The organism is Cyanobium sp. WKJ7-Wakatipu (genome assembly GCF_024345355.1).
Classification (GTDB): domain Bacteria; phylum Cyanobacteriota; class Cyanobacteriia; order PCC-6307; family Cyanobiaceae; genus Cyanobium_A; species Cyanobium_A usitatum.
Map to the genome: position 1 here is coordinate 1 of NZ_JAGQAY010000020.1, position 41,765 is coordinate 41,765.

General features: G+C 64.1%; 47 protein-coding genes, 1 tRNA gene and 1 pseudogene. 27 read left to right on the forward strand and 22 right to left on the reverse strand.

Annotation, left to right across the window (positions count from 1 at the left end):
* Positions 1-226: 226 nt before the first annotated feature.
* Complete coding sequence (locus tag KBY83_RS10985) at positions 227-3,412, forward strand: DUF3427 domain-containing protein (protein ID WP_255019574.1); 3,186 nt, start codon at positions 227-229, stop codon at positions 3,410-3,412.
* Between the two features lie 146 nt (positions 3,413-3,558).
* Here KBY83_RS10985 and KBY83_RS10990 read toward each other — a convergent pair whose 3' ends face one another.
* Complete coding sequence (locus tag KBY83_RS10990; protein ID WP_255019608.1) at positions 3,559-3,714, reverse strand: hypothetical protein; 156 nt, start codon at positions 3,712-3,714, stop codon at positions 3,559-3,561.
* Between the two features lie 40 nt (positions 3,715-3,754).
* Between KBY83_RS10990 and KBY83_RS10995 the strand changes: the two are divergent.
* Positions 3,755-4,279: pseudogene (locus tag KBY83_RS10995) on the forward strand (SIMPL domain-containing protein).
* A 102-nt stretch (positions 4,280-4,381) separates the two neighbouring features.
* Positions 4,382-5,539, forward strand: coding sequence for a fatty acid desaturase (locus KBY83_RS11000; protein ID WP_255019575.1), 1,158 nt, complete (start codon positions 4,382-4,384; stop codon positions 5,537-5,539).
* 164 nt (positions 5,540-5,703) lie between these two features.
* Here KBY83_RS11000 and KBY83_RS11005 read toward each other — a convergent pair whose 3' ends face one another.
* Positions 5,704-5,847: a high light inducible protein gene (locus KBY83_RS11005; RefSeq protein ID WP_106501671.1), complete on the reverse strand. Its 144-nt coding sequence runs from the start codon at positions 5,845-5,847 to the stop codon at positions 5,704-5,706.
* Positions 5,848-5,905: 58 nt separating this feature from the next.
* On the opposite strand from KBY83_RS11005, the gene KBY83_RS11010 reads away from it, so the two are divergent.
* Positions 5,906-6,493, forward strand: a complete 588-nt coding sequence (locus KBY83_RS11010) for a PAP/fibrillin family protein (RefSeq protein WP_255019576.1) — start codon at positions 5,906-5,908, stop codon at positions 6,491-6,493.
* A 5-nt stretch (positions 6,494-6,498) separates the two neighbouring features.
* Positions 6,499-6,912, forward strand: a complete 414-nt coding sequence (locus KBY83_RS11015) for a VOC family protein (RefSeq protein WP_255019577.1) — start codon at positions 6,499-6,501, stop codon at positions 6,910-6,912.
* On the opposite strand, the gene KBY83_RS11020 is transcribed toward KBY83_RS11015, so the two are convergent.
* Positions 6,905-7,741 carry a PfkB family carbohydrate kinase gene (locus KBY83_RS11020; protein WP_255019578.1) on the reverse strand — a complete coding sequence of 279 codons (837 nt, stop codon included), beginning with the start codon at positions 7,739-7,741 and terminating at the stop codon, positions 6,905-6,907. The genes KBY83_RS11015 and KBY83_RS11020 overlap by 8 nt on opposite strands.
* Positions 7,742-7,806: 65 nt before the next feature.
* Here KBY83_RS11020 and KBY83_RS11025 point away from each other — a divergent pair, with 65 nt between their 5' ends.
* Genes KBY83_RS11025 through KBY83_RS11035 form a run of 3 tightly spaced genes read left to right on the forward strand, consistent with a single transcriptional unit; the run spans position 7,807 to position 9,547 of the window.
* Positions 7,807-8,409 carry a PCC domain-containing protein gene (locus KBY83_RS11025; protein ID WP_106501668.1) on the forward strand — a complete coding sequence of 201 codons (603 nt, stop codon included), beginning with the start codon at positions 7,807-7,809 and terminating at the stop codon, positions 8,407-8,409.
* Entirely contained in the window at positions 8,406-8,972 is a 567-nt protein-coding gene (locus KBY83_RS11030; RefSeq protein ID WP_255019579.1) for a hypothetical protein, read from the forward strand. The genes KBY83_RS11025 and KBY83_RS11030 overlap by 4 nt, the downstream gene beginning before the upstream one ends.
* Positions 8,969-9,547 (forward strand): rhomboid family intramembrane serine protease, encoded by a 579-nt coding sequence (locus tag KBY83_RS11035; RefSeq protein ID WP_254999321.1) that lies wholly within the window; start codon positions 8,969-8,971, stop codon positions 9,545-9,547. The genes KBY83_RS11030 and KBY83_RS11035 overlap by 4 nt, the downstream gene beginning before the upstream one ends.
* 10 nt (positions 9,548-9,557) lie before the next feature.
* Here the strand turns inward: KBY83_RS11035 and KBY83_RS11040 are convergent, their stop codons facing one another.
* Positions 9,558-10,070: a tryptophan-rich sensory protein gene (locus KBY83_RS11040; RefSeq protein WP_255019580.1), complete on the reverse strand. Its 513-nt coding sequence runs from the start codon at positions 10,068-10,070 to the stop codon at positions 9,558-9,560.
* A gap of 7 nt (positions 10,071-10,077) precedes the next feature.
* Here KBY83_RS11040 and KBY83_RS11045 point away from each other — a divergent pair, with 7 nt between their 5' ends.
* A complete protein-coding gene (locus KBY83_RS11045) occupies positions 10,078-10,446 on the forward strand; it encodes a hypothetical protein (RefSeq protein WP_255019581.1) in 369 nt (122 codons plus the stop codon).
* Here the strand turns inward: KBY83_RS11045 and KBY83_RS11050 are convergent.
* The 4 genes from KBY83_RS11050 to KBY83_RS11065 all read right to left on the reverse strand — a co-directional run bounded on the left by KBY83_RS11050 (position 10,416) and on the right by KBY83_RS11065 (position 12,442).
* Positions 10,416-11,294 carry a GNAT family N-acetyltransferase gene (locus tag KBY83_RS11050; protein WP_255019582.1) on the reverse strand — a complete coding sequence of 293 codons (879 nt, stop codon included), beginning with the start codon at positions 11,292-11,294 and terminating at the stop codon, positions 10,416-10,418. The genes KBY83_RS11045 and KBY83_RS11050 overlap by 31 nt on opposite strands.
* A gap of 5 nt (positions 11,295-11,299) precedes the next feature.
* Positions 11,300-11,995 carry a hypothetical protein gene (locus tag KBY83_RS11055; RefSeq protein ID WP_255019609.1) on the reverse strand — a complete coding sequence of 232 codons (696 nt, stop codon included), beginning with the start codon at positions 11,993-11,995 and terminating at the stop codon, positions 11,300-11,302.
* 61 nt (positions 11,996-12,056) lie between these two features.
* The gene (locus KBY83_RS11060) at positions 12,057-12,272 is read right to left on the reverse strand and encodes a Nif11-like leader peptide family natural product precursor (RefSeq protein ID WP_255019583.1); all 216 of its coding nucleotides are present in this window, start codon (positions 12,270-12,272) and stop codon (positions 12,057-12,059) included.
* Positions 12,273-12,277: 5 nt separating this feature from the next.
* Positions 12,278-12,442 carry a hypothetical protein gene (locus KBY83_RS11065; protein ID WP_254962041.1) on the reverse strand — a complete coding sequence of 55 codons (165 nt, stop codon included), beginning with the start codon at positions 12,440-12,442 and terminating at the stop codon, positions 12,278-12,280.
* A gap of 130 nt (positions 12,443-12,572) precedes the next feature.
* On the opposite strand from KBY83_RS11065, the gene KBY83_RS11070 reads away from it, so the two are divergent.
* Positions 12,573-13,106, forward strand: coding sequence for a TerB family tellurite resistance protein (locus tag KBY83_RS11070; RefSeq protein WP_255019584.1), 534 nt, complete (start codon positions 12,573-12,575; stop codon positions 13,104-13,106).
* Between the two features lie 27 nt (positions 13,107-13,133).
* Here the strand turns inward: KBY83_RS11070 and KBY83_RS11075 are convergent, their stop codons facing one another.
* Genes KBY83_RS11075 through KBY83_RS11090 form a run of 4 tightly spaced genes read right to left on the reverse strand, consistent with a single transcriptional unit; the run spans position 13,134 to position 16,793 of the window.
* Positions 13,134-13,277 (reverse strand): chlorophyll a/b-binding protein, encoded by a 144-nt coding sequence (locus tag KBY83_RS11075; RefSeq protein ID WP_106501661.1) that lies wholly within the window; start codon positions 13,275-13,277, stop codon positions 13,134-13,136.
* Positions 13,278-13,317: 40 nt separating this feature from the next.
* Entirely contained in the window at positions 13,318-14,175 is an 858-nt protein-coding gene (locus tag KBY83_RS11080) for an RQC domain-containing protein (protein WP_255019585.1), read from the reverse strand.
* Positions 14,176-14,220: 45 nt separating this feature from the next.
* Complete coding sequence (locus KBY83_RS11085; protein WP_255019586.1) at positions 14,221-15,183, reverse strand: ATP-dependent DNA helicase RecQ; 963 nt, start codon at positions 15,181-15,183, stop codon at positions 14,221-14,223.
* Positions 15,184-15,197: 14 nt separating this feature from the next.
* The gene (locus tag KBY83_RS11090; RefSeq protein ID WP_255019587.1) at positions 15,198-16,793 is read right to left on the reverse strand and encodes a glucose-6-phosphate isomerase; all 1,596 of its coding nucleotides are present in this window, start codon (positions 16,791-16,793) and stop codon (positions 15,198-15,200) included.
* Positions 16,794-17,098: 305 nt separating this feature from the next.
* Between KBY83_RS11090 and KBY83_RS11095 the strand changes: the two genes are divergently transcribed.
* Entirely contained in the window at positions 17,099-17,794 is a 696-nt protein-coding gene (locus KBY83_RS11095) for a helicase DnaB (RefSeq protein WP_255019604.1), read from the forward strand.
* 96 nt (positions 17,795-17,890) lie between these two features.
* Here KBY83_RS11095 and KBY83_RS11100 read toward each other — a convergent pair whose 3' ends face one another.
* Genes KBY83_RS11100 through KBY83_RS11110 form a run of 3 tightly spaced genes read right to left on the reverse strand, consistent with a single transcriptional unit; the run spans position 17,891 to position 20,875 of the window.
* Entirely contained in the window at positions 17,891-18,769 is an 879-nt protein-coding gene (locus KBY83_RS11100) for an N-acetylmuramoyl-L-alanine amidase (RefSeq protein ID WP_255019588.1), read from the reverse strand.
* Positions 18,766-20,526, reverse strand: coding sequence for a M61 family metallopeptidase (locus tag KBY83_RS11105; protein WP_255019589.1), 1,761 nt, complete (start codon positions 20,524-20,526; stop codon positions 18,766-18,768). Before KBY83_RS11105 ends, KBY83_RS11100 begins: the two co-directional genes overlap by 4 nt.
* A gap of 4 nt (positions 20,527-20,530) precedes the next feature.
* Complete coding sequence (locus KBY83_RS11110) at positions 20,531-20,875, reverse strand: DUF1257 domain-containing protein (RefSeq protein WP_255019590.1); 345 nt, start codon at positions 20,873-20,875, stop codon at positions 20,531-20,533.
* Positions 20,876-20,881: 6 nt separating this feature from the next.
* Here KBY83_RS11110 and purN point away from each other — a divergent pair, with 6 nt between their 5' ends.
* Positions 20,882-21,553, forward strand: a complete 672-nt coding sequence (gene purN, locus KBY83_RS11115; RefSeq protein ID WP_255019591.1) for a phosphoribosylglycinamide formyltransferase — start codon at positions 20,882-20,884, stop codon at positions 21,551-21,553.
* Here the strand turns inward: purN and argC are convergent.
* Complete coding sequence (gene argC / locus KBY83_RS11120) at positions 21,544-22,608, reverse strand: N-acetyl-gamma-glutamyl-phosphate reductase (RefSeq protein WP_255019592.1); 1,065 nt, start codon at positions 22,606-22,608, stop codon at positions 21,544-21,546. The genes purN and argC overlap by 10 nt on opposite strands.
* 157 nt (positions 22,609-22,765) lie before the next feature.
* On the opposite strand from argC, the gene ribBA reads away from it, so the two are divergent.
* Positions 22,766-24,370 (forward strand): bifunctional 3,4-dihydroxy-2-butanone-4-phosphate synthase/GTP cyclohydrolase II, encoded by a 1,605-nt coding sequence (ribBA, locus tag KBY83_RS11125; RefSeq protein WP_255019605.1) that lies wholly within the window; start codon positions 22,766-22,768, stop codon positions 24,368-24,370.
* 1 nt (position 24,371) lies between these two features.
* Here ribBA and KBY83_RS11130 read toward each other — a convergent pair whose 3' ends face one another.
* Entirely contained in the window at positions 24,372-24,812 is a 441-nt protein-coding gene (locus KBY83_RS11130; RefSeq protein ID WP_255019593.1) for a peptidylprolyl isomerase, read from the reverse strand.
* 129 nt (positions 24,813-24,941) lie between these two features.
* On the opposite strand from KBY83_RS11130, the gene mtnP reads away from it, so the two are divergent.
* Entirely contained in the window at positions 24,942-25,865 is a 924-nt protein-coding gene (mtnP, locus tag KBY83_RS11135; RefSeq protein ID WP_255019594.1) for an S-methyl-5'-thioadenosine phosphorylase, read from the forward strand.
* On the opposite strand, the gene murQ is transcribed toward mtnP, so the two are convergent.
* The 4 genes from murQ to dnaK are packed head-to-tail and all read right to left on the reverse strand — an operon-like array spanning position 25,844 to position 30,267.
* Positions 25,844-26,773, reverse strand: coding sequence for an N-acetylmuramic acid 6-phosphate etherase (gene murQ, locus KBY83_RS11140; RefSeq protein WP_255019595.1), 930 nt, complete (start codon positions 26,771-26,773; stop codon positions 25,844-25,846). The two genes, mtnP and murQ, sit on opposite strands and share 22 nt — an antisense overlap.
* 11 nt (positions 26,774-26,784) lie before the next feature.
* Positions 26,785-27,192, reverse strand: coding sequence for a DUF3110 domain-containing protein (locus KBY83_RS11145; RefSeq protein ID WP_255019606.1), 408 nt, complete (start codon positions 27,190-27,192; stop codon positions 26,785-26,787).
* A 34-nt stretch (positions 27,193-27,226) separates the two neighbouring features.
* Positions 27,227-28,180: a DnaJ domain-containing protein gene (locus tag KBY83_RS11150; protein ID WP_255019596.1), complete on the reverse strand. Its 954-nt coding sequence runs from the start codon at positions 28,178-28,180 to the stop codon at positions 27,227-27,229.
* A complete protein-coding gene (gene dnaK, locus KBY83_RS11155; protein ID WP_106501649.1) occupies positions 28,177-30,267 on the reverse strand; it encodes a molecular chaperone DnaK in 2,091 nt (696 codons plus the stop codon). The genes KBY83_RS11150 and dnaK overlap by 4 nt, the downstream gene beginning before the upstream one ends.
* Before the next feature lie 194 nt (positions 30,268-30,461).
* Here dnaK and pstC point away from each other — a divergent pair, with 194 nt between their 5' ends.
* The 3 genes from pstC to pstB are packed head-to-tail and all read left to right on the forward strand — an operon-like array spanning position 30,462 to position 33,251.
* A complete protein-coding gene (gene pstC, locus KBY83_RS11160) occupies positions 30,462-31,457 on the forward strand; it encodes a phosphate ABC transporter permease subunit PstC (protein ID WP_255019597.1) in 996 nt (331 codons plus the stop codon).
* Between the two features lie 8 nt (positions 31,458-31,465).
* Positions 31,466-32,380 carry a phosphate ABC transporter permease PstA gene (pstA, locus tag KBY83_RS11165; RefSeq protein ID WP_255019598.1) on the forward strand — a complete coding sequence of 305 codons (915 nt, stop codon included), beginning with the start codon at positions 31,466-31,468 and terminating at the stop codon, positions 32,378-32,380.
* A 46-nt stretch (positions 32,381-32,426) separates the two neighbouring features.
* Positions 32,427-33,251, forward strand: a complete 825-nt coding sequence (gene pstB, locus KBY83_RS11170; protein ID WP_106501646.1) for a phosphate ABC transporter ATP-binding protein PstB — start codon at positions 32,427-32,429, stop codon at positions 33,249-33,251.
* Between the two features lie 164 nt (positions 33,252-33,415).
* Here the strand turns inward: pstB and KBY83_RS11175 are convergent.
* Positions 33,416-33,502, reverse strand: a tRNA-Ser gene (locus KBY83_RS11175).
* Positions 33,503-33,540: 38 nt separating this feature from the next.
* Between KBY83_RS11175 and KBY83_RS11180 the strand changes: the two genes are divergently transcribed.
* The 10 genes from KBY83_RS11180 to KBY83_RS11225 all read left to right on the forward strand — a co-directional run.
* The gene (locus KBY83_RS11180) at positions 33,541-33,909 is read left to right on the forward strand and encodes a 2Fe-2S iron-sulfur cluster-binding protein (RefSeq protein ID WP_254941498.1); all 369 of its coding nucleotides are present in this window, start codon (positions 33,541-33,543) and stop codon (positions 33,907-33,909) included.
* Complete coding sequence (locus tag KBY83_RS11185; protein WP_255019599.1) at positions 33,906-34,784, forward strand: inositol monophosphatase family protein; 879 nt, start codon at positions 33,906-33,908, stop codon at positions 34,782-34,784. Before KBY83_RS11180 ends, KBY83_RS11185 begins: the two co-directional genes overlap by 4 nt.
* On the forward strand, positions 34,756-36,000 hold the full coding sequence (locus KBY83_RS11190; protein WP_315858970.1) for an ATP phosphoribosyltransferase regulatory subunit: 1,245 nt from the start codon (positions 34,756-34,758) through the stop codon (positions 35,998-36,000). Before KBY83_RS11185 ends, KBY83_RS11190 begins: the two co-directional genes overlap by 29 nt.
* A gap of 9 nt (positions 36,001-36,009) precedes the next feature.
* The gene (locus KBY83_RS11195) at positions 36,010-36,234 is read left to right on the forward strand and encodes a ferredoxin family protein (protein WP_106501642.1); all 225 of its coding nucleotides are present in this window, start codon (positions 36,010-36,012) and stop codon (positions 36,232-36,234) included.
* A gap of 242 nt (positions 36,235-36,476) precedes the next feature.
* Positions 36,477-38,387 (forward strand): molecular chaperone HtpG, encoded by a 1,911-nt coding sequence (htpG, locus tag KBY83_RS11200; RefSeq protein ID WP_255019600.1) that lies wholly within the window; start codon positions 36,477-36,479, stop codon positions 38,385-38,387.
* Positions 38,388-38,444: 57 nt separating this feature from the next.
* Positions 38,445-38,663 carry an antitoxin MazE family protein gene (locus KBY83_RS11205; RefSeq protein WP_106501640.1) on the forward strand — a complete coding sequence of 73 codons (219 nt, stop codon included), beginning with the start codon at positions 38,445-38,447 and terminating at the stop codon, positions 38,661-38,663.
* Positions 38,660-38,992, forward strand: a complete 333-nt coding sequence (locus KBY83_RS11210; protein ID WP_255019601.1) for a type II toxin-antitoxin system PemK/MazF family toxin — start codon at positions 38,660-38,662, stop codon at positions 38,990-38,992. Before KBY83_RS11205 ends, KBY83_RS11210 begins: the two co-directional genes overlap by 4 nt.
* A gap of 227 nt (positions 38,993-39,219) precedes the next feature.
* Positions 39,220-39,456: a 50S ribosomal protein L28 gene (gene rpmB / locus KBY83_RS11215; RefSeq protein ID WP_106501739.1), complete on the forward strand. Its 237-nt coding sequence runs from the start codon at positions 39,220-39,222 to the stop codon at positions 39,454-39,456.
* A gap of 7 nt (positions 39,457-39,463) precedes the next feature.
* Entirely contained in the window at positions 39,464-40,045 is a 582-nt protein-coding gene (locus tag KBY83_RS11220) for a peroxiredoxin (RefSeq protein ID WP_255019602.1), read from the forward strand.
* 1,277 nt (positions 40,046-41,322) lie between these two features.
* Positions 41,323-41,765 (forward strand): hypothetical protein (locus KBY83_RS11225; protein ID WP_396093891.1); only part of this gene is annotated, 443 nt, incomplete at its 3' end.

Sequence of the window (41,765 nt, forward strand, 5' to 3'; positions counted from 1 at the left end):
CAGTACGAATCAATTTGCCGACAATATTGCATTGCTTGAGCACTTATGATCTGCTGCGACGATGCCGAAAGGCATTTTTTTATGGTGATCAGAGGCTGGCAAATCTCGTAAATTTCGAGGTACCCTACAGAGTTCCCCTACGCGACCATCAAGCGGCTCGTTCCCTTTCCCGCCAACTCCCACCCTGTTACCACTGGGGTGATTCCCTGCTTCGGGTAACCAATCCATGCCCGACCAGGCCCCGCCCCCCGGCCTCTACCAGCAGCTCCTCACCGAAGGCCTGGAGCAGCAGCTGCGCGTCCTGCAGGACACCCTGGTCGCCACCGACGGCCTTGATCCCCAGGAAGCCCCGCGCCTGCTGGCCCGGCACCTGGCGGGTCTGGCCCGCATTGCCCTGGAGCACCTGAGCGGTGGCGCCACCCCTGACCATCAGCTCGCTCTGGTGAACCAACTGGTGGGCCTGCTCCAGAGCCAGGCACCCCGCGCCATCTCCACGGCCGACCAGCTGCACCCCTCCGGTCAGCTGCTCTCGGAGATCCGATCCACGGCGCTCCTTCCCGGCCAGGGCGCCACCATCCGCCCGCTCATCCCCCTGGCCGACAGCACCCTGCTGGTGAACGCGAGTGGCGAACCGTCGGTGGGGCAGGCCCTGATCCACGAAATCCCTTCCGCCCAGCGGATTGACCTGCTCTGCGCCTTCATCAAGTGGAGCGGCCTGCGCCTGCTCCATCCGGCCCTCTCCGCCTTCCTGCAGGCCCAGCCCAGCCGCTCGCTGCGGGTGCTCACCACCGTCTACATGGGCGCCACCGACCGCCGCGCCCTTGATTGGCTGGTGGCGAATGGCGCCGAGGTGCGCGTCAGCTACGACACCCGCCGCACCCGCCTGCACGCCAAAGCCTGGCTTTTCCATCGGCCTGGCCTCTCGGGAGCATCCCCTTCCTCCACCGCCTACATCGGCTCCTCCAACCTCTCCACCGCCGCCCTGCACGACGGCCTGGAGTGGAACGTGCGCCTCTCCGCCCACGACAACGAGGGCATCCTCGCCAAGTTCCAGGCCGCCTTTGAGAGCTACTGGGAGGAGGGCGAGTTCGAGCCCTACCGGGCCAGCGAACTGGAGCAGCGCCGCTTTGATCGCGCCGTGCGCGAGGAGTCGGCGGGGGACTCGGCGGGGGGCTCAGTGGCGGACGCCACCCCGCTCAGCTTCTTCGACATCCGTCCCTACGCATACCAGCAGGAGATCCTCGACAAGCTCTCGGCCGAGCGCAGCCTCCATGGCCGCTGGCACAACCTGGTGGTGGCCGCCACCGGCACGGGCAAAACCGTGATCGCCGCCCTCGATTACGCCCGCCAGGCTGGTCCGGGGCGCCCGAGCTTACTGTTCGTGGCCCACCGCAAGGAGATCCTCGATCAGAGCCTTCGAACCTTCCGCGAGGTGCTGCGCGATGGCTCCTTCGGCGAGCGGCTGGTGGATGGCCAGCGCCCCAGCCAGTGGCGCCATGTGTTCGCCTCGGTGCAGTCACTCGCGGGGCTGGATCCGGCGGGCCTGGCGCCGGACACGTTCGACGTGGTGATCGTCGATGAGTTCCACCACGCCGCATCCGCCAGCTACGAGCGCTGGCTGCGCCACCTGGCGCCCGTCCTGCTGCTGGGCCTCACCGCCACCCCCGAGCGCACCGGCGGCGAGGACATCCTCCATTGGTTTGACGGCCGCATTGCCGCCGAACTGCGCCTCTGGAGCGCCTTGGAGCAGGGCCTGCTGTGCCCGTTCCACTATTTCGGCCTCCACGACGGCACGGATCTGTCGCGGATCGAATGGCGCCGCAACGGCTACGCCAGCGAAGCCCTCTCCAACCTCTACACCGCCGACGACGCCCGCCTGCGCCTGATCCTGCGCGAACTGGCAGACAAAGTCACCAACCTGGCGGCGATGCGGGCCCTGGGCTTCTGCGTGAGCGTGGAGCACGCTCATTGGATGGCCCGCAAGTTCGTGGATGCCGGCCTGCGCGCCGCTGCCCTGGATGCCTCCAGCCCCCGGGAGCAGCGCGCCGAGCAGATCCGCCGCCTGCGATCCGGCGAGCTGCAGATCCTCTTTGCCGTCGACATCTTCAACGAAGGCCTCGACATCCCCGAAATCGACACGGTGCTGTTCCTGCGGCCCACCGAGAGCGCCATCGTGTTCCTGCAGCAGCTCGGCCGTGGTCTGCGCCTCTGCCGAGGCAAAAGCTGCCTCACGGTGCTGGATTTCATCGGCCAGGCCCACCGGAGCTTCCGCTTCGATCTGCGCTACCGCGCCCTGCTCGGCGGCACGCGCGATCAGCTGGAACAGCAGATCAAAGCGGGCTTCCCCTTCCTGCCGGCCGGCTGCAGCCTGCAGCTCGATCGGGTGTCGAGCGACCGGGTGCTTGCCAATCTGCGTGAGTCGCTGCCCAGCCGCCGGCCCCAGCTGCTGGCGGAAGCCCGCCGCCTCGGGCGCTGTTCGCTGGCGGGGTTGCTGGAGGAGCTTGGGATGGAGCTGGGGGAGTTTTACAGGGTGGCGGGGTCGTGGGCGTTGCTGCAGCGGGAGCTGGGGTGGTTGGCGGCGGGGGCCTCAAGGGAGCCCACGGCGGATGAAGAGCGGCTGGGGCGGGGGATCGCCGGGGGGCTGCTTCACCTGGACGACCCTGAGCGGTTGCGCTGGCTGGCGGATCAGCTGCGGCGGCCAATCGCGCCCGATCCGGGGGGTTTTGATCCTGTGGCCGAGCGCCGCTGGCGCATGCTGCTGGCCCAGCTGTGGGGCAGCGGCCGGCAGCACCTGCCCCTGGCCGAGGCGTTGGTGCGGCTGTGGGCCGCCCCCGCCATCCGCGCCGAGCTGGTGGAGTTGTTCGAGCTGCTGCTGGAGCGCACCGACCACCTGGTGGCGCCCCTCACCTGGCCGTTCCTGGCCGATGGCGAGCCAGCCCCGCCGGTGCCCCTTGGCCTGCACGGCCGCTACTCCCGCGCCGAGGTGTTCGCCGCCTTTGGCTTGCTCAACGACGCACGTACCTTCCCCGGCCGAGAAGGGGTGTTCTTTGACGAGGCGACTCGCTGCGACGTCTTCTTCATCACCCTCAAGAAGTCCGAGCGCCTGTTCTCCCCCACCACCCGCTACAACGACTACGCCATCTCCCCGTGGGAGTTCCACTGGGAAAGCCAGAGCCTCACGCGGGAAGCGTCTGCCACCGGGCAGCGCTACATCCACCACCGGGAACGCGGCAGCCGGGTGATGTTGTTTGTGCGGGAGGAGAACAAGCGCGGCGGGGTCACGTTGCCGTTTCTTTGCCTCGGCTTCGCGGATTACGTGAGCCACGAGGGCGAGCGGCCGCTGGCGATTCGCTGGCGGCTGCACAGGGCGATTCCGGCGGCGTTCGTGCCGCAGTTGGCATTAGCGATTTAGCGTTGATCAAGGGACACGCCAGTAAGTGTTCGGTTCAGCGGTGAAGGTCATGTTTGACCCTCCAAGCATTGATCTGCAGATTTCATAGTGCAGATGACGAGCTAACAAGAACTGACCTATGACCGGCACTTCTAACAGCGTCTGGGCTAGCTAAACAAGCCATTCTTCGCAACAGCTTTCAGCCAGGCAAGCGACAGCTCAATAGGCTGAATCCAGCTGCTTGCAAGACGAGTGAAGATGCAAAATTGGGCGCTCAGCAGCTGGATGTTTCTCAAGCGGACGCCAACACTGGTGTTTGCCATGGCCGTGCTTGGACTCGGGCTCACCACCGCCAGTGGCGTCATGGTGAGAGGCATCCGCAACGCCAACGACACCATCACAGTTACTGGAGCCAGCACCGAGCGAATTACATCCGACTACGTCGACTGGTCGGTGAAGATCTCCCAGAGCGGGGCCAGCCAGCAAGCTTCATACCAAGGGCTGCAGCCTGCAGTAGATCAAACCGTGGCCTTCCTCAAGGCCCAGGGCATCGAGGCCGATGAGATGGAACTCGACTCGGTTAAATCGGATAAGCAAGAAGTGCGCGATCCCCGCACCGGGGAGCTGCGCTCCACCACCTGGACCAGCACGCAAGCGGTGCTGATCGGCAGCTGGAATGTCGCCAAGATCTATAAGGTCTCTGGTCAGATTGGGCAGTTGATCGGCAAGGGCGTGCCTCTGTAGCGGGTCGACATGCTGGCGAAGGCCACCAAGGACGCCCGGGCTCGCGCGCGGGCCATAGCCTCGGAGGCCGGCGCCGGCATCGGTGCGATCACAAACGCCGACAAAGGACATCACCGCAGTGATGGCCGTGACCTTCAGGGTTGAGTGAATGTGCCTGCCAAGGCGCGGCAGCAGTGTGCTGATACCTAAGGTCTCAAAGGCCTTTTAAGGGCCGCTTCCATTCCCCCTTGTCCTGCGGCAGCTTCATTGACTCCACCTGTTTCCCTGCCGTCCCTCGCCACCGCGCAGGTCGCCACGCCAGCAGCCACCTATCCCAGCAAAGCTGAGCTGCTTGCCTGCCTGCCATCTGAGCTAACCCAGATCAACCCGGTTAAAGCCTGGGGAAGTCTGGCCATGTCCCTGGGCCTATCTGTTTTGGCCTATGGCGTGGGAACCCTGATCCCCCTGCAGCTCAGCGCTGCACCCCTCTGGCTGCTCTACGCAGTGGTCACCGGAACGGTGGCGGGAGGTTGCTGGGTACTTGCCCATGAGTGCGGTCACCGTGCCTTCCATCCCAACCCCCGCGTCGAAGCGGTGGTGGGATTTGTGCTTCACAGCTTGCTGCTTGTGCCCTACTTCAGCTGGCAGCGCAGCCATGCCGTGCACCACGCCAACTGCAACCACCTCGAGGCAGGTGAAACCCATGTGCCGCCTCGCTCCGATTCCAGCTCGGGACGCTTCGTGGCCGGAACAAGACAGCAGCTGGGCCAGGGCCTCTACGGCGTGGCCTCCCTGTTCACCCACCTGGTGTTGGGTTGGCCCCTTTACCTGATGTTTGGTGTTGCCAGCGGCGAAGAGTACGGCAGCCCCACCTCCCATTTCACTACGGCTGCACCCTTCCGCAACGGTACCCGCCAGCTATTTCCCGACTCCTGCCGTCGGCTGATGGTGATCTCAAACCTCGGCCTACTGGCGATGGTGGCGGTACTGGTGTGGGCCTCCATCCAAACCTCCCCGGCGAGAGTGCTGCTGGTGTACGGCCTGCCCTATCTGGTGATCAACGCTTGGCTGGTTGGCTACACCTGGCTGCAGCACACCGATACCGATATTCCCCACTTCTCCACCAGCGACTGGAATTGGGCAAAAGGTGCTCTACAGACGGTGGATCGTCCCTATGGCCCCCTGCTCAACCTGCTGCATCACGGCATCGGCTCAACCCATGTGTGCCATCACATCAACCCGAGAATCCCTCACTACAACGCCTGGCGGGCCAGCGCCTTACTCAAGCAGCGCTTTCCCGAGCTAGTTCGCTACGACCCCACTCCTATCCATCGCGCCCTATGGCGGGTTGCAACTCAATGCACCGTAGTTAGTCAAACCGGAGTGAATGGTGGCTTCTATTACAGTTCGAAGCCAGCTAGCTAGATCTAGCCAACTGCCCATAAAAAAAGCCCGGAGCAAGAGCTTCGGGCTTTTATTTTAGAGATATTAATCGCTGGTAAAAACCAGGGATTATCAAGATTTAGCAGCAAAGCATGGCCGACTCAACAAATAAACAGTCAGGCCGGCGAGCTCAGTGCTCACGGCAATCAGCCCAGGCCCAGCTGAGCAGCGATGCTTTGACCGGTGAGCAGCTCGGTGCCAAGACCAATCACAAAGCCCATCATGGCCAAGCGGCCATTCCAGGTCTCAGCAAAAGCAACAAATCCGAAGCGGGGGGTGGATTCGGTCATCAGTGTTGAGGAATGTTTCAACAACTATAACTGGTTGTAAAGACGTCGGCCAGCCCAGATGTTGAAAGCAAGAGAGGAGCTGCTGGTCCTGTTGCGTCGTGGCGCCAGGGGTGAAGCCCAACGCCAGGGGCCGCGGGTGCGGGAGCTGATTCTCGAGCTCGAGCGCACCTCACCAGTAGATCTCGCCGCCCCAGGTGCCCTCGAACTGCTGGAGGGGGTCTGGGAGTTGCGCTGGAGCAGCAGCAGCCAGCCCTATCTCCAGGCTGTGCCTTGGCTGGAGAACCTGCAGATCCTGGCTCCATCCCGGGGGCGCGCCCTGAATCTGTTGAGGCCGCCAGGGCAGCTGGCCGGCCTGGGTGGCATAGCTGTAGAGGCCACCATCCAGCTCGAATCAAGCCCTGGTGATAGCAGCTCAACTCCACAGCAGCGGGTGCAGGTTCGCTTCCAGCGCGGTGGCTGGCGCGGTCCCCGACTTGGCACCACACGCTTGCAGCTGCAACGGGAGGTGCAGCAAAGCTTTCCAGCCTGGCTCGACATCACCGTGCTCACCCAGGAGCTGAGGCTGTGCCGTGGCAACGCCGGCACAATCTTTGCCCTGCTGCGTCGCCCCGATCTGGCCGTTGCAGACTTTTTAGACAATCAATAAAAACGGTGCAAGACACCCCAAGCCTGAGCAGCTCCCTGGTGCTGGCTGCAGACAATCCCCCTGCCCTGGCAAGGTTTTACGCCGATTTGCTGGCGGTAGAGCCCCTGCAGGGGCTTGGTGCCAGCCATTGGCGAGTGCCCTGGCCCGCCGGTGGCTTCCTGGAGATCTACGCCCCATCCCAGAGCCGGCCCCAAGCGAAGCAACCCGGCCGGCTAGCAACGTGCCTGCAGCGCAGCGTGGCTGGCGGCAACAACCAAGCAGCTGCCATGGCCCTGCTGCAGGCCTGGCTGGCGAGCGCCCTTGGGCTGGGCGCCACGCTTCTGGACGGTCCGCGCCAGGAGGCCTTCGGAGTGGAGGCCTGGCTGCTGGATCCGGAGGCAAACAGGCTGCTGCTGCTGGTGCAATACCAGGTCAGTTAGGGCGGGCGTAGGGACCAAAGGCAACGGCGCACTCGGCACCGCAGCGGGCGCCGAGGTTGATTGCTGCGGCAGCGGTCCAACCAGCCGCCAGGCCAGCCATCACCCCAGCCGCAAAGCTGTCGCCGCAGCCATAACTGTCGACCGGCGGGGCCACCAGGGCCTGGGCAGCGAAGCGCCCGCCGGGTTCGCTCCAGCCACCAGCCGCCCCTTCGGTGGCGATTCGCAGTTGCGGGGGGCGCGATAGGAAGCCAGCAGGCACCTGCTCACCCGGATCGAGGGCGCTGCCGATCAAGGCATCGCAGCTCACTCCGCTGGCCTCCAAGAGCGGCAAGCCAACCCGTGGCGTGGCGCCGAGCAGCCGGGCCCGGCGGCATTGCTGCAGAGCTGCCGCGTCGGCCGCGGTCACAAAGACGCCATCGCAGCCAGCCAGATCAGCCCAGGGGAGTGGATCCCTAGCCAAAGGGGCCAGTCGCTCGCCAATCACGGTGATGCTGCGGTCACCGGCCCGATCCACAAAGCTCACGCCCCGGCGGGTTGGGGCATCCCGCCAGGCCACCTCCAGATCAAGCCCCAGCTCCGTGAGCCGCTCCGCTGAGCGCTCGCCGGTGGCGTCCCGGCCCAGGGAGGTGAAAAACCGCACTCGCTTGCCACTGAGACGGGCCAGCTGCACCGCCACCACCGCCCCACCACCGGCGGGTTCCTCCAGAAAGGCGGTGGCCCGGTCGATCGAGCCAGCAACCGGCAGCTGCTCCACTGCCACAAAACTCACCCACTCCACATGACCCACCACCGCCAGGTTGAGGGCAGCGAGGGCGGAATCCGGGGCCATGGCAACAGGGCAACCTAACCAGCATGGGCCGGCGTAGCCTTGCCCCCCATCAATCTGTATCTGCCATGCGTGCCGTGCCGCTGCACCTCGAAGCCGGCAGTGATGTACGCCGCAGCCTGGAGCAGCTGGCCCTTGAGCACAACGCCGGCGGCTTTGTGCTGAGTGTGGTGGGCAACCTCTCCCAAGCAGCCTTTGCCTGCCCCGGCAAAAGCGCACCCACGGTTTTGGCTGGCGAGCTGGAGATCATCACCCTGCAGGGCACGATCAGCCCGGATGGGGTGCACCTGCACCTGAGCTTCTCCGATGCCAGCTGCCAGGTGTGGGGCGGCCACCTCGAGCACGGCACCCTGGTGTTGCGCGGCGCCGACCTGCTGGTGGGCCTGCTCAGCACCGGCACCAGCCCAGCGCCGAGTGCAGCGACGAGTGCAGCGCCGACTAGATCAATGAGCAGCGAACCGCGAGTTGAAATCGCCGGGCGGCCGGAATGCCCCTTTTCGCGCCGGGCCCTGCGCATGCTGCGCACCCTGGGCATTGCCTTCGTGGAAATTGAACCCGACGAGACGGGACCGGTGCCCCAGCTCTACATCGATGGCGTCGCTATTGGTGGCTACAACGAGCTGGCCGAACTGCACAGCCGCGGCGAATTAGACGCGCTGCGCAGCCTGTGAGCCCCGAGTTTGGGGTTGGCATGCTGCAGCTAGGCACCAGTAAGGGCTGTGGCCTGGCCATCGGCGCCTATCCCCACTTCAGCTACGACGCCAGCGGCGGCGGCGGAACCAGTGAGCTCGGCCCCGGCCCAGCTGGCGGCCCGCGAACCGTGAGCTTCGAGCCCTCCAGCCTGTTGATTCCGCCACTCAACTGGCGCACCACCCGGGTGCTGGGGCTGCCCCTGCCCCCGGGCCTGGAGATCGCCATCGCCCCTGAGCAGCTGGCGGGCAGCATCGATTCAGCAACAGGTGCTGTTCAACTGCACTTCCGGGCTCGCTTTCGCTTCCGCATTGCCGGGCTCTACCGCGCCCCCGACCTGCTGATCGACACCCTGCTGAGCACGGGCGCAGCCCAGGGGCAACGCCACCGGGCCATGGGCCAGCCCCTCAGCGCCGATGGCACGGCCCTGCTGGTGGGGGTGGCAAGCGTGCCACCGTGCGGGGACCCCTGGCTGGATCGCCTGCTGGGCCTGCCTGATGAAGCCCTTGCCATGCTGCGCTGCAGCTTCAAGTGCGAGCCGTGAGCGAATCCCTACCCCAACGTCTGGATCGCTTGATCGCCCGAGCCGGTTTCAATCTGCTGCTTCCGCCGCTGATCTTGCTGATTCCCTGGCTCCAGGAGCTGGTGGACCAACTGGTTTTCGGTGGCAACTGGAACCTGCCGATGACGCCCGGAGGCTCCTTCCTCGGGGTGCTGACAGCCCCCTTCAGCCATAGCGGTTTTGGCCATCTCCTGGGCAATTCGCTCACCTTTCTGCCCCTCTCCTGGCTGGTATTGCTGCGCGGCCGCCGCGACTATCTGGCCGTTTGGTTGGGGGTTTATGCCACGGCTATTCCTGTATGGCTGCTCTGGCCCAACGGCAGTCACGGACTCTCCGGGGTCGTGTACGGGCTGCTGGGCTACCTGCTGCTGATCGGCTGGCTGGAGAAGCGGCCCCTCTCCCTGCTCCTTTCGGTGCTGGCCCTGGTCACCTATGCGGGGGTGCTGCCCAGCCTGCTGCCGATTTTTTCACCGCCAGGGGTGAGCTGGATCGGCCACCTCAGCGGTTTTGGCGGCGGCCTGCTGGCGGCCCTGGCCGTGGCGCGCGAGTCGCCATAAATGCCCAGGGCTAGCGGTTGAGCTGACGCATCTGCCAGGTAACCCAGGTGCCCACCGGGCTCCAGAGCAGGTAAGGCAGCAGCAAACCAGCCGCCAGCGTGCTCTCGCTAGCCACAGCAACGGTGAGGGCAATGCCCCACACCCAGCCAGCAAAGCCAATGACCGTGCCCTTACCCAGGCTGCGGCTACGGCAGATCACAAGCATGTAGCCCTGCACCAACACCAGCTGCACCAGAAAAGCCGCCATCCATAGGCCACTCCAGCTGGCCTGCCAGGTGAGCCAAGCCGAGAGGTAGAAGCAGGCGTAGATCAGCAGCCAAATCACGGGAATCAAGCCCTCAAACACCAGCCAGCGGGGGCGGCGCAACCGGATAAACCAGGCAAAATCCTGCCGGCTTGGATTAAGGCTCCACGCCACCGCCACAATCACCAACAGAATCACCAGGGCGGCGAGCACTGCAAAAAGAATCAGCGGCACTCCAGCCTGCAGGTTCAACGCCCCTGATGCAGCAAACAAGGCCACGCCAACAATGACCCCAACCAGCAATCCAGATCAAGCCAGCCAAGAACTCAGCCAGAAAGTCAGCCAGGAAATAATCCTTGCCGCCTCCAGCCCCTGGGTGGCTGCAGTGCTCAACCTGGTGCCTGGTTTAGGTACGGGATACATCTATCAACGCCGCTGGCGGGCCTACTGGATCAGCTCAGGCCTGGCAACGGCCTGGTTTGTGGCTGGAGGTGTCCTAAGCCAAAACGTGGACGAGGTATTGATGCCCGATTTGGTGCAGCAAAATCAACTGATCGGCCTAGGCGGCCTGCTGCTGCTGGCTGTTGTTACTGCAACGGAGGCTGGCCTCGCCGCCCGCCGCGCTCAGCCCAGCTCCAGGCAGGCCAACCCGTAGACATCGCCCAGGGGAACCGGCGGCAGGCTGCCCCGATTCATCCTCACCGTCTCGGCGACCACCGCAAAACCCAACTGCAGCAGCAGCGGCCCTGCCTCCGGATTGGCGGCAGGGGCATCGATTAACACCACGCCGGCATGGCGGGCCATCAGGGCGTTGAGAAGCTGGGCCGCCAGGGCAGGCGTGTCGGCCAGCAGGGGCCCGATCCGCCAACCCTCGCCTCGATGCAGCAGGCAAGGCCGGATCCGGCCAAACCCATGGCAGGAGCCATCCGGGCCGATCAGGGCCAGCACCGTGCCGGCCGGATGGTGCAGCCAGTCGGCGAGGAAGTGGGGCCGGGGGCTGAGCTCCCGCTGGGCGTCATAGGCCTGCACGGCCCTGTCGGGTATGGCACTTCCCTCAAGCAGGCTCAGGCCCTCTGGAGTAGCGGCGGGCGGGAGGTTGCCATCACTGATCCGCTGCCAGCGCTGGGTTGGCGACGCCGGCGCAAAGCCCCAACTGGCGTAGTCACCGATGCGATCGGGAGCGGCCTCAATGCCGATGCAAGTAAGGCCCTCCAGATGCTGCATGGCCCGCTGCCAAAGCTCACGGCCAAATCCCTGCCCCCGGTGCTCTGGTTGCACCAAAAACATGCCGATGAAGCCGTATTCGGCGTTGTAACGGACCCCGGCAATACAGCCGATCGGACGACCGTTGAGGCAACCAACCCAGAGCCCCTGGCGGTCCGTATGGCGGTAGATGGCTACGTCTCCCTGGCCCGGCGCGAAGTGTTCAGGGCGGGCCCAGGCGGTGACATCGGCGAGATCGCCCTTCTCCAGGGCCCGAATCCGCAAAAGGGATGGGGCCACCCCGCTCAGTTGGAGCCGTAGGCGATGTGGCAGCTGGCATTGAGCACCTGGGCCTGGTCGGCCGTGGTCGGTGCCATGCCATTGATCAGCCCCTGCTTGCAATCGCTGGTGGCTGTCATCAGGGGCATACCGGCAACGCCGTAGGCAAACTGAACTTGATTAGGTGGCAGCGCTTGAACCGAGCCGTAGTCGAGCTGCAGGCTGGTTTGGGGCACCACGATCACGGTCGACTGCTGATACGTAGCTGCGTTAACAGCACTGGTGATCGCAGCAGCCGTGGCCAAGCTGCCCACTCCCCAGGCCACTGAACTGGCTCGCCACCAGGGCCAGGCCGCTGGATAGGGCCGATACCAGCCGGTGCTCCAGGTGCGCGACGACCAGTACCCCCCTTGGCGGCCCCAGGCCGGATTCCAGGCAGAGGCCCCTGGGGCGCGGGTGAAACCAGCGCCAGGGGCACCCCAGCCCACACCAGGACGAGCTCCCGCTCCGGGCGCCCCAATCCCGGGTGCTCCCACACCAACGCCCGGTCTCGTTCCGGCGCCAGGAGCACCCCAGCCAGCTCCTGGACGCACCCCCGCACCGGAGCCCGGCCCGCCAAAGCCACCGCCGCCCATGGGGCGGGCCAGAGCGGTGAAGCTGCCCGCAGCTGCTGCGACGAGCCCTAAGCCAATCGCCGTGATCAGTTCCGTCCGCTTGGCCATGGTGTTGCTGCTGCGTTCACTAAAGGTGGTCTAGCCGCGAACCAAGCCCGCGGCACGGCAGCTAGTTGTATTCCCCGGGCAGGTCCTGCTTGATAACCGTTACGCGACCTACTTTTTTGCCTGAAAGCCGCAGCAGCTCGTCGCCAGAAAATTCAAAGCCCAAGCCTGCCCCGATCTTGGCCACGTCATCAGCAGTAGCAGCGGCTTGCACGGCTTGCCGAAGCGATTGGTCATCCTGAACCTTGCCCAGGAAGGCCTTCAGCTGATCGAGGGACATGGGGTCTAGTCGACAGTGCGATCCAGGATTGCGACCACATCTTGATCGACCTGGGCCAGCCGCTCGAGCACTAGCTGCAGATCAAGGGCGGTGAGCTCCCCATCGGGCTGCCATTTGAGGCAGGTGCGTCCCAGGCAGCTGGTTGTCAAACCTTGGGTGGTGTGGACCATGGCCCACCTCGGTTCTGTGTTCAATTCATCATCATCTGGATTGCTGCCCTTGTATGCCCCCTTCTGGGGGGGATTTCCGCTGAAACAAGCCAAGGGCTGATCAAAATGGCGAAAAGTCATCTCCTGCGCCATGACCCTTGAAACCGGGCCCAGCCTTTCGCAGCGAGATCGTCAGCTTGACCTGCTCAGGGTGGTTTGCTGCGTGGCCTGGGCCGATGGCGATGTTTCCGCAGACGAAAAGCGGCTGCTCGAGAAACTCGTGGCCAAGTACTTCCCCTGTGGAGATGGCTCGGGGGCAAACCAGGAAGCGGCGCTTCAGCTAGCTGCCTGGACCGTCGACTCGTCCGTGCTGGACGAAGTAATTCCCAGGCTCACTAGCGAGGAAGACCGGGCTCTGGCCCTTAAGCTCAGCTACATGATGGCCAAGGTGGGCCAACGTCCTCAGGACAGTTCGTCAATCAACCCGGCAGAGAAAGTGCTCTACAGACGGCTGGTGGAAGCTCTTGGCCTGAGCGAATCTGAGGTGGCAGAGGCCGAATGGGCCGCTGAACAGGAGTTGTCCAGCGGCAAAGGAGTATGGGCTGCCCTAGGGGCAGCCTTTGCAGGTCTTGGTGCCTGGCCCAGCCAAGAAATGCTGGAAACCCCGGGCATGCAGTGGCTTTGAAGCCAGCTGATCAGGCCCGATCGAAACTCAGCCCAGACCGATCTGGCTCAGGATGCCCTGGCCAGTAAGCAACTCGGTGCCCAAACCGATCACGAAACCGAGCATGGCCAGGCGGCCATTCCAGGTTTCGGCGAAGGCAACGAAGCCAAAGCGAGTTGTGGAGTCAGCCATGGAAAGAATCCTTAAGGAAACGTGAACTCAATGTAACGCCTCATGAAGCTGGCGTTTGTGTCCCCTGATGCAAAAGGGCAGCATCCAAGCTCGCAAGCAATGCCGCGCCATAGCGATCGAGCTTGGCCTGGCCCACACCGCCGATCCCAGCCAGCTGCTCCAGGGAGCGGGGCCGGCGGGCCACCACCTCCACCAGGGTGCGGTCGTGAAACACCACGTAGGGCGGCACGCCCTGCTGGCGCGCCTGCTCGCGGCGCCAATCCTTCAGCGCCTGCAACACGGGCGCCTCATCAGGGTTCAGCTCTGCCGCAGCAGGAGCCGGGCTCACCCCAGGCTGGCGGCGGCGCTCTCGCTTCGCTGGCGGCAGCCGCAGCAGTAGCTGGGTCTCACCCCGCAGCAACGGCTTGAGCCGCCCGTCCTCGCCGAATCCCAGAGCCCCGTAGCGCGCGGAGTCGGCCTGCAGCAACCCCTGGGCCACCAGCTGGCGAAACAGGCTGCGCCACTGGCCGCGATCAAGCTCCTTGCCAATGCCGTACACACCCAGCTGCTGGTGGCCGAGCTCGCGAATTCGGGCCGTATCTGCCCCCAGCAGCACATCCACCAAATGGGCGGCACCAAAGCGGCTGCCCGTGCGGTACACAGCCGATAGGGCCTTGCGCACCGACTCGGTGGCATCGACGGCCGTATCTGGCTCTAAGCAGAGATCGCAATTGCCACAGGGCTCGGGCAGGGTCTCGCCGAAGTGGCTGAGCAACACCTGACGGCGGCAGCCGCTCGCCTCGGTGAAGCCAATCAGGGCATCGAGTTTGCCGTGCTCAACCCTTTTTTGCTGCTGCTCCGCGTCGGAGTCGTCGATGAAGCGGCGCAGCTGGGGCACATCGCCGCCGCCATGCACCATCCAGGCCAGGGCCGGCAGACCATCCCGGCCGGCGCGGCCGGTTTCCTAGTAGTAAGCCTCCAGGCTTTTGGGCAGGTCCACGTGGGCCACAAAGCGCACATCCGGCTTGTCGATGCCCATGCCAAAAGCGATCGTGGCAACCACCACCACGCCGCTATCGCGGCGGAAGCGCTCCAGCGCGGCGCTGCGCACCGCCCCATCCAATCCGGCGTGATAGGCAACGGCGTCATATCCCGCCGCCTGCAGGTCGCGGCAGAAGCCATCCACCCGGTTGCGGGAGCGGGCATACACAATTCCTGAAGCGCCGCGGTGATCTGCGAGCAGCTCAAGCAATTGGCTGCGAACGTCGTCCTTATCGCGCAGCAAATAGCGGATGTTGGGGCGATCAAAGCTGGCCAGAAACACTCGCCCCTGCTCCAGCTGCAGCCGGGCCCGGATCTCGTCTCGGGTGCGGGGATCGGCCGTAGCGGTGAGTGCCAGCCGCGGCACGGCGGGAAATCGCTGGGCCAGCACCGAAAGCTGCAGGTATTCCGGGCGAAAGTCATGCCCCCACTGGGAAACGCAGTGGGCCTCATCAATAGCGAATAGAGCCAGGGGCAAGGCCGCCAGCCGTTCGAGGGTGTCCCCCGCCAGCAAGCGCTCGGGAGACAAATAGACCAAATCCAGTTGGCCCGCCCGCAGCAGGCGCCAGGTGTTGGCGGTTTCCTCAGGGCTACAGCCCGAATGCAGCGCCGCAGCTCGCACCCCCGCCTGACGCAGCCCCTCAACCTGGTCTTGCATCAGGGCGATCAGGGGCGAAATCACCACCGCCGTTCCCGCTCTGCACAGGGCCGGGATTTGGTAGCAAAGCGATTTGCCCCCACCGGTGGGCATCAGCACCAGGGCGGAGCCACCAGCCACCACATGCTCAACAATCTCCTGCTGGGGCCCGCGAAAAGCGCCGTAGCCAAAAACCTCGCGCAGCACCTGCCCGGGAGAGGCAGGGCTCGCCGCAACGGGCTCTGGCATGGGGATTTCCCTGATCAGACCTTGGCGAACTTCATCGCCGCCGGAGCACCCCAGTCACCAGTCACCTGATAGCCGCGGGGATTAGCGCAGAGGTGGCGCAGGATCCAGAACAGGCTCTCTGGGCTGTCCGTGCCCAAGGCCTGCTGCAACTCCTGCAAACTGCGCTCCTGGCCATCACTGAGCAGGGCTTCGAGCCGCTCTTGCAGGGCCAGGATCAGGGCTGCTGCCTTTTTACCGGCCTCCACCCCCGGCTGGTCGTAGGCGTTGACGTTTACCAGTTCGGCGTAGAGACCTACGGCGCGCTCAAACAGGGCGATCAGGGCACCGAGGGCTGTGGCATCAAAGCGGCGCAGAGTGATCGAGAGGCTCTGGCGGCCCCCTTCCATCAGGGCCGAACGGGTGCCTTGCAGGAAGCCATCGAGGAAGTCGCCAGGGATCTCATCACCGATGGGCGGGATATCGCTGGGCTCTTCCAAGGCCTCGATGAAGGTCACAAAGAAGTTGTCGATGCCATCGCGCAGCTGCTGCACATAGGCGTGCTGGTCGGTAGAGCCTTTGTTGCCGTAAACGGCGATGCCCTGGTGCACCACCTCGCCGCCGCGGTCGTGCTTCTTACCAAGGCTCTCCATCACCAACTGCTGGAGATAACGGCTGAACACCTCCAGCCGATCGCGATAGGGGAGCACAACCATGTCGCGCTTGCCCTGGCCATGGCCAGCCACAAACCACGCGGCAGCCATCAGGGCAGCCGGGTTACGGAGCAGATCTGACACCCGGGTCAGGGCGTCCATTCGGGCGGCGCCGGCCAGAAAGCCGCGCAGATCGGCACCCACCAGGGCCGCCGGCAGCAGGCCAACCGCACTGGTGATGCTGGTGCGGCCACCCACCCAATCGAACATGTCAAAGCGGCGCAACCACTGACCGGCCACGGCCACCTGGTCGAGCTTGCTGTCGAGCATGGTTACCGCCACAGCCTGGGCAGCCCACTGCCCGCCCCGGGCCTCGAGCCGAGCCTGGGCTTGCTCCATGCCGATATGGGGCTCAGGGGTGCCGCCCGACTTGCTCACCACCACAACCAAAGTGGTGGCTAGGCGGCCGTCCAGGCCCGCCAGGGTGCGGCTCATGCCGGCGGGGTCAACGTTGTCGAAGAAGTGGAAGGGGAGACCCTGACCCTCTTCCTGCAGGGCGCGCACCATCAGCAGCGGGCCGAGGCCGGAACCGCCAATACCGATCCAAAGAACGTCGGTGAACCGCTGGCCATTGGCAGCACAGAGGCTGCCGTCGAGCACCTCGCGGCCAAAGGTCTCGATGCGCTCCACCTCGGCGTTGATGTGCGCGGTGGTGGCGGCGTCTGGTGCCAGCTCTGGGGTGCGCAGCCAGTAGTGGCCAACCTGGCGCTGTTCATCCGGATTGGCGATCGCACCACCCTCCAGGGCCGCCATCGCCGCAAAGGCCAGCTCGAATCGGGGAGCCAAGGCATCGAGATCGGCCTGGCCGATCGCCATGCGACTCACATCGAGCCAGATACCAAGATCCTTTTCATACCAAAGCAAGTCGCAGAAGCGTTGCCATTGGATCTCGGCATTGGAGCCATCAAAGTTGGCAAGCATGGGCTTGCGGCTCAAGCCGCTCTCGTTGCCAGAACTTAGATCTGACCGCGCCCCAGCACCAGCCCCAGCCCAAGCCCGAGGGCCGGACGGAAGACCGTTCCGTAGCCAGAGGACTTACCCAGAGAAATTCTGTAATATCAAGCCACAACTAATGAGTGTTTGTGCTTAACCCCACCAGCTACCCGCGCTGGCTTGCCCTAGGCAAGCGGCTGGGAGGGGTTCGGCGTTTCACCGGCCTTACAGCAGCCTTGCTGGCTGTTGCAAGCATCCCGCTCCTTAACGGTCCAAAAACGCCCCCCCTGCTTTTGGATCCCGGTCTCAGCGGCAGCATCAGCTCCGCTGCTGGCTCGGGGCAATTTGCAGATCCGCTGCAATTTTCGCCAGGCGAACTCAAGGAGCTGCAGCGCCGATTTGGTGTCCACGGCCCCCAGCCCCGCCTGGCCCAGTTATTCACCAGTGGCATCGACCAATTAGAGCCGCTGCGCAGCCACACCCTGGGGCGACTGGTAGAGCTTCGTCCCCTGATCCTGGCCGAATCCCAGCGCCAGAGGATCAATCCCGTGTTGGTGGCGGCGGTGTTATTTGACGAAATGCGGCACGCCAAACCGGGTGAAGATCTGCCCCTGGCAGCCCATTCCGGCTTATTCAGCACCCATGGCCCCGCCCAGCTAGGCCTCGGCGAAATGGTGCACCAGGGCCTGCTGCCGCCCAATGCCTCCGAAGCCGAAATCACCGAGGCCCGCAACCAGCTGCTCGATCCCGAACGCAACGTGGTGTTGCTGGTGGGCAAATTCGCCCGCCTCAGCCGCGCCCTCGAGCTGCCCCAGCGCCCCCTGCAGGCCAGCGGCAACCCCCGTGACGCCAAGGCCCTAGCCACCCTGGCTTACCTCCACAACGGCAAGCTCGACTACCCCCGCCGCATCCTGCGCACCATGCAGGATCCCGAACTCCATGCCCTGCTGTATGCCACCCGCAAACAGGTCCCAGCACCACTGATCTAATCAAATATTTAATGAGTCAAATATTTAATTAGTCAATTAACACTTTAATAATTCAATCAGAAGTTTAATTATTTAATCAATAGTTTACTGATCTAATCAAGACTTGCAGAGCAGGCCGAGGTTTTGCATTCGGGTTTGCAACTCCGACCAACGGAAGCTGCGGGGATCAGCTCGCTCGCCGCCCAGGTCCACCGCCCGGTGGGTGGTGATGTGGGAGGCCGGGATGGGGAAACGCTGCATCCAGCCGGCTAGCAGGGCCGCTAGGGCGTCGTATTGGGCTGAGGTGTAACCGCTATGGGCTGGTCCGTCGTTCTCGCCATCGAGGGGCGTTTCCAAGCTGATGTGCAGGGCGAAGTTATTGATCGAGCCACCCACCTTGGCGTTCGTTACTACCCAGCGGCCGTTGAAGGCCGAATTGCCAGCCCCGAAGGCCCGTTTGGAAGGATCGAGCACCTGCACCACCGAGCCATCGCCACCAATCAAGGTGTGGTAACTCACCTGATCTTCATCGCGGGGATGGGGCGTCACGAAGGTGTTGATGGCTGAACCAATGCCGTAAACCGTTTCGTGCAGCACCACCAGCTGGGGTGTGGGATCCACCGGATTGCCGTAGGCATCACGATTGAAGCGCTCGCCAAAATTGGTGGGGTGGATCTGCACCCGCGCCGGTGAGGTTTGGACCCTTTCTGCCAATTGCTGCAGTCTTAAACGCTGGGCTGGATCGCCGGGAGCGCAACTCGCCCGCAGGGGGGATTGCCAAGCCGAGTGGGTGGGCGGCCCCGGTGCCGCCCGGCGGCCCGGCTCAGGTGCTGCCGGAGCTTGGCGCACCTCTTCAAGCAGCTCAAGCAGGCTGGGGCGCTTCTGGCCGCCATTCGGTTGGGCTGAGAGATCCCGGGCCAGCCAGCCAAGCCCGCCCAGGGCGAGCATGGCGCCGGCGCCTATGGCAATCCAGAGGGGCTGGGGGCTGGAATTCATGCAGCCTCAAGACCAAGCCAACGGCGTCGGCGCTCAGCACAAACTTCAGCGGTTCCCAGATCAGGAGTGCCCAGATCAGGAGGGCTGGCAGCGAGCTGGAGCTGCCAGCTCTCCACGGCTGGTGCCGTTGGCAGCAGCACGGTGCTGCGCACCAAACCGTCCCGGCAGAACAGCAACTGGTGGGGAATCAGGGGAGCCTCCGGCCGCAGATGCACCATCAAATCGTCAATGGTGCGCAGGCGCATGCCATCGAGGGCAATCCATTCATCGCCCACTACCAGCCCCGCCCGTTGGGCCGGTCCATCGCGGCCCACCCGCTGCACCACCAACCCGCCACTGCCTGGCTCCAAGCGGCAGCCCAGCTCCTGGCTGGCAGCCAGCCGGGGTTCAAGCCGCAAGCCCATATCGGCCAGATAGCCAAACAGGGGCGGATCCTCACAGGAGCTGAGCCAGCGGGGCAACAGCTCAGCTAAATCGGGCGCCTGGCTGGCAAAGGCAGCAATCAGGTCTGCCTCCTGGTAGCCCCGGCCCACGGCGCCATGGCTGGCCCAAAGCTGCCGCAGCACCACGGGCAGACCGCTACCGGCACGGCGTAGGTGCAGGTCGAGCACCAGGGCCAGCACCGCACCCTTGAGGTAGTAGCTCACCTGGCTGTTGGGGGAGTAGGCATCGGGGCGGTAGAGCTTTACCCAGGCCTCCTCACCGCTGGCACGCAGGCTCTGCAACCGCCGCCCAGCACTGAGCAGGTAGCGGCTCAGATCCGCGCCCAGATCCTCGAGCAGCTCCGCCTCGCTGCTGCAGCCAGCGCAGTGGGGCAAAAGCTGATCCACATAGCTGGTGATTCCCTCGGCAAACCAGAGGGTGGGCACCACCACCGCCTGGTCGTAGCGATAAGGGCTCAGCTCGGCGGGCCGCAGCCGGCGCACGTTCCACTGGTGCAGGTATTCATGGGCTGCTAGCTGCAGCAACTTGCGGCGGCCACCAGGCTTAGCCAGGGCCAGACGGCCAAACTGCAACACGGTGCTGGAATCGTGCTCCAGGCCGCCATAACCGCTTTCGGTGAGGTGCAGCACAAACAGGTAGTGGTCGGCCGCAGGTCGCTCCACGCCCATCAACCGGCAGCAGGCCAGGCAAACCTTTTCGAGATCGCTGAGCAGCTGGGGATCACTGTCGAGCAGATCGGCGCCTTGCAGATCGCGGCCCCAACTCACCCAGCGATGCGGCACACCGGCGACGTTGAAGTGATGGGAGCGATGGGGACCAACCTCAATCGGCGTATCGATAAGTTGATCGAAATCGGCGGCAAGCCAGCCCATAGCCGGCCCCGGCAGCTCTGGCAGGGGCACGAAGGCATCCCAGCTGGGCGGAAGGTTGAGCTGCAGCCGGTGGGGCGACCAACGCTCCCCCTCCAGCTCCAGAACCACGGCAGCTAAGGCCAGAAAGCCGTGGTCGCCATCGAGATGGCAGGTGCGCACCGTGAGCTCGGCGGCCAGCACCGCGTAGCTGATTTCAACTGGTTCGAGGCTGGGAAGCTCTAGCTGCCAACTGCTCGGGCTGGTGCGGCGCGGCTCCAGCTGGTGTCCAGCCTGAGTGATTTCCAGACACTCAAGCTGCCGCACATAGTCGCGGATCAGGTAGGAGCCGGGAGTCCAGGCCGGCAGGGCCAGGCGCAGGCTCAGGTGACGGGGAGTGTGAAGCAGGCGAACCCGCACCAGGTGCTGGTGGCAGGCGGTGAGGTCGAGATGCAGCTCGGGCACGGCGTCAGGACGCCAAGCTCACCTGGGCCCCAGGAAAGGCGCTGGCGGCCTGGCTCAGGGCGAGCTCGGCGGCGTAGCGGCGGGTGATGGCGCCAAGCAGGCGCTGCAGGCTCTGGGAGCGGCTAAGGCGCTGCAGGTCGCCGACCAGGGCAAGGGAGCCGTCGCGGTGGCGCTGCCAGCCCAGCCGTTCACCACCCGGCAAAACAACTTGCAAAAGAACGGGCTGGCGCTCGGTGGCAAAGCCCTTAAGCACCCCGCCATAGATGGGGGTGTGGCCAAGGGCCACCAAACTGGCGGCGAGCCCCTCGGCATCGCGTAGCACTGTGGGCAGGATGGTGAGGTGGGACACGGCGCAATGCCCGCTTTTTCAGACCCTAGCGATCAAGAGACCTGCGTCCAGTGGCCATTGCCACCGGAATTGCAACCGGATTGGGCCAGAGCCCAGCCAATCCTGCGGCTGGGGGTGCTGGCTTCGGGAGCCGGCAGCAACTTTGAAGCCCTGGTGCAAGCCTGCACAGACGGCCGGCTCCAGGCAGAGGTGGCCCTGCTGGTGGTAAACAATCCTGGCTGCGGCGCCCAGCAACGGGCCGAGCGCCTCGCCATACCTTGCCAAGTGCATGACCACCGCAGCGTGGCCAGCCGCGAGGCCCTCGACCAGGCCCTGGTGGCGGCTTTTCAGGCAGCAGGCGTTGATGTGGTGGTGATGGCGGGCTGGATGCGCGTCGTCACGAGCACCCTGATCGGCGCCTTCCCCGAGCGTCTGATCAACATTCATCCCTCGCTGCTGCCCAGCTTCCGCGGCCTTGATGCGGTGGGCCAGGCCCTGGCGGCGGGAGTCACCCTGGCCGGCTGCACTGCCCACCTGGTGTGCGAGGAGGTTGATGCAGGGCGCATCCTGATGCAGGCGGCGGTGCCGGTGTTAGCAGCGGACGACCTCGCCAGCCTCAGCGCCCGCATCCAGAGCCAGGAGCACCGCATCCTGCCCCTGGCGGTATCTCTGGTAGTGGACCTATTGCGTCAGGGATAGAAGGGCAGCAACGGCAGGCCGGCGGTGGGCTCAAGCCCGGCCATCAGGTTGAGACATTGCACCCCCTGGCCGGCCTGGCCCTTGACCAGGTTGTCGATGGCAGCCATCACGATCAGCTGACCGGTGCGGCGATCCACCTGCACCGAGAGCAGGGCCCGGTTGGTCTGGCGCACCCATTTGGTGGAGGGGTAGGTGCCCACCGGCAGCACCTCAACGCAGGGAGCCTGGCGGTAGGCGGAAGCCAGCAGGGTGACGCAGTCTTCAGCTGTGAGGCCTGGGTCGCGCAGACGGCAGTAGACGGTGGCCAGCAGGCCCCGCACCATCGGCATCAGGTGCGGGGTGAACTGCAGCTGGATCTCATGGCCCGCCACCCGGCTGGCCAGCTGCTCAATCTCACTGGTGTGGCGGTGGCCCACCACCCCGTAGGGAGCAACCGCCTCGGAGCATTCCGCCAGCAGCAGGTGTTCCTTGGCAGCCCGACCACCACCGGAGGTGCCGGTTTTGGCATCGATAACAATGCCGGTGGTGTCGATCAGCCCCTGGTTCAAGAACGGCAGCAGCCCCAGCAGTGAGGCCGTGGGGAAACAACCAGGAGCCGCTATTAAACGGGCGGTACGAATCGCATCCGCCTCCCATTCGGGCAGGCCATAGACGGCCTCAGCGCAGAGGTCGTCATCGCTGCGGGGCACCTCCCGGGCCTCGCTGGCATACACCTCCTGCCAGCGGCCGAGGCTGCTGAAGCGGTAGTCGGCGGAAAGATCAACCACCCGCACACCACGCTGCAGCAGGGGCGGCACCAGCTGGGCCGCCAGGCCGTTGGGCAGGCTGAGCACCGCGAAATCAGCCGCCGCTGCGATGGCATCGGGGTCTGGGGTTTGCACCACCGGGTCGCCGGCCAGGGGCAAAAAGGGCACCAGCTCACTCCAGCGCTTACCGCTGCTGCGCTCGCCGCCCAAGAAGCTGATATCCAGGGCAGGGTGCTGGTGGAGCAGGCGCAGGGTCTGCAGGCCGCCGTAGCCACTGGCGCCGATTACCGCAACACGCTTGTTGGCCATGGCAAGGCCCGGGGGCAGGACGAAGGGGCTTTATAAAGGATGATTGCGCCAGGGCCTAGACCCCGCCCGCACTCCGTTGACCCTCCTGCGCGACTCGAGTTCCACGCCCCTGCCATCCGGTTCCAGCCCGGAGGTCGCTTTGAACGGGGAAGAGCGCATCGCTTTTGACTCAGTTGCCGATGGTCTCGCCGCGATCCGCAACGGCGAATCAATCGTGGTGGTTGACGATGAAAATCGGGAAAATGAAGGCGACCTGATCTGCGCCGCGCAGTTTGCAACGCCCGAGCAGATCAACTTCATGGCCACCGAGGCCCGGGGCCTGATCTGCCTGGCCATGGAGGGTGAACGGCTCGATGCCCTGGATCTGCCACTGATGGTGGATCGCAACACCGACAGCAACCAGACCGCCTTCACGGTGAGTGTCGATGCGGGCCCTGAAAACGGTGTCAGCACTGGAATCTCCGCCGACGATCGCGCCCGCACCATCCAGGTGGCGATCCACCCCCACACCCGTCCAGCCGACCTGCGCCGGCCAGGCCACATCTTCCCGTTGCGGGCTAAGCAAGGTGGCGTACTGAAGCGCGCTGGGCACACCGAGGCCGCCGTTGATCTGGCCAGGCTTTCTGGCCTCTATCCCGCCGGGGTGATCTGCGAAATTCAAAACAGCGACGGCTCCATGGCCCGGCTACCCCAGCTGGCTGCCTACGCCAAACGCCACGGATTACGCCTGATCAGCATTGCCGAACTGATCAGCTACCGCCTCGACACCGAGCGCTTCGTGCAGCGCCAGGCGGAAGCGGCCATGCCAAGCGCCTTCGGCGACTTCCGCGCCATTGGCTACCGCAACGAACTCGATGGCAGCGAGCACGTTGCCATCATCAAGGGCCAACCGCAGCTGGCTAAGGAGCCGGTGCTGGTGCGGGTGCACAGCGAGTGCCTCACCGGCGATGCCTTTGGCTCGCTGCGCTGCGACTGCCGGCCCCAGCTGGAGGCTGCCCTGCGCATGATCGAAGCCGCCGGCGTTGGGGTGGTGGTGTATCTGCGCCAGGAGGGCCGGGGCATTGGCCTGATCAACAAGCTCAAGGCCTACTCCCTGCAGGACACCGGCCTAGACACGGTGGAAGCCAACGAACGCCTTGGCTTCGCTGCCGACCTGCGCAACTACGGAGTTGGAGCTCAAATCCTCAGCGACCTGGGCGTGCACCGGCTACGCCTGATCACCAACAATCCGCGCAAGATCGCAGGCCTTGGTGGTTATGGCCTGCAGGTCGAAGACCGCGTGCCGCTGGTGATGGATGCCGGCAGCCACAACGCCGCTTACCTGCAAACCAAGCGCATCAAACTTGGCCATCTGATGGGTGATGGTCCCTCCTGCCCGATCGGCGGACCCACGGCAGTGCTGGCCTGGCACGGCCAGGCCTTGGCGAATGGCCAGCTTGAGCAGCTGCAACGCTGGGCCCTGAAGCAGGGGCTGCAGGTGGAGCGAGAGGAGCATCCAAGGTTGCTGGCCCTGCTCGACCAGCCCCATCTTGCGGTGCTGCTGGGCTGCCTCGACCATGCCAGCAGTGGAGTGGGGGCAGTTGCTGCGGCGCTGGTGCTGATGGGCGACTGGCCCCAAACCGAACGGCTGAGCCTGCTACTAGCCCCTGATGGTCAACGCAGCAGCCATCCCAGCGCTGATCTGGAGTCAGAGCAGCGGCCCCTTGCAGATCTGGGCACCGACCTGATACTTCAGCCCGGTGCCTTCCTGGTCTGGCGCTGAATCAGTCCTGAACTGTCACCTTGTTGATGCGGCTGCCGTTTTTAAGGGCCGTAACCACGTCCATGTTGCCGGTGAGGCCAAACACGGTGTGCACTCCATCAAGGTGGGGCTGGGCTCCGTGACAGATATAAAACTGCGAGCCGCCTGTGTTCTTGCCGGCATGGGCCATGGCCAGGGTGCCCGCCTGGTGCTTCTGGCTGTTGATCTCGCAGTCGATCTGGTAGCCGGGGCCGCCGGTGCCGGCGGTGCCACGGGCGCCTTCACGGCTGTTGGGGCAACCGCCCTGGGCCATGAAGCCGGGAATCACGCGGTGGAAGGCCAGTCCGTCGTAGTAGCCCTCTTTGGCGAGCTTGGTGAAGTTGGCCACGGTGTTGGGTGCATCGGCCTCGAACAGTTCGAGTTCGATGGTGCCGGCGTCGGTCTCCATCAAGGCTTTGGTCACGGCGGCAGGGAATAAAGGCCGACTTTATGGGGTGGCACGGGTGAACCGGCTGAAACGCCGTGCTCAGAATGGGGCAGGCTCTAGCCGGACCAACCCTTTTCAACGCCCCGTCGCCAGACCCCGCCGCCGATGAGCAGCCCCACCCCCAACTCCCCTAACGGCATCGATCTCAGCAGCGCCCGCCTGGGGATCCTGGGGGGCAGCGGTCTCTACGCCATGGAGGGCCTCGAAGACATTCAAGAGCTCACGATCGAAACGCCCTACGGAGCCCCCTCCGATGCCCTGCGCCTCGGCCGTATCGGCGATCTGGAGGTGGTGTTCCTAGCCCGTCACGGCCGCCACCACAGCCACACCCCCACCGAGGTGCCCTACCAGGCCAACCTCTGGGCCCTGCGCTCCCTCGGCGTGCGCTGGATCCTGTCCCTGTCGGCGGTGGGCTCCCTGCAGGAGCAGGTTCGGCCCCTCGACATGCTGGTGCCGGATCAATTCATCGATCGCACCCAGCAGCGGCCGCTGACGCTGTTTGGCGAAGGGCTCGTGGCCCATGTGGCTTTTGCCGAGCCCTTCTGCCCGGCGCTCAGCCGCCTGCTAGCCGATGTGGCCGAAAGCCTGATGCCCGAGGGCCGCAAGCTGCACCGCGGCGGCACCTACCTCTGCATGGAGGGGCCCGCCTTCTCCACCCAGGCCGAATCGCAGCTCTACCGCTCCTGGGACTGCCAGGTGATCGGCATGACCAATCACACCGAAGCGCGCCTGGCCCGGGAAGCCGAGATCGCCTACGCCACCCTGGCGATGGTGACCGACTACGACTGCTGGCACCAGGAACACGCCTCGGTGACGGTGGAAATGGTGATCGCCAACCTGCAGGCCAACGCCAGCCTGGCCCAGCAGATCGTGCGGCTAGCGGCCCAGCGGGTGGAGGCCCAGCGACCCAGCAGCAGCGCCCACCAGGCCCTGCGCCATGCCCTGATGACCCCCAAGGAGCACGTGCCTGCCGCCACCCGCCGCAAGCTCGACCTATTTACGGCTCCCTACTGGGGGCCATTCAGCTGAGCGCCGCAGGCCGCCAGCGCCTGGCGCAGGCTGGGGCCATGGCTGGCCAGGTGGGCGGCGGCTGAGGCCGCATCCAGGCCAGTGGCCGCGATCAGCAGGGCCAGCTTCACCGAACCGCCGCTCTGCAGCAGCAGTGCCCGGCCGCGCTGCCGGTCCAGCCCCGCCAGGTCGCGCAGGATGCGCAGGGCCCGATCCTCCAGCTTGCTGTTGGTGACGGCCACATCCACCATGCGGTTGCCGTGCACCTTGCCCAGGCGCACCATCACGCCGGTGGAGAGCAAATTCAGGGCCATCTTGGTGGCGGTGCCGGCCTTGAGCCGGGTGGAGCCCGCCAGCAGTTCAGGGCCCGTAAGCAGGCGGATATCGATGGAGCAGGGCATCGGCACCTGCTCGGCTGGCACGCAGGCCATGGCGATTGCCAGGGCTCCGATCGCCTGGGCGTGCTCCAGGGCCCCGAGCACGTAGGGAGTGGTGCCGCCAGCAGCGATGCCCACCAAACAATCGGCCGGGCCAAAGCCGCGCTGCTCCAGGTCGCTGCGGCCAGCAGCTGCCAGATCCTCCAGGCCTTCGGAGCTGCGCAGCAGGGCTGGGGCGCCGCCAGCAAGCACGCCCTGCACCAAATCCGGCGCCGTGCAGAAAGTGGGCGGGCACTCGGCCGCATCCAGCACCCCAAGCCGGCCGGAGGTGCCCGCCCCTAGGTAAAAAAGTCGCCCGCCTGCCTGCAGACGGGCAGCGATGGCATCAACGGCGGCAGCCAGGGCCGGGGCCGCCGCTTCCAGGGCCCGCTGGGGCTCCCGTTCGTTGGCACAAAAAAGGCCCACCAGCTCGTCGGTGGGCAGCTGGTCGAGCCGCTCGCTGAGGGGATTGGCCTGCTCCGTGAGCAGGTGGCCGCGATCAGGCCCGCTCACAGGAGGGTTGCTCACAGCAAGCCCTCCAATTGACGGCGGAAAGCTTCGAGGGTGGGATCAGGGGTGCTCTCGCCCGCCTGCTGCTGCTCCTGCTGCTCCCGCTGCTCCTGCCAGTTGGTGACGTCCATGTTGCGCACAGGCGGCGCTATCAGCAGCCGGTCTTCAGCGCTCTGGGGCAGGAAGCCCGCCGGCACAAAGCGAGCCTCATAGCCAGCCTGGCCGCAGAAAAGCTCCATCTCCTCGCGGTCCAGCGGCTCCACGGTGGGCACGGGGAAGTCCTGGGCTTCGAGCAGGCCGGCGTAGCGCTCCGCATCGTCGCTGTCTTCAAACAGCAGCACCACCGTGCGGCCGTTTAGCTCCAACGAATGGATGCCTTCCTGATCGGTTCCAGCATCAAACAGCAGCACATGCACCGGCATGGATCGCGGCATGGGGCAATGGCCCTCCAGTGTGTCACCGGTGCTGCTCGTCGGGATCGTCGGCGAGCTCCTGCAGCCGCTTGTAGAGGGCTGCTTCCGCCTCACCCAGCTGCTCCGGCACCAGGATGCGCACCTCCACCAGCTGGTCGCCGCGCTGCTCAGCCCACTCCTGGCCCCGCCCCCGCAGGCGCAGCAGGCGGCCGCTGGAGGAGCCGGCCGGCACCCGTAGCTTCACCGGCCCGCGCAGGGTGGGTACCACCACCTGGCAGCCCAGGGCCGCCTCCGCTGGGGTCAGTTCGAGGGGGTAGAGCACCCGCAGGCCGTCGATGCGCAGGCCTTCCTCGGTGCGCACCCTCAACTGCAGGAAGTGGTCACCGCCGCCGGGGGTCACCCCCGCCAGCCGCAGTCGCCAGCCATCGCCGGCAAAAGGAGGGGTCCACACCTCCACCGCCGTGCCATCAGCAAGCTCCAGCTCCAGCCGCTCCCCCTGCAACGCCTGCTCCGGCGTGAGCTCCACCAGGCTCTCCTGGTCGCTGGAAGCCCGCACCGGTGGTGGTGGCGGCGGTGCGGCGGTTACCGATCCAGAAGCCTGACGGGGGGGTTCCGCAGGAGGTTCGGGCTCGGGGTCGGGTTCCTGCCACTCGGGTTCGGCAGCCCGGCGGGGACGGCGGCGCTCACCGAAAAGCACCTCGAGATATGCCTCGAAGTTGGGGAAACCGGAAGCAAAGGGATCCTGAGACTCCCGGCCCGGGCCGTCGGCGGGCATACCGGCCTCCCAGGCCTGGCGGCGGCGCGGATCTGAGAGCACCGCATAGGCCTCGTTGACCAGCTTGAAACGCTCCTCCGCCAGCGGGTCGTTGCCGTTGAGATCGGGGTGCCAGCGGCGGGCCTGGGCCCGGAAAGCACGCTTGAGGTTGCTGGCATCGGCGCCAGGCTCGAGGCCCAGCACCGACCAGTAGTCGGCCGGGGCGGCGGGGCTAGAGGTCACCGGTAGGAACTATCCCCCCAGGGATCTGAGTCGCTGCCGGGCCGGCGCTCGCGGGCTGCCGGCTCAGGTTCGCGATAGGGCTCCCTGTAGGGCTCTCTGTAGGGATCCTTGTAGGGCTCGCGATAGGGATCCCGGTCGTAGCGACTGGGGGGGGCAGCCCAGGGATCGCTGCCCGGGCGGTTCCAGTCATCCCAATCGTCATCGGCAAACAACTCATCTTTGAGCGAGCCCAGGGTGTTCTTAAGCCCCTGCAGCGGCCCCTGCTCTGCCTTGCGTTCACTCTGCAAGCGACGGTTGAGGCCAAACAGAGCTTCCTGCAGCTGGCTCACGGCCAGCTCCAGCTCCACCAGGTCGTCGGCAGCCAGCAGGTCCTGCACATCGCGCAGGGCCATCTCCACGGAGCGCTGCTGGCGCTCGGCGCCGTAGGGGCCCAGTTCAAGGGATGCGTCGCGCAGCCGGCGCTCCGCCTGGGCCACCAGGGTTTGGGCCCGGTTGCGGCGATCAATCTCGGCTCGCTTGCGCCGATCCTCGCTGGCCTTGAGATCGGCCTCCTCAATCAACTTGGTGATCTCCTCCTCGCTGAGGTTGGAGCCCCCCTGGATGCTGACGCTCTGCTGGCGCCCGGTGGTGCGATCGGTAGCCGACACCTGCAGCAGGCCGTTGGCATCGATGTCGAAGGACACCTGCACCTGGGGCACACCCCGAGGCGCCGGCGGGATTCCAGACAGGCGAAAACGGCCCAGGCTCTTGTTATCAACCGCCATCTGCCGCTCCCCCTGCAGCACGTGGATCTCCACCGAGCTTTGGTTGGCTTCGGAAGTGCTGAACAGGTCGCTCTTGCGCACCGGGATCGAGGTGTTGCGAGGAATCAGCACCTTCATCACGCCGCCAATTGTTTCCAGACCAAGCGAAAGGGGCGTGACGTCGTTGAGCATCAGATCGCGCAGCTCACCGGTGAGGATCCCCGCCTGCACCGCAGCACCGATCGCCACCACCTCATCGGGGTTCACCGACTGGCAAGGCTCCAGCGGAATGAGGGTGCGCACCATCTGCTGCACCATCGGCATGCGGGTGCAGCCACCCACCAGCACGACGTCGTCGATGTCTTCGGCCGCGAAGGCCGAATCCCGCAGGGCGCGTTGCACCGGCCGCAGCAAGCGATCCAGCAGATCGGGGCAGAGGCCCTCAAACACCCGCCGCTCCAGGGTGGTTTCGATATGCAGCGGCCCGTCGGGGCCGGTGGCAATAAAAGGCAAGGAAATCGGCGTGCTCTGGACGCCACTTAGCTCGATCTTGGCTTTCTCCGCTGCTTCGGTGAGCCGCTGCAGGGCCTGGCGGTCGCGGCGCAGATCAATGCTGTGCTCCGCCAGGAAGGCATCGGCCAGCCAATCGACGATGCGCCGGTCCCAGTCGTTGCCGCCCAGCTGGGTGTCGCCGCTGGTGGCCTTCACATCAAACACCCCTTGGGCGATGCGCAGCACCGAGACATCGAAAGTGCCGCCGCCCAGGTCAAACACCAGCACCCGCTTGACGGTGCTGCGATCAAAGCCGTAGGCCAGGGCTGCCGAGGTGGGCTCATTCAAGATCCGCTCAACGCTGATCCCAGCCAGGCGGCCGGCATCGCGGGTGGCCTGGCGCTGGGCGTCGTTGAAGTAGGCCGGCACGGTGATCACCGCCGCTTCCACGGGCTCGCCGAGGTAGGTGGCGGCGTCGTCACAGAGCTTGCGCAGCACGCTGGCAACCAGCTCTTCCGGGGCGTATTCCCGTTCGGTTGCTGGGCACACCACCCGAACGTTGCCCTGGTCGTTGGCCCGCACGCTGTAGGGCACCGACAGGCTGTCTTCCTCAAGCTCGTCCCACTGACGGCCAACGAAACGCTTGAGGTTGGCAAAAGTATTGCGGGGGTTGAGCACAAGCTGACGCCGGGCCAGCTGGCCGACGAGCAACTCCTGGTCGCGGCTGAAGCCCACCACCGAGGGGGTGGTACGGCCGCCTTCAGCGCTGGCGATCACCTGGGGACGGCCGCCCTCCAGTACCGCCACCACTGAGTTTGTGGTGCCAAGGTCGATGCCAACTATCCGGGACATGGCACCCCTTTACTTAGAAGCATGCGCCTAGAACCCCGTCGACCCATGAAAAAGGCGGCTCAGCCCCGCGCTGTAGGTCCCCAAACTAACGGTCTCCCAGACGTTAATCACTGCTTAAACGGCGGTGAGGGGAGCCCTTCGTAGATTTCGTTTGGATCGGCCGCTTGGCGCTGACCGATGCAAAACCATTACTCATGCTGACGGACTCCAGCCAAGCGGGCTCAGGCCCAACGAATCCCAATCGCAACCTAGATGCTGACGCCTTCACCCTGCGTCGCCGCCCACCTTCAGAAAAGTTGCTCGACCTGGGCTTTCGCCAGCTAACCCTGGCGCTCGCCTCAGTTGTCGCGATCGTTCTGCTTGGCATTTTCATCACGGTGTTTCAGGGTGCGCGGGAGGCGATGGCCAGTTTTGGCCTCAGCTTCCTAACCATCTCCAGCTGGGATCCCGTCAACGAGCAATACGGGGCATTCACCGCCATCTACGGCACTTTGGTGACCTCGATCCTGTCTCTGGCCATCGCCATCCCTCTGGGTGTGGGCACGGCGATCTTCATCACCGAAGACCTGATCCCCAGCTCCGTGCGGGAGGGGATTGGCCTGATGGTGGAACTGCTTGCCGCCATTCCATCGGTGGTGCTCGGACTTTGGGCAATCTTTGTGATGGGGCCGGCCATCCGGCCTGTCCTCAATTGGCTGCACGAACTGTTGGGCTGGAGTCCTTTCTTTGACACCGCTCCCCAGGGCCCTGGCATGGCCCCGGCCATCCTGATCCTGGTGGTGATGGTGCTACCAATCATCACGGCCATCTCACGAGATGCCCTGAATCAAGTGCCTATTGAACTGCGGCAGGGAGCCTACGGGGTAGGAACTACCCGCTGGGGAGCCATATTCAGCGTGATCTTGCCGGCAGCTATTTCTTCCATAACTGGCGGCGTGATGCTTGCCCTAGGCAGGGCCATGGGGGAAACCATGGCGGTCACGATGATTATTGGCAACTCCTTCAACTTCAGCTTTTCACTGCTGGCGCCTGGTAACACGATCGCCTCGATGCTCGCCAATCAGTTCGGTGAAGCCGATGGCATCCAGGTGTCGGCCCTTATGTATGCCGCCCTCATCCTGATGGTGCTCACATTCACGGTAAATGTGGCGGCCCAGTGGATCGTCCGTCGCCTCAGCCTGCGTTACTGATCACCACCATGGCCAATCCTTCTCCGATCACTTACGACAACACCGCCCTTTTTGACCGGCGGCCATTGCGCTACGACCCCTGGCTGACGCGCAACTTACGCAATCTGCTGTTCACCGGCATTGCTTCCATATTTGCTGCTATTGCGGTTTTACCGCTAGTTTTAGTTTTGTTCTACGTGTTGATGCAAGGCGGCCGCCTGATCAGCGTGGGCTTGTTCACCCAACTGCCACCCGACATCGGGATGGAGGGTGGAGGTATTGGTAACGCCATTATAGGCACCTTACTTGTAACCCTGATCGCCTCTCTGATTGCCATCCCCGTGGGAGTGGGGGGCGGCATTTTCCTCAGCGAATACTCCAGCGGCGGCTGGTTTGCCAATTTCGTTAGTTTCGGCAATGACGTTTTGGCTGGCGTGCCTTCAATCATTGCCGGTGTATTCGTCTACGGCACTGTTGTAACCACCCGTGTGTTTTTCGGCCAGAGTTACAGCGCCATGGCTGGCGGTATCGCCCTGGCCGTGTTGATGCTGCCGACTGTGATTAAAACCACCTATGAGGGGCTCAAACTGGTGCCCCAGGAGCTGCGCTGGGGTGCCTACGGCGTAGGTGCTTCCAAATTTGTGACCGTGATGCGGATCACCCTGCCATCGGCTTTCACTCCGATCGCCACTGGTGTAGTGCTGGCAATCGCCCGAGCCGCCGGTGAAACGGCTCCGTTGATCTTCACGGCTCTCTTCTCCTCATTCTGGCCTGATGGGGTGTTTGATCCGATCGCCACCATGTCGGTGTTGATCTTCAATTTCGCGATCATGCCCTATGAAGCCCAAAACGAACTCGCCTGGGCTGCCTCCTTTGTGCTGGTGATGATGATCCTGGCCGCCAACCTGCTGGCGCGCTGGATAGCCCGGATGACCAAAGTCTGAAGTCCGAACCTCCAGCCCCTCCGTTTCCCCAATTCCCTCCAGAGCAATGACCAGCAGCTCCCACTCCAGCCAGTCCGCCGATTCCTCCAAAGGGGATGCCTGCATGTCCCTGCAGAACGTCACCATCTCCTACGGCAAGTTTGAGGCGGTGAAAAATGTGTTCATGGATATCCCCCGCGGCCGGGTGACCGCCTTTATCGGACCTTCAGGCTGCGGTAAGTCGACCGTATTGCGCGGCCTCAATCGGATGAACGATCTGATTCCAGGCTGCAAGCTCAAGGGCAGGGTTGTTTTTGACGGCCACGATCTCTACGACCCCAAGGTGGATCCAGTGGAGGTGCGCAGGCGCATTGGCATGGTCTTCCAAAAGCCCAATCCCTTCCCAAAATCGATCTACGAGAACATCGCCTTCGGCGCCCGGATCAACGGCTTCAAGGGTGATATGGATGAGCTGGTGGAGCGCTCCCTGCGCAAGGCTGCAGTGTGGGACGAATGCAAGGACAAGCTTAGGGAGAGCGGATTTGCCCTCTCAGGCGGCCAGCAGCAGCGCCTCTGCATCGCCCGCGCCATCGCCACCGAACCCGAGGTGATCTTGATGGACGAGCCTTGCTCAGCGCTTGATCCGATCTCCACGTTGAAGATCGAAGAAACAATGCATGAGCTGAAGCGCAGCTACACGATCATCATCGTGACCCACAACATGCAGCAAGCCGTGCGTGTGGCTGATCAAACGGCCTTCTTCAATGCCGAAGCAGTGGAAGGTGGCACTGGCAAGGTGGGCTACTTGGTGGAGTTCAACGACACCGAGCGGATCTTCAATGCCCCCGGCCAGCAGGCCACCCAGGACTACGTGAGCGGCCGATTCGGCTGATTAACAACTATAAAAGTTTGAAATAAAATTTTATAACAAACATTTAAATCATATATTCGCATCTTGTTTTCAGGCGCGGCAACTTAGCAACTTGGCCAATCTTGGATTGATTCATTCAATCCCTGAAGGCCATGAAAAAGCCGGCCGCAAGGCCGGCTTTATAACGGAGAGGGAGGGATTCGAACCCTCGATAGAGTTGCCCCTATACAGCATTTCCAGTGCTGCGCCTTCGACCACTCGGCCACCTCTCCAGGGGCAAAATGGGGCAACCAGATGGCAATGTAGCAGCATGACTCGCACCCATCCGATCACGGTTCACTGGCTCCAAACCGGCCAGGTGATTCGCCATGAGGTTCCAGAAGGGGAATACATCCTGCGCAGCTTTGAGCAGCAGGGGGATCCCCTGCCTTTTAGTTGCCGCAACGGCTGCTGCACCGCCTGTGCCGTGCGCGTGATCAGCGGCGAAATCGATCAGCGCGAGGCCCTGGGGCTGTCGCGGGAGCTGCGCGGGCGTGGCTACGGACTTCTTTGCGTGGCCCGGGCCACCGGCCCCTTGGAGGTGGTGACCCAGGAGGAGGACGAGGTCTACGAACTGCAGTTTGGGCGGCACTTTGGCCGCGGCAAGGTGCGCAGCGCCCTACCCCTGGAGGAGGAATGAAAGCAGCCAGCACCGCGGCCTACGAGCAATCGGGCCTGAGCAGCGGCGAGCTCGAACACCTATCGGCGGTGGCGCGCCGGGCTGCGGAGGTCGGAGGCGAGCAACTGCGCCAGCACTTTGGCCGCCTGCAGCAGGTGCGTGAGAAGGGGCGCTCCGGCGATCTGGTCACCGAGGCAGACCATGCCGCTGAAGCAGCGGTGCTGGCGCTGCTCGAGGCCGAAACACCGCAGATTGGCGTTCTGGCCGAAGAGAGCGGACGCCGCTCCCGGCCCGGCGAGCTGGAGTGGTGCGTCGATCCCCTAGATGGCACCACCAACTACGCCCACAGCTATCCGCTGTTTGCCACCTCGGTGGGCCTGTGCTGGCGCGGGCAGCCCCTGCTCGGCGCCCTGGCTGCCCCAGGCCTGGAGCAGCTCTACTGGGCCGCACCCGGCCTGGGCTCCTGGTGCAATGGCAGCAGGTTGGCCGTTAGCGCCTGCCCCAGCCTTGAGCAGGCCCTGCTGGTAACCGGCTTTGCCTACGACCGCCGCAGCCGACTCGACAACAACTACGCCGAATTCGCCTGGTTTACCCACCGCAGCCAGGGCGTGCGCCGCGGCGGCTCAGTGGCCCTGGATCTGGCCTTCGTGGCCGCCGGCAAGCTCGATGGCATTTGGGAGCGGGGCCTATCGCCCTGGGATCTGGCCGCCGGAGCGGTGCTTGTGGAGCAAGCCGGCGGTGTGGTGAGCGCCTACGACGGCTCGGCATTTGCGATCGACTCAGGGCGGATCCTGGCCTGTGGAGCGACCCTGCAACCAGCCCTGATCGAGGGCCTGGCTTCCTGCCGCCCCCTGGCCGGAGCCAGCTATGGCGCCCCCGAACTCGACTCCCCCTGATTCGATCCATAGGATCAGCCCACCCCATCCCACCTTCAACGCCGCAATGGCCCTGCAACCTGCCGCTGGCGTTCGGGATCTCAACCCCCGTGAAGTTGAGGGCAACCGGCGCATCGCCGATCAGCTCGCAGCTGTGTATCGGCTCTGGGGCTACCAGGAGGTGGCGCCGCCCAGTTTTGAGCGGCTCGACACCCTGGAGGCTGGTGGTGGCATCGACGGCCGCGAGCTGGTGCGGCTGGCAAGTAATGAGCCCCTGGGGCTGCGTCCGGAACTGACCGCCTCGATCGCCCGCGCCGCCAGCACCCGCCTCGCCGAGCGGCCCCGCCCCCTGCGGCTCTGGGCCATGGGCAGCACCTTCCGCAGCTCCACGGCTGAGGGCGGTTCCCAGCGGCTGCATGAACAATTGCAGAGCGGCGTCGAGCTGCTCGGGGACCAAACCGCCGCCGCCGATGTGGAGCTGATGCGGCTGCTGCTCGCCGCCGCCGGAGCCCTTGGACTGCAGGCCCATCACCAACCGCGGCTGCTGGTGGGGCACCACGGGGTGCTCAGCGCCCTGCTGCGCCAGCTACCCGAGCAGCAGCAGGGCGCTGCCCGCGCCGCCCTAACCAACTTTGACCCGCTGGCTCTGGCCCAACTGGCCTTGCCGGATTCTGATCGGCAGCGCCTGGGCAACCTGATGCGCCTACGCGGCGAGCCCGCCAAGGTGCTTTATCAACTGGAGCAATGGCTGGGCCCCATCCCCCTGCTAGCGGAGCTCGGCGAGACCCTGGCTGCGGTGGCCCCGGCCGCAGAGCGCCTGGGGGTGCAATTGCAGCTCGACCCCAGCTTCCAGCCCCACTTCGCCCTCTACGACGGTCTGGTGCTGAAGCTGGTCTGCCAGGGCCAGGAGGTGCCGGTGGAGATTGCCAGCGGCGGTCGTTACGACGCCCTCGTGGGTCGCTTTTGCCCAGAGCCAAGCGAAGCTGCGGGAGTGGGCTTTGGCTTCGATGTGGGAGCGGTGCGGGAGCTGGTGGCACCTGCCATAGGGAGCCCTTCGCCGGTGCTGGTGGCCTATGGCAACCACCATCACCTGGCCGCAGCCCTCGATCAGCTGGAGGCCCTGCACCAGATGGGCACCTGCGCTGAACTGCTCAGCGGGGCCTGCGCCAACCAGGCGGAAGCAGAAGCCCTCGGCCAAGCCCGCGGCTGCGGCCGTACCCTCTGGATCGCTCCTTAAAATTCTGAGATGGCTCACACGATCGTCACCAACGTCTGCGAGGGCGTAGCCGATTGCGTTGATGCCTGCCCCGTGGCTTGCATCAACCCCGGCCAAGGTGCCAACAGCAAGGGCACAAACTTTTATTGGATCGACTTCGACACCTGCATCGATTGCGGCATCTGCCTGCAGGTGTGTCCCGTGCAGGGGGCCATCCTTCCCGAAGAAAAGCCCGAGCTGCAGCAGGCAGGCTGAGCGGCGCAGCAGGCAGGCTTAGCGCAGCAGGCAGGTTGTGAGCGGCGCTACCTAGCTTAGCCAAGACTTAGCCAAGCAACCACTTAGACAAACCACCGCTTAGGCAAACCACCGCCTAGCCAAGCAACCACTTAGCCAAGCTAAGACTTAGCTAATTCAGAGTTCGGAGACCCCTCCCTCAAAGCCATTGAGCCGGAAGGCCCAAGCTCCGTAAGGTTTGGCCCAACGACCTAACGCTTGCCATGACGGTGCTGGAACAGGGCCAGATTCAGATCCACACCGAAAACATCTTTCCGATCATCAAAAAGGCCGTCTACAGCGGCCATGAGGTGTTTCTGCGGGAGCTGGTGAGCAATGGCGTGGATGCCATCAGCAAGCGGCGCATGGCGGCGATGGCTGGCGACTGCAGCGAAGGGCCTGAAGCCAAGATTTCGATCCGCATCGACCGCGAGGCCAACACCCTCACCATCTCCGACAACGGCATCGGCATGAATGTCGATGAGGTGAAGCGCTACATCAACCAGGTGGCCTTTTCCAGCGCCGAAGACTTCCTCGAGAAATACAAGCAAGAAAACGACGCGATCATCGGCCACTTCGGCCTGGGCTTCTATTCCAGCTTCATGGTGGCTAAGCAGGTGGAGCTGGTGACCCTCTCGGCCAGTGCTGGCGCTGAGGCGGTGCGCTGGAGCTGTGATGGCTCCCCCAACTTCAGCCTGGAGGTGGCCGCGCGCAGCGAGCCCGGCACCGACGTGATCCTGCACCTGATGGAGGAGGAGCTCGAATACATCGAGCCGGCCCGTATCCGCACCTTAATAACCACCTACTGCGACTTCCTGCCGGTGGAAGTGCAGCTGGAAGGCGAAACCGTCAATAAGCGCGAGGCCCCTTGGCGCAAGAGCCCCAGGGATCTCACCGACAACGACTACATCGAGCTCTATCGCTACCTCTATCCCTTCCAAGGCGATCCCCTGCTGTGGGTGCACCTCAACACCGACTACCCGTACAACCTGCAGGGCATCCTGTTTTTCCCCAAATCCACTGGCCGGGCCGATTGGGAGAAGGGCGAGATCAAGCTCTACTGCAACAACGTGTTTGTGAGCGACTCGATCAAGGAGGTGGTGCCCCGCTACCTGCTGCCCCTGCGCGGCGTGATTGACTCGCCCGACATTCCATTGAACGTGAGCCGCTCCGCCCTGCAAACCGATCGCCGCGTGCGTTCGATCGGTGGCTTCGTGGCCAAGAAGGTGGGCGACCGGCTCAAGGAGCTCCATCGCGACGACCCCAAGCGCTACGCCGAAAGCTGGGAGTCGCTGGCCCCCTTCATCAAGATCGGCGCCATGGAGGATGAAAAGTTCGCCGACCAGGTGGCCGATCTGGTGCTGTTTGGCAGCACGGCTGCCGCCCGCGAAGGCGACAGCCCCGACCCCATCCCCGGCGAAGGCGGCAAGGCCTACACCACCCTGGCTGGCTACCGCACCCGCCTGGATGGCGCCAACGACAAGCGCATCCTCTACTGCACCGATGAAGCAGGCCAGGCTGGGGCCCTTGCCCTATGGAAGAGCCAGGGGGCCGAGGTGCTGCTGGCCGACACCTTCATCGATACCCAGTTCATCCCCTGGCTCGAATACCGCCACGAGGAGCTCAAATTCCAGCGGGTGGACAGCGAGCTGGATGAATCGCTGCAGGAGAAAGAAAGCGAGATCAGCGACGCAGACGGCAAGGACAATTCCGAAAAGCTGCGCAATTTATTCAAGGCAGCTCTGGCCAACGACAAGATCACCATCCAGGTGCAGGCCCTGAAGGGTGACAACGCCCCAGCCGCCTTGATCCTGCTGCCGGAGCAGATGCGCCGCCTCAACGACATGGGCGCCCTGATGGAGCAGCGCCTGCCGGGCTTGCCCGATCACCACGTGCTGCTGGTGAACCGCAAACACAAGCTGGTGGAAGGCCTGCTCAAGCTCTCGGCCGGTTCGGTGATCACAACCGGTGGCGGTGGCGGCAGCTCCCCCAGCCAGCTGCTGGCCGATGATCTTGGCCGCCATGTCTACGAGCTGGCCCGTCTGGCCGTTGGCGGCCTGGAGCCCAATGAGCTGGCTGGCTTCCAGCAGCGCAGCGCCGATTTGATGGGCAAGCTGATGGAGCGGGGGCTGTGATCGGCCGACACACCGGGCCAGCCGTAACATGTAACAACATCCAAGACGTCAGCCGCGATGGCCACCAGCTCCTCAGCAACCAGGCTGCGCGTCGCAGCCCATCGACAACGGCTGCGCCTTCAAGGCCTCAGGCCAGTTCAGGTCTGGATTCCTGATACACGCACGCCTGCCTTTGCGGAACGCGCCCACCAGGACTCCCTTGCGGTGGGCACCAGCACCATGGCCTCCAGCGATCAGGGCTTCATTGACAGCGTCAGCGAGCTGGATGGGTGGTGAAGTGGGGCGAGATCTGGACTGTTGCCGGTGGCGGCGATGTGACCGGCAAACCGCGCCCTGCGGTGATCCTTCAGCACGATGCTTTTGACAGCACCGAGTCCGTCACGATCTGTGCCTTCACCAGTGATCCCACCGAAGCGCCACTGTTTCGAATCCCCGTGAAGCCAAGCACCGCCAATGGCCTGGCAGCGACGAGCCAATTGATGGTTGACAAGATCACGACCGTCTCGCGCCGCCGGCTGGGCTCCCGAATCGGCAAGTTGGCCCGCAATGACCTGCAACGGCTCAACCAGGCTGCGATTGTGTTCCTAGGCCTGGCGGGTTCGTAGAGGCTGCACTGCTTGAGCGGTGCTCAACATGCACCAGCCTTAGAGCCACCCGCGTAGTGCGCACCACTGACCGCATTAGCGGGGCCGAGGTGGTGATCGAGCTACCCCTGACGTGGACCCCAGAGCCCGAACCGGATCAAGGCCCAGGCCGTCTGGACCGGGGATATCCACGCTTTGGTAGGGTTGGCACTCGGGCTAGTGCCTGCAAGTCGTTTCGGAAATCGGTCATGTCCCGGGTCTGCCAGCTCACAGGCAAGCGCGCCAACAACGGCATGGCCGTCTCCCACTCCCACGTGCGCACCAAGAAGCTCCAGCAGGTGAACCTGCAAGAGCGCCGTCTGTGGTGGGCTGAAGGCAATCGCTTCATCAAGTTGCGCGTCTCCACCCGCGCTCTGAAAACCATCCAGAAGAAGGGCCTGGGCGCTTACGCCAAAGAGTTGGGCGTCAACCTGGCCAAAATCTGAGCCTGCGATGCGGCGTCGGGCACTTTTGCAGGGCCTAGTTGCCCTTCTGCCCGCAGCAGCAGGTGCTTCAAGCCTGTTGGCATCCAGCCGACAGGCTTTTGCTTTGGGAGGCACCCTGCCCTCTCTCAACCAATCCGCCCCTGATTTCGACCTAGCCGGTATTGCGCCAGCAGCCGGTGGTGAAGCCGTATCTACCCGGCTGAATTTGGCCGACTTCCAGGGCAAATGGTTGGTGCTCTACTTCTATCCCCGTGATTTCACTGGCGGCTGCACCATCGAAGCTCGTGGTTTTCAAAAAGACCTGGCCAGCTTCCGTGCCGCCAATGCGGCCGTGGTGGGGGTGAGTGCCGACGATGCCGAATCCCACGCCGATTTCTGCAGCAGCGAGGGGCTGGCATTTCCCTTGCTGTCTGATCCAGCTGGCACGGTGAGCCGCGCCTACGGCAGCTGGATCGCTCCCTTCTCTCAGCGCCACACCTTCCTGATCGACCCCTCGGGCATATTGCGCTCCACCTGGGTGGCGGTGCGTCCCAGCGGCCACAGCGCCGAAGTGCTCACCAGCCTGCGGGAGCTTCAGTACAGCACCTAACCCATCAAGCCAGCCGCTAGCTCATAATCCAGCCCGTGCCCGGCCCACTCGCAAGTAGCACCCATCCGATTTGTTGAGTTCCCAATAGGTATCGTTGAAGACGCCGCAAACCGGCCCACTGCCAGAATCCAATGGCCGCCGCCCTTGGGAGCGTGGGTGGCAGTTGAAGCAGGCAGCGATCTGGGCCGTCACGGAGTTGGTGTCACCGAAGCAAAGCACGGGCCTCAGGTATTTCACCGCCATGGCACAGGTGCTGGAAAAGCAAATGCGCTGGGCCTATCCCGGCAGGGTGCTGTCGCTCTGCACGTAGTACTGGGGTACAACATCCACACAGCTGGTCGCTCAAAATTCTCAACAGGACTCTGCTTGGCCGAGGAATACCGGGCGTAGAGGGATGGCCACAGAAGCGGCAGCAGATTCTGGGGCAAGATCCCGCAAGCCGGAGGCCTCCAAGAAATTCCAAGGCAAGCACCTCGCCGACGCTGAGAACAAGAACCTGTGGGGCGTGACCCAGCACTGGATCCATGGGCATTGCTGGAGGCCACATGGGCCGGGCGGAGAGCTGAGGATCAGGCATCCCCACTAAACGCTGCGCGACCAGCTGCTGGCCGGGGGTCTCCGCAGCGATCAAGCCGATCAGCTCAGGGCCTGGCTCCACTTTCAGGGCTAAGCATGAACAGAGCAGGTGGGGAAGGGCATCCGCCGCCGCTTGATTAAGCCTCAAGCCCCCAGGCCAGCCGCTCTTGGCCTGGGGAACGCCCCCCCGTTGATCGCTGGGGCCCGGGCCCTCAGAACAGCGAGCCATTCTCCGCACAAGATGATTCGACGTGAGATCGCCCTAATGACGGCATCCATCATCTCCTGATAGTCGTACATCAGGCATTGGAGCTGATGGAGTGGGCACGGCTACTAATTGGGGGTGATCCAGTCCGCTAACGACAGGTACGCCATGTCGACTCATAGGCCCTCACGAGGACTAAGACCCCACCGCCAGGAGGCAACAAAAGGACTGATCGCCCGTAGCTGTCCTCACATCCGCTGATGAAGCGCAGCAAATCTGCTGATAGGCACTGGCAAGCCATCCGACATGCGTAGAACGAAGGGGAGGCAAAGCTATGTTCACATCGATCGATTCGCAGTCGCCTTACCCGATCCAGAATCAATAGCATTAATCACGTATTAATGCGAACGAGCGTGGCAGAGCGGATATTCGCCCAGGCAGATATCCAAATTACCTCAGATACAGTCCCAAAAAGTTCTTCAATTGAGATAACATCATGGCCAACACTTTTAACCTTGGCAACGGCCGAAATGTATTCACGAACATCAGCGTCACTCCCCCGCTCGTCGACGGGGACATCGTCGACGGACAGAATGGTGACGATGTAATTGACGTCACGGGAAATGATCTTACCCTTTCGGGATCGAACGGCGACGATCAGATTATCGCGACAGGAAATGACAACAAAATCTCAGGGGGGCGTGGTCGTGATGAATTAACAGCAACAGGAAGGAGAAATTTTCTTGATGGCGGCCAAGGAGAAGATATTCTTTCGAGCAATAGCAGTACCAGCAACTTTTTTGATTATGGGCACCTCGAAATTTACGAGATTTGCCAGCCTCTGATCACCATAAAAAAATGCCTTTCGGCATCGTCGCAGCAGATCATAAGTGCTCAAGCAATGCAATATTGTCGGCAAATTGATTCGTACTGGATACT

Excerpts from the sequence above, each read along its gene's own strand:
- KBY83_RS10985 (WP_255019574.1), top strand. The coding sequence starts at position 227 with ATGCCCGACCAGGCCCCGCCCCCCGGCCTCTACCAGCAGCTCCTCACC.
- KBY83_RS10990 (WP_255019608.1), bottom strand. The coding sequence starts at position 3,714 with ATGGCAAACACCAGTGTTGGCGTCCGCTTGAGAAACATCCAGCTGCTG.
- KBY83_RS11005 (WP_106501671.1), bottom strand. The coding sequence starts at position 5,847 with ATGACCGAATCCACCCCCCGCTTCGGATTTGTTGCTTTTGCTGAGACC.
- KBY83_RS11010 (WP_255019576.1), top strand. The coding sequence starts at position 5,906 with ATGTTGAAAGCAAGAGAGGAGCTGCTGGTCCTGTTGCGTCGTGGCGCC.
- KBY83_RS11020 (WP_255019578.1), bottom strand. The coding sequence starts at position 7,741 with ATGGCCCCGGATTCCGCCCTCGCTGCCCTCAACCTGGCGGTGGTGGGT.
- KBY83_RS11025 (WP_106501668.1), top strand. The coding sequence starts at position 7,807 with ATGCGTGCCGTGCCGCTGCACCTCGAAGCCGGCAGTGATGTACGCCGC.
- KBY83_RS11045 (WP_255019581.1), top strand. The coding sequence starts at position 10,078 with ATGACCCCAACCAGCAATCCAGATCAAGCCAGCCAAGAACTCAGCCAG.
- KBY83_RS11055 (WP_255019609.1), bottom strand. The coding sequence starts at position 11,995 with ATGGCCAAGCGGACGGAACTGATCACGGCGATTGGCTTAGGGCTCGTC.
- KBY83_RS11060 (WP_255019583.1), bottom strand. The coding sequence starts at position 12,272 with ATGTCCCTCGATCAGCTGAAGGCCTTCCTGGGCAAGGTTCAGGATGAC.
- KBY83_RS11065 (WP_254962041.1), bottom strand. The coding sequence starts at position 12,442 with ATGGTCCACACCACCCAAGGTTTGACAACCAGCTGCCTGGGACGCACC.
- KBY83_RS11070 (WP_255019584.1), top strand. The coding sequence starts at position 12,573 with ATGACCCTTGAAACCGGGCCCAGCCTTTCGCAGCGAGATCGTCAGCTT.
- KBY83_RS11075 (WP_106501661.1), bottom strand. The coding sequence starts at position 13,277 with ATGGCTGACTCCACAACTCGCTTTGGCTTCGTTGCCTTCGCCGAAACC.
- KBY83_RS11080 (WP_255019585.1), bottom strand. The coding sequence starts at position 14,175 with ATGGTGCATGGCGGCGGCGATGTGCCCCAGCTGCGCCGCTTCATCGAC.
- KBY83_RS11085 (WP_255019586.1), bottom strand. The coding sequence starts at position 15,183 with ATGCCAGAGCCCGTTGCGGCGAGCCCTGCCTCTCCCGGGCAGGTGCTG.
- KBY83_RS11090 (WP_255019587.1), bottom strand. The coding sequence starts at position 16,793 with ATGCTTGCCAACTTTGATGGCTCCAATGCCGAGATCCAATGGCAACGC.
- KBY83_RS11100 (WP_255019588.1), bottom strand. The coding sequence starts at position 18,769 with ATGAATTCCAGCCCCCAGCCCCTCTGGATTGCCATAGGCGCCGGCGCC.
- purN (WP_255019591.1), top strand. The coding sequence starts at position 20,882 with ATGCCCGCTTTTTCAGACCCTAGCGATCAAGAGACCTGCGTCCAGTGG.
- argC (WP_255019592.1), bottom strand. The coding sequence starts at position 22,608 with ATGGCCAACAAGCGTGTTGCGGTAATCGGCGCCAGTGGCTACGGCGGC.
- mtnP (WP_255019594.1), top strand. The coding sequence starts at position 24,942 with ATGAGCAGCCCCACCCCCAACTCCCCTAACGGCATCGATCTCAGCAGC.
- KBY83_RS11145 (WP_255019606.1), bottom strand. The coding sequence starts at position 27,192 with ATGCCGGTGCATGTGCTGCTGTTTGATGCTGGAACCGATCAGGAAGGC.
- dnaK (WP_106501649.1), bottom strand. The coding sequence starts at position 30,267 with ATGTCCCGGATAGTTGGCATCGACCTTGGCACCACAAACTCAGTGGTG.
- pstC (WP_255019597.1), top strand. The coding sequence starts at position 30,462 with ATGCTGACGGACTCCAGCCAAGCGGGCTCAGGCCCAACGAATCCCAAT.
- pstA (WP_255019598.1), top strand. The coding sequence starts at position 31,466 with ATGGCCAATCCTTCTCCGATCACTTACGACAACACCGCCCTTTTTGAC.
- pstB (WP_106501646.1), top strand. The coding sequence starts at position 32,427 with ATGACCAGCAGCTCCCACTCCAGCCAGTCCGCCGATTCCTCCAAAGGG.
- KBY83_RS11180 (WP_254941498.1), top strand. The coding sequence starts at position 33,541 with ATGACTCGCACCCATCCGATCACGGTTCACTGGCTCCAAACCGGCCAG.
- KBY83_RS11185 (WP_255019599.1), top strand. The coding sequence starts at position 33,906 with ATGAAAGCAGCCAGCACCGCGGCCTACGAGCAATCGGGCCTGAGCAGC.
- KBY83_RS11190 (WP_315858970.1), top strand. The coding sequence starts at position 34,756 with ATGGCGCCCCCGAACTCGACTCCCCCTGATTCGATCCATAGGATCAGC.
- KBY83_RS11195 (WP_106501642.1), top strand. The coding sequence starts at position 36,010 with ATGGCTCACACGATCGTCACCAACGTCTGCGAGGGCGTAGCCGATTGC.
- htpG (WP_255019600.1), top strand. The coding sequence starts at position 36,477 with ATGACGGTGCTGGAACAGGGCCAGATTCAGATCCACACCGAAAACATC.
- KBY83_RS11205 (WP_106501640.1), top strand. The coding sequence starts at position 38,445 with ATGGCCACCAGCTCCTCAGCAACCAGGCTGCGCGTCGCAGCCCATCGA.
- rpmB (WP_106501739.1), top strand. The coding sequence starts at position 39,220 with ATGTCCCGGGTCTGCCAGCTCACAGGCAAGCGCGCCAACAACGGCATG.
- KBY83_RS11220 (WP_255019602.1), top strand. The coding sequence starts at position 39,464 with ATGCGGCGTCGGGCACTTTTGCAGGGCCTAGTTGCCCTTCTGCCCGCA.